This window comes from Sinorhizobium sp. 6-70 (assembly GCF_030124375.1).
In the GTDB taxonomy this organism is placed as follows: domain Bacteria; phylum Pseudomonadota; class Alphaproteobacteria; order Rhizobiales; family Rhizobiaceae; genus Sinorhizobium.
In genome coordinates, this window is the sequence record NZ_JASKLS010000010.1 from 1 (window position 1) to 57671 (window position 57671).

Below are 57671 nucleotides of genomic sequence, written 5' to 3' on the forward strand. Positions count from 1 at the left end.
TCTCTATAAGCCACCTCGTCTTGGGCGCCCATCGTCTAGCGGTCTAGGACGCCGCCCTTTCACGGCGGAAACACGGGTTCGAGTCCCGTTGGGCGTGCCATTCCTTCTTAGATATAGTTACGGCTACTTTGGCGTTGCGATCTCGCATCGCGTTTATGCTTGCCCGAAGAATACGGGAAACTTTCAAGAACTTTTCTGCAAGAAAAAACGATTTGGCGGTAGTTGATCACTTGCGGGAACCAAAAGGCTTCTCTATAAGCCACCTCGTCTTGGGCGCCCATCGTCTAGCGGTCTAGGACGCCGCCCTTTCACGGCGGAAACACGGGTTCGAGTCCCGTTGGGCGTGCCACTCATTAAATAAGTCAAATACTTAGATAGACGTCCCCCAAGTCAGGTGGCGAACGCTATTTGAAGACGCTAAGCTTCGACTGCTTGGTCCGCCGCCTCGTTTCTTCGAGCGACATCATCGCCTCCGCCGCCGTTCCTCTCGTTCATCTTCTTCGTATAAACGCGTGCCTGCCGCGGGCTGCCATGCGCCAGACTGCGCTGGATCTCGGTCTCGTTCGCGCCGCTCTCGGCGAGGTCGAGCAAAGGCCTTGGCATGGGTAATCCTCCTCAGTTGAGGTTGTCGATATCTCGCATGTCACGATTGGCGCGCCGCTCCAGCCTCGTTCTCAATATGTTCTCATCTTCCCGAGAGTTAATGATTACGAATTTGTCACTATGTTTTCGCATGGGGTGACACTAGTAACCATCCGCGACGAGGCAGCTTTGAAACCGGAGGACGGTCCCCACCTCCTCCGTTTCATGTTGGCAACACCCTCGTTGGTCGCCGCCGGGATTGGCCGCCAAAACTCTCCCGGCGGCGGTCCTCGCCACCACGAGGCGTCTCCCATTCCTCAACGGGAAATGCAACAAAGTGCGAACAGAGGTTTTTTCCCATAAGGAAGTTTAGCAGAAACAAAGAGAGTGGCAGTCCCATCAAGAGTGCCATTCCTTCCGCTTCCTTCTTTTTGCATGTTGCCGGGTATTTTTTTGCGCAAAGTCGCTTGCGGCGGGCTTGGGAAATTCGAAGGCTTGAGCTATATGTGCAATTCGTCCAGCGCGCCCATCGTCTAGCGGTCAGGACGCCGCCCTCTCACGGCGGTAACACGGGTTCGAGTCCCGTTGGGCGTACCATCCCATCTTGTTGCTGTTAATGACACGTGGCAGCGAACGAGCGTTCGCCGCTGATCGTGCCGAACCTCTCCACAAGTTTCCCGCAAAAAATCGAATTTAATGGCTCTCGCTCACTTGCGGGAATCCGAACGGCTCTCTATAAGCCACCTCGTCTTGGGCGCCCATCGTCTAGCGGTCTAGGACGCCGCCCTTTCACGGCGGAAACACGGGTTCGAGTCCCGTTGGGCGTGCCATAATCAAATCAAATAGTTAGACGGGGTTGATGCAAGCCGACCGAAGATTCCGGTCAAGGTAGCCAGACACCTTGGGCCTTTCGTGTTTCGGCGCTTGCGCGCCAATGTTTGAGCGATTCCTGATGTATTAGAAGCCCTGGCCCCGGGGCTGCTAGCCCGAGCGCGGCTGGACAAAAAGGGGGCTATCCATGAAGTATCCTGCGTCGAGATTGATTGCGGCCTGTGTGCTTTCTAGTGCGGCGCTCGTTTCGTGCACCGCCATGACGGGAAGTATCGAGCCTACGCCTGGAACCCATCAGATAGCGGGCCATCCCTATCGCACGACGAATGATTGTGTCCGGAAAGCCTCGGTCGGGAAGTTTGACCTGAAATGCGACGTTCCGCTGCTCGGTTATCGCAATTTCTCCGACCCAACGATCGTGCCGCAGATCGGCGCACCCGAGGGCTTCAATTTTCGATAGGTGCGGTTCGCACTCCGAGGCAACTGACGGATGGTGGTCGTCGGGACGAACCTGGGATCGGCAAAGAGCAGGGTGTGACTCAGCAGGCCGCACTCCCTATCAGACTCCACGCTCTCGAATTCGTCAGGGCGCTTTTGCGGCGTCCGTCACACGCAGCTGGACACGGCGGGTCCCCTGCCAAAGGTCTGCGGAAACCGATCCCGCGACATGGATGGTGGAGCCGCGGCCGCGGAGCAGGAAGTCGCCGAGAGGTGTTTCCGCGGCGCGAAAGGCGATACCATCGATCCGGCTGCCGTCCTGGCCCTCGAGTGTTACCTTGACGTGATTGGAGCCGACCTGTCGGCAGTCGCGCAGCCGGTGTTGCGGGAAGGCGAAGGTTGGCTGCGGATGTCCGGAACCGTAGGGGCCGGCCTGCTCCAGGACATCCACCAGTTCGATCGTCGCGCCGGACGCGCCAAGCGCGCCATCGATCTTCAGGGTTTCCGTGGACACAAGATCGCGCACCACCGCTTGCGCGCGCTCTTCGAAGACTTGACGAAGCCTGCCTAGATTCGCGCGTTCGACCGTCAAGCCGGCTGCCATGGCGTGGCCACCGCCCTTGACGAGAAGACCAGTTTCGACCGCCGCCCTCACCAGCCTGCCCATGTCGAAGCCATTGATCGAACGCCCCGATCCCGTTCCTCGTCCACTCGGATCAAAAGCAATCGCGAAGGCCGGCCGGCGGAACTTTTCCTTGATGCGGGCTGCAATGAGCCCGACGATCCCCGGGTGCCAGTTTTCCCGGGCCGTAACGATCACCGAGGCCGCTTCGCCGGTCCCGTATTCCGCCAACACCTCCGCCTCCGCCTCGGCGAGCATCGCCGCCTCCATGGCCTGACGCTCGCGGTTAAGCTCATCGAGCCGGCTGGCGATCACTTCTGCGGCGGCCGCATCGTCGAGCGTCAACAGCCGGCTGCCCAGCGCCGCATCACCGATTCGTCCGCCCGCATTGATACGCGGGCCGATCAGGAAGCCAAGGTGATAGGGCGTCACGGGGCCGCCGATTGCAGCCTTGCGGAGGAGCGCCGTGAGCCCCGGATTGCCCATATGACGCGCTGCGATCAGGCCCTTGACCACATAGGCGCGATTGAGCCCCTTGAGCGGCACCACGTCGCATACTGTCGCCAATGCGACAAGATCAAGCTGCGCCAACAGATCGAACGACGCGGCACGCGCCTCGCCTTGGCCGCGCAGCACCCGCAAGGTGTTGACGAGTGCAAGATAGACGACGCCAGCAGCACAAAGATGTCCCTGGCCCGACAAGTCGTCCTCGCGGTTCGGATTGACGAGCGCATGGCATAGCGGAAGGGAAGAGCCCATCTGATGGTGGTCGATGACGACGACATCGATGCCGCGCTGGGCGGCAACCGCGAGGGACTCATGACTGGTCGAGCCGCAGTCGACAGTAACGATAAGATTGGCGCCGTTGTCCACCAGCTGCTCGATCGCCTGCGGATTCGGGCCATAACCTTCGAAGATGCGGTCCGGAATGTAGATGTCGGCCTCGATGCCGAAATGGCGCAGAAAGCGGACCATCAGCGCACAAGAGGCGGCGCCGTCGACGTCATAGTCCCCGAATATCACAACCTTCTCGCGGCGGCGTATCGCCAGTGCCAGCCGCTCGGCCGCCTTGCGGCAATCGGTCAAGGTGTCCGGATCCGGCATCAGCGCGCGCAGTGTCGGATCGAGAAAGGCGGCCGCATCGTCGAGCGCTACGCCGCGGCCGGCGAGCACGCGGGCGATCATCTCGGAATAGCCGTGGACCTGGCTGATCGCCAAGGCCCGGTTCTGCCCGGCTTGATCCAGACGCGAGACCCAGCGCTGCCCGCTGACCGAGCGCTCGACGCCGAGAAATGCCCGTTGGATCGGATCCGCCAATACGTCCATGCTAATTGCCCGCCTGCAGTCCCCTGTTCTTAGCGGACATTTCGGGCTGGAAGAACCCGAATGAACAAGGCTCCGGCGGGCCGGAGGCCTGTCGGAGCCGTTTCTCAACAGTTTTAATGTGTCAAACGGCGATCAGCCCGCCTTTGGCCGCTCGATACGGATGACCTGCGGCTCGCCGACAAGATAACCCTCACCCTTGATGGCGACGATCGCCTTGCGCACGGAAGCTTCATGCGTGGCATGCGTGACCAGGATGATCGTCTTCGGTTCGGCAGGATCCGCGTAGTGCTTGGAATGCTGCATGATCGATTCGAGCGAGATATCGTTTTCAGCCATATGCCCCGCAATGTTGGCGAAGACGCCGGTGCGGTCGAGAACTTTCAGCCGGATGAAATAGCCGCCTTCATGGCTTTGTATGCGGGCCCGCTTGTAGGGCAACAGTGCGGTCGCCGGGCGGCCGAAAGCCGGTACGTGTTGTGCGCCCGGACGGCTCTTGGCGATATCAGCGATATCGCCGAGCACGGCCGAAGCGGTCGCGTTGCCGCCGGCGCCGGGGCCGACCATCAGCAGCTCGCCAAGAATATCCGACTCGATGGCGACCGCGTTCGTTACACCGTCGACCTGCGCGATGACGGAATCGTAAGGCACCATCGTCGGATGAACGCGCTGCTCGATGCCGCTTTCGGTGCGCTGCGCGACGCCGAGCAACTTGATGCGGTAGCCGAGGTCGGCCGCCGCCTGGATGTCCTCGATCGAGATGTTGGTGATGCCTTCGAGATAGATGTCATCGGCGGCGATTGCGGTGCCGAAGGCGAGGCTGGTCAGGATCGAGAGCTTGTGCGCCGTATCATTGCCCTCGATGTCGAAGGCCGGATCCGCTTCGGCATAGCCCAGGCGCTGGGCTTCCTTCAGGCAGTCTTCGAACGAAAGCCCTTCCTTCTCCATCTTCGTCAGGATGTAGTTGCAGGTGCCGTTCATGATGCCATAGACGCGCGAGACGGTGTTACCCGTCATGGACTCGCGAAGCGCCTTGATGACCGGAATGCCACCGGCAACCGCCGCCTCATAGTTGAGCAACGCACCATGCTCCTCGGCAATGCCGGCAAGCTCGATGCCATGGGCAGCCAGCAGCGCCTTGTTGGCGGTGACCACGTGAATACCGCGCCGCAGAGCCGCCTTCACGGCCGAATAGGCCGGATCTCCGGCACCGCCCATCAACTCGATGAAAACGTCGATATCCGCTTCGGACGCCAGTGAAACCGCATCGTCGAACCACTTGATATTTGCGAGGTTCACACCGCGGTCTCTGGATCGGTCCCTCGCCGTCACCGCCATGATCTCGATCGCCCGCCCGCACGTGGTTGCCAGCATCTCATGACGATCCTGGAGAATCCGCACGAGCGAGGCACCGACGGTCCCCAAGCCCGCAATGCCGATTTTGAGGGCATCTGACATAGCAAGTTCCTAACATGTAGAGGCCCCGCCAGATGTGGCGGGGCTATTCTGGTTTGGATATCGGTGTTTTCCGATTTCCTACCGGTGTGCGTTAAGCGATATGACGTTGTGCATCGTCTCATCGGCCGCGGACAGGAAACGCTTGATGTTGCGTGCTGCCTGCCGGATCCGGTGCTCGTTCTCCACGAGCGCCAGACGGACATAGTCGTCGCCCTGCTCGCCGAAGCCGATACCGGGCGCGACGGCGACATCCGCCTTTTCGACGAGAAGCTTCGAGAACTCGAGCGAACCGAGATGTCGGAACTTCTCGGGGATTTTTGCCCAGGCAAACATGGTCGCCGGCGGCGGCGGCACTTCGAAGCCCGCCTTGCCGAAGCTCTCGACCATCACGTCGCGCCGGCGCTTGTAGATGTTGCGCACCTCGGCAATGTCGCTGCCGTCACCGTTGAGCGCCTGCGTCGCGGCCACCTGGATCGGCGTGAACGCGCCGTAGTCAAGATAGGACTTCACCCGCGTCAGCGCTGCGATCAACCGCTCGTTGCCGACGGCGAAGCCCATGCGCCAGCCAGGCATGGAGAACGTCTTCGACATCGACGTGAACTCGACCGTCACGTCGATCGCACCAGGCACTTCCAGCACGGAGGGTGGCGGCACGTCATCGAAGTAGATTTCCGAATAGGCGAGATCCGAGAGCACGATGATGTCGTGCTTCTTCGCAAACGCGATGACTTCCTTGTAGAAGTCGAGCGTGGCCACTTGTGCCGTTGGGTTCGAGGGGTAGTTGAGGATGAGCGCCAGAGGCTTCGGGATCGAATGCCGCACGGCCCGCTCCAGCGGTCCGAAGAAGCTGTCATCGGGCTCGACCGAAATGGAGCGGATGACGCCGCCTGCCATTAGGAAGCCGAAGGCGTGGATGGGATAAGTCGGATTCGGGCACAGGATGACGTCACCGGGAGCGGTGATCGCCTGCGCCATATTGGCGAAACCTTCCTTGGAACCGAGCGTCGCGACGACCTGGGTCTCGGGATTGAGTTTGACGCCGAAGCGGCGGGCATAATAGGCGGCCTGGGCCCGACGCAGCCCGGGAATGCCCTTCGATGACGAATAACGATGTGTGCGCGGATCCTGGACGACCTCGCAAAGCTTGTCGACGATCGACTGCGGGGTCGGAAGATCCGGATTGCCCATGCCGAGGTCGATGATGTCAGCACCGGCCGCTCGCGCGCTTGCTTTCAAACGGTTGACCTGTTCGAAAACATAGGGCGGCAAACGCCGGACTTTGTGAAACTCTTCCATCTCCAAACCTCGTTTGGCGCAAGCCTCCACGAGCCGTTCGGCTTTCGCGGAAGCAAACGCGGTGGTGAACGGCCGTCATCGCGGCCATTCAACGCTTTGCGTCCAAATCGCTTGAAAGGCAAGCGCTAATTCGCGATCTGTTTCAGCGTGTCGGCGCCGTGCTGCTCGGCCAGCGACTGCAATTCCTTCAAGCGCCGCTGGTATTCGGCCTCAGAGATCGAGCCGGATTGATGAGCAGCGGCAAGCGCCGTCAACCGGGTTTGCATAGAGACCGCCTCTTCATCGGTCAGTTGGGCGTTCGCGGCCGGCTTTTGCCCATAAACGGATGGATAGGTAGCCAGTTTGGCTGTCGAACTGCATCCGGCAAGGGCACCCGCGAGGAGCAATCCCAAAACCCAAGAACCCGAGCCCTGTTTTCCGACGACAAGCATGCTGGCGATAACCCCTGTTTTTTCGCGCGACGATGGACCAGTGCACCGCACGCCCGAAAAAGACACGCCGATGACACTTTAACCGCTTGAATTCAAAGCGATTTACTCGCTTCCTGTGATTCCATTGGAAAGCTGAACGCTCTAGCCCTTGTAATCATTTTCGGGCAGAATGTAAAAATGCAAAAGAGATAAGATGCTGTGGAGGACGCCGGGTGACAGCAGACAGGAAGGCCGAGGACGGCGGTGGTAAGAGCGGTTTTGCCGGCTTTGATCCGAAATCGGTCGAGCCCTACATCGTCAAGGATCCAGAAAGCCTGGCCGTCAACCTGGCCCGCGCAGCAGAACAACTCGGCAAGGCAGCCTCCGCATGGCTTGCCCCGCGCGAAGCCGGCGAGAAGACAGACGGCTTTGCCGAGCCGGTTTCCGACATGGTCAAGACGCTCTCCAGGATCTCGGAATATTGGCTTTCCGATCCGCGTCGGACACTGGAAGCCCAGACGCACCTCATGGGCAGTTTCTTCGATATCTGGTCACGTTCGCTCCAGCGCATGGCCGGCGATATCGCCACGGACCCGACGAGCATCGAGCGCACCGACAAGCGCTTCGCGGACGAGGATTGGGTGAAAAACCCTTTCTTCGACTTCATTCGCCAGGCCTATTTCGCGACCTCGGACTGGGCGGAGAGAATGGTCAATGATGCCGAGGGGCTCGACGACCACACCAAACACAAAGCGGCATTCTACGTGCGCCAGATATCGAGCGCCCTCTCGCCGACTAATTTCGTAACCACCAACCCGCAGCTCTATCGCGAAACCGTAGCGTCAAGTGGCGCCAACCTCGTCAAGGGCATGCAGATGTTTGCAGAAGACATCGCTGCCGGGCGCGGTGATCTCAAGCTGCGGCAGACCGATACGAGCAAGTTCGCCATCGGCGAAAACATCGCGATCACGCCGGGCAAGGTGATCGCCCAGAGCGACGTCTGCCAGGTCATCCAATATGAAGCGAGCACCGAGACGGTGCTCAAGCGGCCGCTGCTGATCTGCCCGCCGTGGATCAACAAGTTCTACGTGCTCGATCTCAACCCGCAGAAATCCTTTATCAAATGGGCGGTCGACCAAGGCCATACCGTGTTCGTCATCTCCTGGGTCAATCCCGATGAACGCCATGCCTCGAAGGACTGGGAGGCTTACGCGCGCGAAGGTATCGGCTTTGCCCTGGACATCATTGAGCAGGCGACCGGAGAACGCGACGTCAATGCCATCGGCTACTGTGTCGGGGGCACATTGCTTGCTGCCACGCTGGCGCTCCACGCCGCCGAAGGCGATGACCGTATTCGCTCGGCGACGCTGTTCACGACGCAAGTGGACTTCACCTATGCTGGTGATCTCAAGGTCTTCGTCGACGATGACCAGATCAGCCAGATCGAGCGCAAGATGAGTGCGACCGGCTATCTCGAAGGCTCGAAGATGGCCACCGCCTTCAACATGCTCAGGGCGTCCGAGTTGATCTGGCCGTATTTCGTCAACAACTATCTGAAGGGCCAGGAACCCCTCCCCTTCGACCTGCTTTACTGGAATTCCGATTCAACGCGGATGCCGGCAGCCAACCACTCTTTCTACCTTCGTAACTGCTACCTGGAGAACAAGCTCTCCAGAGGCGAGATGATGTTGGCCGGCCGGAAGATCTCGCTCGCTGACGTCAAAATCCCGATCTACAACCTGGCAACCAAGGAAGATCACATCGCGCCTGCCAAATCGGTATTCCTCGGCAGCAGTTCCTTCGGCGGCAAGGTCACATTTGTCCTGTCGGGTTCGGGCCATATCGCCGGCGTCGTCAACCCGCCGGACAAAGGCAAATATCAATACTGGACCGGTGGTCCGGCAAAGGGCGACGTCGACGACTGGCTGGGCAAGGCAAAGGAAACACCGGGCTCCTGGTGGCCGCACTGGCATGGCTGGGTTGAAAAGCTGGACAAGAAACGCGTCCCGGCCCGAAAACCCGGCGGCCCGCTCAACTCGCTCGAGGAAGCACCGGGTTCCTACGTACGCGCCCGGGCCTGATTGGATTATCCGTGAATTTCTCCCGTCCGCTCGTTCCAGCCACGCTTGTGCAGCGTTACAAGCGCTTTTTATTCGACGCGGTTCTCGCCGATGGAACGAGGATTACCGGCTCGTGCCCGAACACCGGCTCGATGCGCGGATTGACCACCCCGGGTTCGCCGATCTGGCTTTCGGAGCACGACAGCCCGACACGGAAATACCGCCATATGCTGGAGATCGTCGAAGCGGACGGAATACTCGTCGGCATCAACACCGGACTGCCGAACAGGCTTGCCGAGGAAGCGATCGCCGCCGGACTCGTCGGCGACCTTCACACCTATGCGACACTCCGGCGCGAGCAGAAGTACGGCCGCAACTCCAGGATCGACATTCTTCTCAGCGACCCGACAAAGGGACTTGCCTATGTAGAGGTGAAGAACGTCCACTTCAGCCGCGAGCGGGGCCTCGCCGAATTCCCCGATAGTCCGACTGAGCGAGGCGCCAAACATCTCGAAGAACTCGGCGACATGGTCGAAGCCGGGCACCGGGCAATCATGCTCTACCTTGTCCAAAGACACGATTGCGATGTCTTCCGGATATGCCGCGAGCTCGATCCGGTCTATGCTCGTGCATTCGCACGCGCTTCCACACGCGGTGTCGAGACCTATGCCTTCAAATGCGCGATATCGCCCTCGCAAATAGCACCGACGGCGGCGATGCTAGTGGACGAACCCGCCCTCGCTGATTTATGACATGCGCTTGAAACAATGAAAGTTCTGTAATGGTAACCTATATCGAGGCCGGCGCTGCCCCCTACAAGAACACCGGCGTCATCCGTCTTTACGGGCCGGATGATTTCGAAGGCATGCGCAAGGCCTGTCAGGTGACTGCGCGTTGCCTGGACGAATTGGTATCCCGCGTACGGCCAGGTGTAACGACAGAAGAGATCGATCGCTTCGTTTTCGAATTCGGCATGGACCATGCCGCGCTTCCCGCCACGCTCAACTATCGGGGCTATACAAAGTCGTCGTGTACGTCGATCAATCACGTCGTCTGCCATGGTATTCCGAATGAAAAGCCCTTACGCGAAGGCGACATCGTCAATATCGACGTCACCTATGTCGTTGATGGCTGGCATGGCGATTCCAGCCGCATGTATCCCGTCGGCGAAGTCAAGCGCGCCGCAGAACGGCTGCTCGATGTCACGCACGAGTGCCTGATGCGCGGCATCGCGGCTGTGCGGCCCGGGGCACGCACCGGTGCGATCGGCGAGGCCATCCAGGCCTATGCGGAGTCCGAGCGCTGTTCTGTGGTGCGCGACTTTTGCGGCCACGGCGTTGGCCGGCTGTTTCACGACGCTCCGAACATCTTGCATTATGGTCGCGCCAATGAAGGCCCCGAGCTGCGCGAGGGCATGATCTTTACGATCGAGCCTATGATCAATCTGGGTCGGCCGCACGTGAAGGTTCTGTCGGATGGCTGGACCGCCGTCACACGCGACCGTTCGCTTTCGGCACAATACGAACACACGGTGGGCGTCACGGCGGACGGCTGCGAGATCTTCACGCTTTCACCAGCCGGTCTGTTCAAGCCCGGCATTGCTGCCGTGGGCAACGCGTGACGAGAACGCCGCCCCTCTCCGAAGGCGAACTGCAGCCGACGGACGAGCGGCAGTTCTTTGCACGGCAGAAGCCGCGCGGCGGCGACGCCGAAGTGAACTCTGCCCCTCCCGCGGAAGCTCACTATCACGGCCATCGCGATCGTCTGCGCGACCGCTACCGAGAACACGGCGATGCAGCACTCGCGGATTACGAGGTGCTGGAACTCATCCTGTTCAGGCTGATCCCCCGTCGCGATACGAAGCCGATCGCCAAGGCGCTGCTCGCCCGCTTCGGAACACTCGCAGGCGTTTTCGGCGCGCCGCTCAATCTGCTGCAGGAGGTCAAGGGTGTCGGCGAGTCGGTCGCCCTTGATCTCAAGCTCATCGCCACAGCCAGCCATCGGATGCTGAAGAGCGAGTTGCGCGACAAGCAGGTCCTGTCATCCTGGAGCGCCGTCATCGACTATTGCCATGCGGCGATGGCACATGAGACCCACGAGCAGTTTCGCATCCTCTTCCTCGACAAGCGCAACGCGCTTATTGCCGATGAAGTCCAGCAAAGAGGCACGATCGATCACACCCCGGTCTATCCTCGAGAAGTGATCAAGCGCGCACTTGAGCTCTCCGCGACCGCGTTGATCCTGGTCCACAACCATCCCTCCGGCGACCCGACGCCTTCACGCGCGGACATCGAGATGACCAAGCTGATCGCCGAAGCCGCCAAACCGCTCGGCATTGCGCTTCACGACCACATCATCATCGGCAAGGACGGGCACGCGAGCCTCAAGGGCCTTCGGCTGTTTTAGCCTTGGCCGTGCGGGCGGGGCGAAAGCCGCGCGCTCTGATCTTCCAGTCAAATCCATCTGGCGCGGCGGAAGAAGCGGTAGAGCGTTATGCACACGGCGAAGATTATCGCCAGGACGACAAAATAGCCGTAGCGGAATCTAAGCTCCGGCATCTGCTCGAAGTTCATGCCGTAGATACCGGCAATCGCCGTCGGAACCGCGAGAATGGCGGCCCAAGAGGCGAGCTTGCGTGAGATTTCCGTCTGCTCCGACTGGCCGATCATCAAGCTCGCCTCGAAGGTGAAGGCAAGCACTTCGCGCAACGCGTCGATGTCTTCCTGGACCCGCCGAACATGATCGGTGACATCCCGGAACAGGGGCTGCATCGCCGCCTCCATGCCCGGAAGCTCAAGGTGCTCGTGCCGGCGGCACACATCCACCAGTGGTACCACCGCATTGCGCAGGCGCAAGAGATTTCGGCGCAGCAGATAAAGCCGTTCGATATCCGCCTTATCCAACCGGTCGCGCAAAAGCTTATCCTCGAGTTCCTCGACCTCTGCATGGATCGCTTCGACCACCGGCATGTAGTTGTCGACGATGAAATCGAGGATCGAATAGAGGATGTAATTCTCGCCGTGGGCGAGTGCTGCTGGCGAGGACTCGCATCTCTGCCTGACCGCCATATAAGAGGTCGACGCCCCGTGACGAACGGAAACAATGTAGCCGCGGCCGACGAAAAGATGCGTTTCGCCGAATGCGATTTGATCGTCGGCCATGTGGGCCGTGCGCGCCACGACGAAGATCGCGTCGCCGTAGATTTCCAGCTTTGGACGCTGGTGTGCCTTTCCGGCGTCCTCGATCGCCAAGTCGTGGAGATCGAATTCAGCCTGAACCTGGCGCAGCAGTGCCTTATCGGGTTCGTGCAGGCCGATCCAGATGACAACATTTTCGCGGCCACGCCATTGTCCTGCTTCTTCGATCTCTATGTCACGCAGGCGCTGCCCGTCCTGGTAGACTGCAGCAGCGACGACCCCCGGGCGGGTCGGCGGAACTGCCGCCTCGGCCTTTGTCACGCCAGCCGCATGACCGGGAACCGCCGTTGCTTCCGATGCCATTCCTGGGCTCCACATTGCCTTTGCCCGCAAAAACTGAAGGGCGAGGTCATACGCAAACATAGCTTTATTTCAGCACAGGCGCATCCACGATAGAACAATGCGCATGGTGCTTCATCAAATCGCGCAATTGACGCTATAAACGCCTGCGGGTGGAATTTGCCGCATCGCACAACGATTCTCTTCAGATCATTTCATTGTTTCATTAGAGCAGTGAAATGATCTAACTCTTTGAAATAACACAATTCCGGACGGAAAACCGTTACACACTTTTCCTGGAATTGCTCTAGCGTACGGGAAGCGTTCATGAACCAGTTCGATCTCATCGTCGTCGGAAGCGGCCCAGCGGGGCGCAGGGGTGCCATCCAGGCCGCGAAACTCGGTAAGAAGGTGCTCGTCGTCGAGCAGGGCAAGCGCGTCGGCGGGGTGTCCGTCCACACCGGGACTATTCCGTCAAAGACGCTCCGCGAGACCGCGCTTAACCTGTCGGGCTGGCGCGAGCGGGGCTTTTACGGCCGCTCTTACCGGGTGAAACAGGAAATCAGCGCCGAAGACCTGCGCCGCCGCCTAATCATCACCCTCAACCACGAGGTCGAGGTGCTCGAACACCAGTTCGCGCGAAACCGCGTCCAACATGTGCGCGGCCGCGCAAGTTTCGTGAACCCGACGACGCTGGAGATCCTCAAGGAGGACGGCGAAAGCATTCCGGTTTCCGCAACGAGCATCCTGCTCGCCGTCGGAACGAAACCTTTTCGCCCGGACTACATTCCCTTCAACGGCAAGACCGTCCTCGACAGCGATGAGTTGCTCGATATCGAGGAACTGCCGCGTTCGCTGGTCGTGATCGGCGCGGGTGTCGTCGGCATCGAATACGCAACGATCTTCAGCGCGCTCGACACGCAAGTCACGGTCATCGATCCCAAGACGACGATGCTCGACTTCATCGACAAGGAGATCGTCGAGGATTTCACCTATCAATTGCGTGATCGCAACATGAAGCTCAATCTCGGCCAGAAGGCCGAGAAAGTTGAGCGGCGCGAAGACGGTAAGGTGCTGCTTACGCTCGACAATGGCCGCAAGATCACGACGGAGATGGTCTTGTTTGCCGCCGGCCGCATCGGCGCGACCGATGCGCTCAACCTTCCGGCAGCCGGGCTCGAAGCGGACAGCCGCGGGCGGCTGAAGGTGAATCCGGAAACATTCCAGACTTCGGTTCCGAACATTTACGCCGCCGGCGATGTCGTCGGCTTCCCGAGCCTCGCTTCGACCTCGATGGAACAGGGGCGCGTCGCCGCCCGCGTCGCAGTCGGGGCGATTGCCAAGGAGCCGCAGAAATACTTCCCCTATGGCATCTATGCCGTGCCGGAAATCTCGACCTGCGGCCTCTCCGAGGAAGAAGTAAAGGAGCGCGGTATTCCTTACGAATGTGGCATTGCGCGGTTCCGGGAAACGTCGCGCGGGCACATCATGGGGCTCGATGCCGGTCTCTTGAAAATGATCTTCTCACTGAAGACCCGGCGCTTGCTCGGTGTCCATATTATCGGAGAAGGCGCGACCGAACTCGTGCACATCGGCCAGGCGGTTCTCAATCTGAAGGGCACCGTCGAGTATTTCGTCGAGAACACGTTCAACTACCCGACGCTCGCCGAGGCCTACAAGATCGCCGGTCTCGACGCGTGGAACCGCATGGGCGAAATCAAGACGGCCTAAAGCTGCCTTTAGCGGGTTCTTTTTCAGCCGCCGCTTCGGCGGCTTTTCATTCTCAAAGGAACAGGCCGCCCCGAGAGGCGGCCTCTTTAATTCTCGCAGAAAGAACCGATTATTCGGCGCTTTCGTCAGCAGCCTTCTTCTTCGCCGGAGCCTTCTTCTTCGGTGCTGCGGCTTCCTCGCCTTCAGCAGCCTCGGCCTTTGCCGCAGCCTTCTTCTTGGCAGGCGCCTTCTTGGCGGCCGGCTTGTCTTCGGCTTCCTCGTCGTCAGCCATCAGCTCTTCCTTGGAAACCGACTTGTCGGTTACCGAGATTTCGGAAAGCAGGTGATCCACGACCTTCTCTTCGAACAGAGGCGCGCGCAACGAAGCAGCCGCGCCGGGGGTGTTCTTGAAGTAGTCGAGGATCTGCTTCTCCTGGCCCGGGAACTGGCGCAGCTGTTCGAACAGCGAGCGCTGCATTTCGTCGTCGCTCACCTGAACGCCTGCCTTTTCGCCGATTTCGGAGAGAACGAGACCGAGGCGGACACGACGCTCGGCGAGCTTGCGGTACTCGGCGCGAGCTTCCTCTTCCGTCGTCTCTTCATCGGCGAAGGTCTTGCCGGCCTGCTGCAGGTCGGTGTTGATCTGGCGCCAGATGTTTTCGAATTCGGCGTCGACGAGGCGCTCGGGCGTCTCGAACTGGTAGAGTTCGTCAAGCTGGTCGAGGATCTGGCGCTTGACCTTCTGGCGGGTGACCGAGCCGTACTGGCTTTCGATCTGGCCGCGAACGATTTCCTTCAGCTTGTCGGCCGATTCGAGGCCAAGCTTGGTCGCGAGCTCGTCGTTGATCTCGAGCGCAGCGGCGGCGGCGACGTCCTTCACCGTGATGTCGAAGGTTGCTTCCTTGCCGGCGAGGTTTGCGGCCGGATAGTCGGCCGGGAAGGTTACGGTGATCGTCTTTTCATCACCGGCCTTGGCGCCGACGAGCTGCTCTTCGAAGCCCGGAATGAAGCGATTGGAGCCGAGGACCAGTTCCGCGTCCTCATCCTTGCCGCCATCGAAGGCAACGCCGTCGACCTTGCCGAGATAGTCGATGGTGACGCGGTCGCCATTGGCGGCCTTGCCCTTCTTGGACTCGTAGGTGCGGGCGCTTTCGGCGATGCGCAGAATCTGTTCGTTGACCTCGTCTTCGGCGACATCGACGACTTCGCGGACAACCTTGATGCCGCTCACATCCTTGAGCTCGAACTTCGGGATAACCTCGTAGGCAACCGTGAATTCGAGATCGGCCTCGGCATTGAGGATCTTGTTGGCTTCGGCCTCGTCCTCGGTCATCGCGATTTCCGGCTGCGTTGCCGACTTCTCGCCGCGCTCCGTCAGGATTTCGGTCGGCTTGTCACGAACGATCTCATTGACGAGATCAGCCATGATCGACTTGCCGTAGACCTTCTTCAGGTGCGCAACCGGCACCTTGCCCGGACGGAAGCCGTTGATGCGGACGCGGTCCTTCACTTCGGCCAGACGCTCATTCATCCGAGCTTCCATGTCCTTGGCCGGGATGACGACCTTAAGTTCGCGCTTCAGCCCTTGAGCGAGCGTTTCGATAACCTGCATGTTCAAACCTTCATTTCACGTTGACAGTGCTCTTGCCTCGAAAGGCCTGGCGAGCACGTGAGCCGATCCATTTGCCGGGAGTGGCTTTACGCAATTCCTTGACCGTTTTGCAAGCAAAATGGCACTCCGCCTACCCTCTTCACCGTCGAATTCCGACGTTTGGCTGCATGTTGTCCTGGTGCGGGTAGAGAGACTTGAACTCCCACGCCTTGCGGCACCAGAACCTAAATCTGGCGTGTCTACCAATTTCACCATACCCGCGTTCAGACAACCACACCGCCTGATCGCATTTCCCGCAAGACAACCAGCGGGAGCACCGCGGATATTCTGGACATGCGAAGGGTTCGGGCTTTCCCGAGCGCGGCGTCTCTATATCACTCGTTTTTCCCGGATCAAAGAGAAAATGCGCGACCACACAGGCCCGCGTCTTCGCCGTTGCCTCAATCATTCTAAACCAAGAAGCCGGCAACAACATGAAGCGTGCGCCATCAATATAGCGGCTCCTGGTAGATCGGTGCTCCGTCTACGGAGACCTGCCGGATCTGGGCACGCCCATCCGGATCCACACGCACGTTGACTGAAAGCGCATGGGCGCTGCGCGCGTTTTCGAGGACACGGCCCTCGCCTTCCGGCACGTAATAGCGCTCAATACCGTAGTTCGGATAGAACGTTGATGGCGGCGCGCCTGATGACGGGTAGTACGAGAACGGCAGCGATCTGATCACGATGCTGTCCGTGGTTTGCGCGAGCGGGCTGAACGATGCCTCGACCGGCCCCCAGAAGCCGTCGGGCTGCTGTTTGAGCCGCACGAAGAGCTCCGCCTTCGTGGCGCCCTCAGGCAAGGCTCCTGAGATGACGTCCGGTGAAATGCGAGAGATATCGTAGCTCAGAGTGACATAGTCACCGCGCAAGAGGTCGCGCGGATCGATTGGCGCACTTCTCAAAAGCACGTCCTTGCCGTTGCGCAGGATCGAAGCGCGGCTTTCGATCATGTATCCAATGACGGCGGTTTGCAGCACAGCGACAACGAGGGCCGCGACGAAGGGATTGCGCCAGCGGGCGACAGGCAAAGCACCGCTCATTGCGAAGCCTCCCGCACGTGCCCAAGCCTTCGCTCGACACGGATGACGAGCCACGCCACAAGCGCAACGACCACTCCGGCAATGAGGAAGAATCCCGATGTGCCGAGGATCGATCCAAGCGTCTCGAAAGCCAGATACAAAATCTCCGCGGCAAATACCGCGTAGGCCAAATAGCGAACTGCGCCGTTACGCGCTCCGGCAAGACCTATGCCTGCGAGGGCTACGGCAAGCAGGCCGACACCGACGGCGATTTCGGCCCAAGCGCTTTCCACTTCGCTTTGCAGAGCGGCGAGGCCGACGACGGCGACGGCGAAGGAATAGAACGACGGGGCGGAACCAGCCTCGGAAGCCAGGCCATACAGCGGCGATCGCGGCAGCGACGCGAGCAGAAAGGCGATCAAGCCGGCGGCGAAGAAGGCGATTGCGAGCCAGATCTCGGGGTTGTCGACGTAGAGCGCGCCTAGCCAGGCGACGCAGAGAAGATAAGCCAGATGGCGCGTACGTGCTGCATCGGTGTAGCGCACCAGCGTGAGCACGATGACCGCTAGGACCGGCACGAGCCAGAAATAGGCCTCAATCGCCGGAACAAGCCCTCCGCTGTCGAACAGCGTAACAAGAAACGCCCAGGCAAGGCACGCGGCAATCGTCGTGACCGCAGCCGACGCGAAGGCCGCGGCCGACAGGCAGGCCCCGGCGAACCAGAGAAGCATCGCATCCGCCGCGTCGCCGGACAGATGGTACATCTGGCCGACAAGCGCGATGCCGGCACCGAAGGACATCGTGCCGAGAATAAGCAACGCCGCGCCAACCGCCTTGGCTCCCCGCCCGAGGAAATAGGCGGCGAGAAAATGGAAGAGCCAGATCAAGACGACGACGCCTGCGACCCTGGCAAGGCGCGGCAATGCTTCCCAATTCGCCGCGACAAGCAGCAAGAGCGAGGCCGAAAGCAGAAGCGCGGCCAGCGCCAACAGGACACGGCCGACGCTGAAAGTGGAGTCGCGCGCATCATATTCCGCGAGCATCGCACTTGCCGACGACTGGGGAAGCAGGCCGAGATCCACCCAGCGCCTCAGATCCCGTTCCATGCGTCCGCGATACATCTTGCCTCCGGACCTGTGTTCCCGATGCGGTAGGGCATTTTCCAAACGCCTCGCTGAGTTTACAAAATAACAAATCGGTAAAAATGGCGAGAGAAAACAACAGACCGCTGCATTCCTGCCGCGCGATCCACCTCCCTTATGGGAGCCTGCAAACGGGCTTGCGCGCGCCGCATATCTTCCATGCGGATATTGCACTGCACAAATCGATTTGAGATGGCTATATTCACACCATCAAAGGCGACGAGAGGTGACGAACCGAACGAACGCCGGCGGGCTTGGTCGCCCGCCCCCGGAACCCCGGAAAGACCCGAGCGGAAGCTCGATGAATTCGGAGCAGCGTACTCCTCCTCCCAACGCTTCTCCGATAAGATTGGCAACACTCCTCCTCCCGGTTGCCAATCACTTACATGACGCCCGCTGGACCTCCTCCCCCAGCGGGCGTTTTGCTTTCCCCGTCCTGACCGCGCATGAGTTCGCGAGAGCCTGTCCGATTGCACAATATTTCAGCAGTTTGGCGGCGTTGCGCGCTCAAGGCATGCGTTAAATGCATAGGTGCCATTCGGCGCGCGCCTCTACACAAAATGCGTGTCCCACCGTACCTTACAACCATCGATCGGGCGACGCACTCCTCCTCCCAGCGCACCCGATACGGATTGGCGACACTCCTCCTCCCGGTTGCCAATCAGAACAAGCAACGCCCGCTGGACCTCCTCCCCCAGCGGGCGTTGTTTTTTTGCGCGTCTTCATCCCGTTTTGAGTCAGTTTCTGCAGCCGCCAAAGCGGACCGGCGACGCGGCAAAGCGGCGATCGTTAACGGCAAGGCGAAGGATTGCAATCGCTGCATGGGTGCGATGCAGCATTGTCTCTGTAACTGCCGATCAAATCGATTATATTCCAACCATCAGATGACGGGCCAGCAAGAGAGATAGAGCGCTGGCAAACGACCCTAGAAAGGATAGGATCATGAACCTCGCACGTTCTTTCAACAACTGGCGCAAGTATCGTCAGACCTGCAACGAACTCGGCCGCATGAGCGACCGTGAGCTGAATGACCTCGGCATCGGCCGCAGCGACATTCCCTACGTTGCTCGTCAGGCTGTCAAGTAAGCCCAAGCACCGACTACCATTTCTGAAACGCCCCTCGGTTCCCGCCGGAGGGCGTTTTTCTTTCGTCCTGGCCGGCGCGCGTACGCCACCTTTTTGCGACTGCGAAAAGCCGCCTCCGGCGCTCACTATTTGAGCGCTCACAGGCTGATCCGCCATCGAAAGGACTTCTGCCCGCACAGCGCAAAAATTGTCGAAACCACAAGAGATTAACGCGTAGTCCAGCAATTTAGCCAACTTTTAACTTATGACGCGTTTTCGAGCGGCGAGAGCGTGGTGCTTACCAAAGCGGCGATGCACTGCACAAACGCATAGCAGATGCATTTTCTTTGCACTCCACTTCCAATTAGACAAGCGTATAAGAACCTCAACGACGCAGACAAATCACTGTCGCGACAAACTGATCTTGAGGACACGACCATGAACCCGATTCGCATTGCAAAAAGCTGGATCAATTATCGCCGCACCGTTGCCGAACTCGGCGGTCTCTCTAACCACGCGCTCAGCGATATCGGCATCACCCGCTACGATATCCGCAACATTGCGGCCCGTTCCTTCCGCTAATCGGAACGAACAGCCTACACCCAAGACGGCGCCCGTAGTGGCGCCGTTTTCGTTTCTTCGCAATTGGAACCGGAAGGCGGCTGTGATAGGAAGCCGCCTATGACAGCGAACACGACCTATTCCCCCATTCATGTCGTCGGCGGCGGCCTCGCCGGATCGGAGGCCGCGTGGCAGATCGCCCAGGCTGGCGTCCCAGTAATCCTGCACGAAATGCGCGGCGTGCGCGGCACGGACGCCCACAAGACCGATGACCTTGCCGAACTCGTCTGCTCCAATTCGTTCCGCTCCGACGACGCGACCAGCAACGCGGTTGGCGTGCTGCATGCGGAAATGCGGCTCGCGGGCTCGCTGATCATGCAGGCTGCCGACCGCAACCAGGTTCCCGCAGGCGGAGCGCTTGCCGTCGACCGCGACGGCTTTTCAGCAGCTGTCAGCGCCGCGATAGACAGTCACCCCCTAATCACGGTCGTCCGCGAGGAGATCACCGGGCTGCCACCCAGGGAATGGGATCTTGCGATCATCGCCACCGGTCCCCTCACCGCGCCGGCCCTGGCCGAGGCGATCCGCGAGGAAACCGGCGCCGATGCGCTCGCGTTTTTCGACGCGATCGCCCCCATCGTCTACACCGACACGATCGACATGGATGTCTGCTGGCACCAGTCGCGCTATGACAAGGTCGGCCCTGGGGGCACAGGCAAGGACTACATCAACTGTCCGATGACCGAGGAGCAGTACAACGCCTTCGTCGATGCCCTGGTCGCCGGCGACAAGACCGGGTTCAAGGAATGGGAAGGCACCCCCTATTTCGACGGCTGCCTCCCGATCGAGGTCATGGCCGAACGCGGACGCGAAACGCTGCGCCACGGCCCGATGAAGCCGATGGGGCTGACCAACGCACACAACCCCGCGGTCAAGCCCTATGCCGTCGTACAGCTCAGGCAGGACAACGCGCTTGGCACGCTCTACAACATGGTCGGCTTTCAGACGAAGCTGAAATACGGCGCGCAGGCGGAAGTCTTCCGGATGATTCCCGGGCTTGAAAAGGCCGAGTTCGCCCGGCTCGGTGGCCTGCACCGCAACACCTACATCAACTCGCCGACGCTGCTCGATTCGACCTTGACGCTCAGGTCCCGTCCGGGCCTGCGGTTCGCCGGCCAGATCACCGGTTGCGAAGGCTATGTGGAGAGCGCCAGCATCGGCCTGCTTGCCGGCCGGTTCGCAGCAGCCGAGCGAAAGAGCGAACGGTTAGTGCCGCCGCCGCAAACGACGGCCTTCGGCGCGCTTCTCAATCACATCACCGGCGGACACATCGTGTCGGACGACGAACCGGGCAAGCGCTCCTTCCAGCCGATGAACGTCAATTTCGGTCTGTTTCCGCCACTGGAACCGGGCGCCTTGACGAAGCCGGAAGGCGCCAAGCGTTTTCGCGGCAAGGAGAAGGCCCTGGCAAAGAAACAGGCGACGGCGTCCCGGGCTCTCAGCGATTGCGCAAGCTGGCTCGCCGCCCCGGCCCTGAAGACGGCTTAGTCGCTCGCCTGGGCCGGCTCAGCCACCGGCGGTTCATCGCTAAAGTCCGACTTCGGGCTGAAGCTGCCGAGCAGCCAGAGCGACACGTCCGCCGCTACTTCGGCGGTGCGGAACTCGAAGGCATTATCCAGATAGGCGAAATCAGGAAAGTGCACGATCAATCCGCGTCCGCTTTCGGAAGTGTTCACCCGCACCTTGCCGGGATGAATGACGTGGCAGACATAGTGCGTGCCGTGCGATTGGATAAACCCGGCTTTGCCATCGTGCAGTCGAAGAAAGATCGCCTTCCTGTCGATGGTCGAATGCAAGGCACGGATGGCTTCATCAGGGAAAGCGCGGCCAAACTCGACCATTGCCGAGCCCGCATCAGGATTGTCGAAATCCCGTTCGGCACGGGCGTTCATCCTGATGTAGAACGCTCCGACCGCGACGACCACCACGATGAGCAATAGCCACAACATCACACAAGCCCCTTTTGGACGGCATGAATCCGGTAGCTCCTGCCTATACGATGTGAGACTTGCGCCAGCTTGACCAAATGCAGTTCCAGTGCTGGGTCAGAAGCGCTTGCGCCGGGTCGCGCGCCACATTCGCCATTGCCGCTGCCATTGGGCCGGCTGGATAGGCTGCTGAAGGAGACGCGCTCCCGCCTTTTCCGCCCTGTCGAACACCGGCTCGGCTAATGCTACCGGAACGAAAGCGAAGAAATTCTGCGAAGAGATCGAGCCGATGCCTTGACGCGCCTTGGCAAGATGATCCCTGCCCAAGCCGCAGAATGCGTGGATTGCCCGGCCGATGGCTTCGCTATCGCCGGCGGCCAGAAAGGCTTCCCGGTCCAGCCCTGTCGCACGCAGAAGATCCGCGGGAAGATAGACCTGGCCGCGCCGATGATGAATTGGCATAAGCAGAAGGAGGCCGGCAATCGTCTGCGCGACGCCGGCATGTCCGGCGGCCTCAGCCGATCTCGCGGCATTCGACGGATCAAGGATCAGCGAAGAAAGTTGGACGAGGGCGGATGCCGTTTCACCGGCGTAACCTTCCAGTGCCGACCTGTCCTGCATCGGATCGTCGTAAAGATCGAAAATTCGAGCATCGATCATGTTCTCGAGCACTGCCACAGGCAGACGATGTTCGCGGACGCATTGCAATATTGCCTCCGCAAGCGGATGCCCTTCGCCGCTCGATTGTTCGTTCGAGAGAACGTCACGCCACCATTGCAAGCGGATTTCGCCCGGGAGCGGCTCGTGTATCAAATCACGCACCCGGGCGATTTCCGCGTAGAATGCATAAAGAGCCGCAAGCGACTGTCGCTTCTCAGGTGGGGAAAGCAGGCAAGCCAAGTAACGATCGCGATCTGTGTCCCGCAAGGTTGCGAGAATCTGGGTATCGGCCTCTTGCACGCACAACTTCCTTCGAAATCACACCGCGATCAGGGCCGCGGCGACAGCGCGCGCTTCGGCGAGCATCACGTTATAGGTTCTAACCGCCGCGCCGGTGCTCATCGGATCGGAGGAGATGTTCTGCGCTCGCAAGGCCGCCTTCAGCTCACCCGGCAAGGGTCGGATTTCGCGACCCGTCCCCACAAGCAGCACTTCGATCTCACCCGCTTCGTCCAGCACACGCTTGAACTTGTCCACCGACAGCGGGTCCCCCTCAATCGCATCCCACGCATAGATACCGGACGGCAACATGAGGACCGAGCCCCGGTGAGACATGTCGGCGAAGCGGAAGCCGCCGTTTCCATAAGCGTCTATCGGCGCCCGCCCGGGGAAGTGCGCTTCGCGAATTTCGATGCCTTTTGCCATTGTCAGGCCGTCCCTGTTGCCGTGTTCGCCGGCTCATCGCCGCGAGCGGGACTCTGCCCGCCTTTGGCTCGGCCACCTCTGCGGTTGAAGAGGATCAGAACCGGGCCCGCGATATAAATCGACGAAAGCGTTCCGACAACAACGCCGAAAAGCAACGTCATAGCGAAAGAGCGAAGCAAGCTGTCGCCGAACAGGTAGAGTGCTGCAAGCGCCAATATCGTCGTTACAGCCGTCAGAACAGTGCGCGAAAGCGTCTGGTTGATCGACGCGTCGATCAGTACCGCAAGCGACATTCTCTGATAGCGCATGTAATTCTCACGGATGCGATCGTAAATCACGACGGTATCGTTCAACGAATAGCAGACGATGGTCAGCAAGGCGGCAATGCTCGCAAGATTGAACTCGGTGCGCGTGGCGACAAGGAAGCCGATGGTCAGCAACACGTCATGCACGGTCGCTATCATCGCGCCGAGCGCAAACCGCCATTCGAACCGGATCCAGACATAGAGCAGAATGGCCAGGACCGCCGCGCCGATACCGAGGCTGCTGGCTCGTGTCAACTCGTCGGAAGCGGCCGGCCCCACAACCTCCACCCGGCGGAATGCGTACTGGTCCTCCAACTCAGCGCGCACCAATCCGATCGCGGTTTGCTCGGCATTGTCACCGGCCTCCTGTGAAGGAACGCGGACGAGAACGTCTCGTTCCGTGCCGAGTTCTTGAACCCGGACTTCCCCGAGGTTCAACTCGTCAAGACGAGCCCGTATATCCGCGCTATCGGCGACACCAGACTTCGCCCGAAGCTCGATTATCGACCCACCCTTGAAATCCGCTCCGAAGTTGGGGCCAAGACTGACCAGCAAGATGAGCGAAGCAAGCGACAGCGCTGCCATCAGGATGAAGACCGGATTACGGATCGCCATGAACCGAATGTCTGCCTCGCTGAAGAAGCCTGTACGAATGCCCCTCGGCAATCGCTGGGGCCGGCGGCGGCGATACCATCCGCGGACCAGACGGCGTGTCAGGCTGTGGGCGGTCAGGATCGTCGTCACGCTTCCGATCGCAAGCGTCACGGCAAAACCGCGAAAGGCGCCGGAACCGAAATAGAAAAGAATCGCACCGGCGATTGCCATCGTCAGGTTGGCATCGACGATGCTGCTGAAGACTCGGGCAAAGCCGGTGTCGAGCGCCTTTCGCAACGGTCCGGGACCGCGCGCCTCTTCGCGAAGGCGCTCGTAGATGAGAACGTTGGAATCGACCGCCACGCCGATCGTAAGGATGATCCCCGCAATCCCCGGCAGGGTCAAAGTCGCGCCGATCAGGGAGAGCGCCGCAATGATCAGCACCACGTTTACGATGACCGCGACCACCGCAATCGCGCCAAAGAAGCCATAGAATGCGATCATGCACGCTGCCACCGCGAGCGCAGCGATCATAGCGGCGTTGAGTGCGCTTGCGATGGCGTCAGTTCCGACTCCGGGGCCTACCGTACGCTCCTCGACCACAGTGAGGTTTGCCGGCAGTGGTCCCGCACGCAGCAAGGCGGCGAGGTTCTTAGCACCGTCCTCGGACAAATTTCCCGAGATCCGGCCGACGTCGCCCGTAATTGCATCGGCAAGCGCTGGTGTCGACACGACTTGCCCGTCAAGCACGATCGCAAACTGCCGTCTGGAGTCGGCCTCCAAAAGCGGCGTTATGTGTGCCAGCGCATCGGTGCCGAGCTTGAAACTGACAACGGGGTCTCCGGTTGTCGGGTCGTAATCAGGTTGCGCCTCGACGAAATTCTCGGCCACGACGAATGCTCGTCTTTCGACCAGATAGGGAACCGGTGGATCGTCGAGCGAATAGAGGATTTCACTTGCCGCCGGCGGCCGCGTATCGACCGCCTGCTGTACCGGCATCGACGGATCGAGCCACCGGAACGTCAGCTCGGCACGCTGGCTGAGGAGATCCTTCAGCCGCTGCGGATCGTCCAATCCGGGCACTTGAACGACGAGACGATCGTTGCCGCGCCGCCTGATCGACGGTCCCGCAACACTGACTTCGGCAACACGCCGGCGCACCACGTCGATGGCTTGGGTTACCGCCGAGGCCACCCTGAGGTCTATTCCCTCATCAGTGAGCCGCAGGCGCACGGCCTCGCCCTGCTCCGCGCCTTCCGACACCAGCTCCTGAATCTGATTTCGAATGAGGCCGGCGCTATCGACGGGAGCGGTGAGTTGGCGCAGTGCATCGCGCGCGCCAGAGACCTTCGCCGCATCGCGAACCCGGAACTGTATCGCCTGGCCGCTGCCCGACAGGCCCGTGTAGGCGATATCGGCACTCCGGAGCGCTTTGCCGATCCCATCGATCGTGGTTTCGAGCCGTTCAGCGATGATGTCGTCTCGGACCACCCTCAGCGTGAACTCGGAACCGCCCTGGAGATCGAGCCCGAGCGGTACCTGCCGCTGCGGCATCCACGCGGGCCATTCCGCAAGCTCTTCCTTGGAGAACAGGTTCGGTAGAGCAAAAACAAAACCGGCCAGGACGACGAGCCAGATGATCGCGTTTTTCAGCGGCGAGAACTTGGGCATGCTCTAAATGCTCCATTCGCCGGCTCTGCCGGTTGCTGTTCGTGCCCGGATTATTCCTTGACCGGTTCGCCCTTCACGCGGACCTCGGAAACCCCGCTGCGGACGACGCGAACCTTGATGCCGTCGGCGATCTCGACTTCGAGTTCCGCATCATCAACCACCTTGGTAACCTTGCCAACAATGCCGCCGCCGGTGACGACCTGATCGCCGCGGCGAATGTTCTTCAGCAACTCTTCCCGACGCTTCATCTGCGCACGCTGCGGGCGGATGATCAGGAAATACATAACAACAAAGATCAGGAGGAAAGGCAGAATAGACATCAAAATGTCTGCACCGCCCGCGCTCGGGGCACCGGTCTGCGCAAAAGCTTCAGTAATGAACATCGATCGCTCCTTGAGTTCAAATTGCGCGGATCCTCCCCGCGCGAAATCCGCCGGAATATAGGGATGCAATGCCGCGACGCAAATCGGCGGGCCCCTAACCGTTTCTCCTGCCTCTGACACAAATTCCGCGGGAGGAGAACCCCCTGAACACGCGTGCCTGGCCTTTTCCAGCGCAAACCATCGTGCTACCGGAAAAAAGCTGTCGCGCGGGTTCCTTCCCGGACAATTTCCAGAAGCAAACCCTACGGCAATTCAATGAATTACAAATATACGAACCGCCAGGCGGAGCGCCGAGCGAATACCGGAGACAAGCAGATGCAGGAAAACAAGATCGACAGCTTGATCAACGAGATGCAGAAGCTTTCGGCGGCTATCGAACGGATGGCGGGGCCGGCTCCGGCCGTGAACGACTGGAGCCAGGCAGAGTGCTTTGTCTGGGCACCGGGCAATCGCCATCTGCAGCCGGTCGCGAAGCCTAACCGCGTCGACCTCGCCCTCATCACGGGCGTCGATCACGTTCGCGATATCCTTTTGGACAACACCCTCCGGTTCGCCGAGGGCTATCCGGCCAACAACGTGCTTCTCTGGGGCGCGCGCGGAATGGGCAAGTCCTCGCTGGTCAAGGCGGTTCACGCGCGGGTCGCGCGCGAAACGGGCACTTCGCTGAAACTTGTGGAAGTGCACCGCGAAGACATCGCAACCCTGCCGGCTCTGATGGAGATCCTGAAAGCGGCGCCGATGCCTGTCATCGTCTTCTGCGACGACCTCTCCTTCGACCATGACGACACGTCCTACAAGTCGTTGAAGGCAGTTCTCGATGGTGGCGTGGAGGGCCGCCCCGCCAACGTTCTGCTCTACGCCACCTCCAACCGCCGGCACCTGCTGCCTCGCAATATGATGGAAAACGAACAATCGACCGCGATCAACCCGTCGGAGGCGGTCGAGGAGAAGGTTTCGTTGTCCGACCGCTTCGGCCTTTGGCTTGGCTTCTACAAGTGCAGCCAGGATGACTATCTGGCGATGATCGACGGATACGCCCGCTACTACGACCTGAACGTCGACCAAGAGACGCTCCACGCGGATGCCCTGGAATGGGCAACGACGCGGGGATCGAGATCCGGCCGCGTCGCGTGGCAGTTCATTCAGGATCTGGCCGGCCGGCTCCGCCGGCAACTCGACGATCCGGCATAACTTCGGCTAACTCTTAAACCTACGCATTCCTGGGCAGAAAACCGTTACCCACCTTTCCTGCCATTGCTCTATTCGAGGTAGGTTGCCGGGTTCACCGGGGTCGCGTTCTTGCGCACCTCGAAATGCACCTGCGGCTGAGACGCCTTGCCGGTCATGCCAGAGGCGGCAAGCGTCTGTCCACGCTGCACCTTCTGTCCACGCTGTACTTTGAGTTCCGACGCATTGCCATAAACCGTGACCGTGCCGTCGTCGTGGCGCACCAGAACGGCATTGCCCAGTTCCTTCAGGCTGCTGCCGGAGTAGATAACCACACCGTTTTCGGCCGCCTTGATCGGCGTCCCTTCCGGCGCAGAGATGTTGATGCCGTCGTTGCGGTTGCCGTCGACATTCGCGCCATATCCGGCAACGACCGCGCCGCGGACCGGCCAACGATACTTGCTGATACCGGTCGACTTCGGCAGATCCTCGTCGATGTCCGTCGTCTTGGTTGCAACCTCCGAAACGCTCTCCTTGGCAACCGGCGGCTTATATTCGGCAGGTTTGCCCTGGTCGAGCGAAGCGACCTTGGTCTCCGCCTTCTTGGCCGGCACAGAAGCCGTCGCCATCGCATCCGTCGCGGTATTGGCGGCACCCGGCATCTTCAGTTTCTGTCCAATGCGGATTGCCTCGGCGGTCAGGCCGTTTGCCTGCTTCAAGGCGCTGATCGATACGCCGTTCGCCTTGGCGATGCGGTTCAACGAGTCGCCCGGCTTGACGGTGTAGAGGCCGTCGCCGCCGCTGCCTTCGCCCTTGGACGCAAGCTTGCCTGCGGCGACATCGCTGCGGCTTTCGTTCTTTTCACGCGATTGCGATTGACCGGGAAGGATCGCCGCTTCGCGCTTGTCCGCCGGCAGCGGCGACGGCCGCTGCTTTCCGCTCTCGATATCGGCGATCGAGTTGGAGGCGGCCGCCTTCGCGGCACTGCTCGCAACACCGAACGTCGGGATCACAAGACGCTGACCGGGCTCTACCTGGCCGGCGGATTTCAGTCCATTTGCCCTGAGAATTTCCTTCTCGGGAACTCCAAAGCGCTTGGAGAGGGTGGCGACGGTATCGCCCGGGCGAACCATGACGGCGGGCGCGTTCTGCGTGCCCCAGCCGCCCTTGCTCGCCGTACCCCTGGCCGCCGCAGGCAGGGTCTCGGCCTTGGCGACGGCGATCGGCTGCGCCTGCCGTTGCGTCGGAAGCGCCTGCGGTTGCGGTGTCGTCGAGGGATCCGCCAGCACCGTGCGCTGAACACTCATCGGCGTCGAGGCGACACGCGCACTGGAGACGGGCGCCGGATTGTAAACAGCGTTCTGACCAGTAACCGGATATGGCTGACCATAAGACGAATCGGCTCCACCAGACGGGGCAGCCGCAAACTGCCCAGTGGCCACATCACCCCGCGGCACGGGCATCGTATTCTGCGGGATGGAACTGGTCGTTATGTCGTCAGATCTTGAAAAAAGTCCGCTGAAGCGGCTGACATCCGAGCTGCAACCGGTGGCAGCGCCTGCCAGCAAGATCGCCGCACACAGGCGGATCGTGGACTTCCCTGCACTGGGAGATACAAATTTACGCATGACGCTTACCCACTCCGAACGCAACTCGCTGTGGAATGATTAAAGCGCATTAGAGTTACCGCCCGGTTAAGGGCAGCACCTAATTTGACGAAATGCTAACCATAGCCGGCGCGTCTTCCTTACCCGGCGCTGAAAGGCACATGAAACACGGCTTAGAAGAGCTCAGAGTAGAGCCGCTCGATCTCCGACACGGATCTGGGCTCCGGCGGCTGGTCTTCGTAGCTGATGTTGGATTTGTTCCAGTCAAAGCCCCCACCTTCGGTCCGCAAAGCCGAAGGCGGTACGTCCGTATGGACAGCCTTATCCTCGTCGAGGAAAACGCTGACCAGGGCCTGGAAATTGGCTTCCACATCGAGACCGCTTTCAGCGTCGTATTCAAGCGATCGCAAGCCGGCGACAGCTGCCTCGCGTGTCCCGAAATAGCGCAGGCTGTTCTGGTCCTCCGGACGAAGGCTGTCGTAATAATCGATAAAGGCTCCATAATAAGCCTTGTAGTCACCGGTCTCCGCGAATCTGCCAAAGGCCTGGTATTCGCGTGATGCCAACTGGGGCGAAGAATTGTTGTTCCACTCATCCCTCGTTAGGGGTGGCAATCGTTCCGGCGATTTTTTTGTTCGACTGAGATAGAGGAGTGCGTCAGCCGAAAGGGAGATGCGCGGCGTTGGATCGAAGAAGCCCGTTTGCCCGGCCTGCGCGCCGTTCTCATCCTTGTTCCCGGTTGCGACCTGGCTGGCCGAACGCCCAGCGAGATTGCCCAAGCCGTCGCCGGCCGTTGCCGCAGTCAACCTGTTTGCAATCTGCATCTGCCGTCTCCGTCATATGCACGATCCACAAGAAACGCAGAACAAGCGCGTATCGCGCCTAAAATCCGTCGTGCCGCTCTGGCCTAGGCCGGCAAGCTTGCGCGAAGCTGGATTTTGTTAAGAGTCCGTTAACCGTTCACTTCGCGAGAAACGGTGAGACGCAACGACGCCAGCCGGAATTAACCGGCAACAACGATGATTTCCGAGCTCTTCTGGTGAAATGGCCCACCTTCCCAGTCCGCGGCCTGTGTCGAGAACGCGCGACGCAGTGCACGCCAGCCTCGGATAGAAATCCGTGTCTGGCCCCGCGGGATTAAGGTGATCGTAAAGTGCGGCCAACCTCTCGTCTGTGTAGATGAGGTCGGTCGGCCATGCACGTCAGAGGAATGATGCAAGTTGCGGCACGATCGGAAGGTAAGGCGCGTCGAACAGATCCTCACGATCGAAGCGGCTGCCGGTACGGTTGACGCGAACGATCCGGCAAAGCGTTTCGCTCATCATGATCGGGACCAGCAAGGTACCGCCGGAGACCAGATGGTCGGAAAACATGCGAGGCAGGCTATTGAATGCCGCAGTTATCAGGATGCGGTCGAACGTGCCCTCACCTGGCACACCTGCACTACCATCTGCCTGCCTGACGACGACATTGCGAATGCCGGCCTTTTCCAGGTTCTTTTGCGCCGAGCTCACCAGCGTCTGATATCGATCGATCGTCAGTACGCGTTCGGCAATACGCCCCATCACCCCCGCGGTGAAGCCGCTGCCTGTGCCGACCTCCAGAATGCGCTGCCCAGGCTTGATGTTGAGGCAATGCAGCAGTCGCGCGGCGAAATCATAGCCCTCCATGAACGACCCGCAATCGAGCGGTATTAGTCGCTGGGAATAGGCCTCCGCCTGGTATTGCGGCGGAGCAAAATGGCTGCGCGGCGTCTGTTCCACCGCCTTCAGCAGATCATGATTCGCCATTCCTTCTCCGCGCAGTCGCAGCACCATCGCTGCGAAGCCCTCCTGCTGCGAAACACGTCCGTTCAAGCGCCAGTCCCTTCCCGCAATGCGCGTGCGATGCGATCCTGGACGGTATAGTCGGTCATATCCAGTTTAAGCGGGGTTACCGAGATCCTGTTCTCGCGCAAAGCGTGAATGTCGGTTCCGGCGCGAAAATCGCCGGCGCGCTCGCCGAAGCGCAACCAGAAATAGGGAAATCCTCGGCCATCGACGCGTTCGTCGATGCTCAATCCGAATTCCAGCTTCCCTTGTGATGTGACGTCGGTGCCGGCCACCGCGTCAGGCGGACAATTGGGAAAATTCAGATTGATGAACGTCCCGTCGGGCAACGTAACGTTGATCAGGGTACGGATGAGGGCCGGCGCATGGGTCTCGACCACATCCCATGCTACGGTCCTTTCGGTCGTATGCTGATAGGCCTGGCTGAGGGCGATCGAACGGATCCCTTGCAGAGTGCCTTCGATAGCCCCGGCGACGGTTCCGGAATAGGTGACGTCATCGGCAAGGTTCGCTCCGACGTTCACTCCCGAAAGGACCAGATCCGGCTTGCGGTCAAGAATTTGCCGCACCGCCATGATCACGCAATCCGTCGGCGTTCCCCGGAGGGCAAAATGACGTTCCGAAACCTGACGCAAGCGCAAAGGCTCGGAGAGCGTCAGCGAATGGGCGAGACCGCTCTGATCCACTTCAGGAGCAACAACCCACACGTCGTCCGAAATCGTCCGTGCGATCCTCTCCAGCACGGAGAGCCCCTCGGCGTGAATGCCGTCGTCGTTCGTCAGCAGGATGCGCATTCCGGTTTTCATCCGCTTCCTCGCGCTCAGGCGGCTTTTTCGATGCGCCGTTGGCCGCCCATATAGGGAACAAGAACATCCGGCACCGTGACGGAGCCATCTTCGTTCAGGTAATTCTCGATGACGGCTATCAGCGCGCGACCAACCGCAACACCGGAGCCGTTCAACGTGTGAACGAACTTCGTGCCCTTCTCTTCCTTGGTGCGGTAGCGCGCGTTCATGCGACGTGCCTGGAAATCGCCGCAGACGGAGCAGGACGAGATTTCGCGGTAGGTATCCTGGCCGGGCAACCAGACCTCGAGGTCATAGGTCTTGCGCGCGCCGAAGCCCATGTCGCCGGTCGAGAGCGTCATGACCCTGTAGTGCAGCCCCAGGCGCTTCAAGACCTCCTCGGCACAGGCGGTCATCCGCTCGTGTTCGTCTATCGAACTTTCCGCATCGGTGATCGAGACCAACTCCACCTTGTTGAACTGATGCTGACGCAGCATGCCGCGGGTATCGCGTCCGGCAGAACCCGCCTCCGAACGGAAGCACGGTGTCAGGGCGGTAAACCGCAACGGCAGCTTCTCTCCTTCGAGGATCTGCTCGCGAACCATGTTCGTCAACGGAACCTCCGCCGTCGGGATCAGCCAACGGTCATCCGTCGTGCGGAAGAGATCCTCCGCAAACTTCGGCAACTGCCCGGTGCCGTACATCGCATCGTCACGCACGAGCAGCGGCGGCTGGACCTCGACATATCCATGTTCCTGCGTGTGCAGGTCGAGCATGAACTGGCCAAGCGCCCGTTCCAGGCGGGCGAGCTGCCCCTTCACAATGGTGAAGCGCGAGCCGGCGATCCGCGCGGCACCCTCGAAATCCAAGAGCCCCAACGCCTCGCCGATTTCGAAATGCTCGAGCGGCTTGTGGTTCCAGGTCGGTTTTGCACCGACAATCCGTGTCACGACGTTGGCCGCCTCATCGGCACCGACTGGAACATCGCCGAGAGGGATATTCGGAATGCGCGACAAAGCATCCGAAAGCTCGGCCTCGATCCGACGGCTTTCTTCCTCGACCGCGGGCATGGTGTCCTTGAGGTCAGCGACTTCGGCCTTGAGCTTTTCAGCAAGTTCGCTGTTCTTCTGCGCCATGGCCGCGCCGATCTCCTTGGAAGCGGCGTTGCGGCGCGACTGCATGTCCTGCAGCGATAGAAGAACGGTGCGCCGACGCTCATCAAGCGCGATCAAGGACTGAGACAACGGCTCCGCGCTCCGTTTCGCCAGGGCGTCGTCGAGCGCAGCGGCATTCTCACGGATCCATTTGATATCGAGCATAATCGTTCCACGCGTTGTTTACAGCACGAGTTCTCCTCAAACCGGATCCGATTTGAGGAGAACTCGTGCGGCGATTCAAAGTGCTACAGCGACCTTCGCGCGTCCGAACGGATGCACGGTGCTGTAGGTCACGGCGCGAAAACGTCAGACGGTCAGCCCTTCGCGGGTCCGGTCGTCTCGGAGGAACTTTCCTGCGAAGAAGCGATCTCGCTTGCGAGAGCGTCTCTCTCGCGCTGCCTTTCGACGAGTCGCGCCGTATAGATGGAAATTTCGTAGAGAAGGATGGCTGGCAGCGCAAGACCGATCTGGGACACCGGATCGGGCGGCGTCAAAACGGCCGCGACGACGAAGGCGATGACGATCGCATATTTGCGCTTCTCGGCGAGCCCCTGAGCCGTGACGAAACCGACGCGCGCAAGCAGCGTGGTGATAACAGGCAACTGGAAGACCAGGCCGAAGGCGAACACCAACGACATGATCAGGCTCAGATATTCCGATACCTTCGGCAGGAGCTGGATTGAAACCTGCCCTTCGCCGCCGCCTTGCTCCATGGCCAGGAAGAACCACATGACCATCGGCGTGAAGAAGAAATAGACCAGCGCACCACCGATGAGAAACAGCACCGGCGAAGCGATCAGAAATGGCAGGAAGGCTGCGCGCTCGTTCTTGTAGAGTCCAGGAGCGACAAACTTGTAGACCTGCGAGGCGATCACCGGAAAGGCGATGACCAGAGCGCCGAACATCGCAACCTTGATCTGGGTGAAGAAGAACTCCTGCGGTGCCGTGTAGATGAGCTCGACGTTGCGATGGCTGAGGCCGGCCCAGCTCACCGCCCACTTGAACGGCAGGACAAGGAAGTTGAACAGCTGCTTGGCAAAATAGAAGCAGACGAGAAAGGCAACAAAAAATGCGCCGATCGCCCACATCAGCCTCGTGCGCAACTCGATGAGGTGCTCGATCAGTGGCTGCGGCCGGTCCTCGATATCGCCGCTCATGCGTCACCTTTCTTGCGCGAAGTCGCACGCGCCTTCTGCGTCTTGGCCTCAGGCTGCCGCTCACCGGTCGACGAGGCTTTCTTCGCCGGCGGCTTGGTAGCCGCTTTCCTGGTTGTCGCGGCAGCAGGCTTCTTCGACGGCGCAGGCGCGGCTTTGACCTTGCCGACGCTCTTCGCCTTCGCTTCCATCTTCGGTTCGTTCGCCGATGCAGCAGGAACCTCAGCGAGCTTCGCCGCGGTTTCCACCGGAGCTTCGGCCTTCACCGGCTCGACCGCAGGCTGCACCGGTTCCGGTGGCGCCGGCTTGTCCGGCGTTGTCGCCTTCTGCAGATCGGACTTGATCTCGTTTCCAAGCTGGCGCAGCGGATTCATGGCGTCCCGCAGCGCCGCAGTCGGATTGAGACTTTGCGCATCGCTGATCGTCTTGCGCACCTCATCCAGATCGGCCTCGCGCAAGGCCTCGTCGAATTGATGGCGGAAATCCGCGGCCATCCCGCGCATCTTGGACGTCATGCGTCCAAAGGCCCGCAGCATCGGCGGCAGATCCTTCGGTCCAACGACGACAATCAGGACGATTGCAATAACAACAAGCTCGGTCCAGCCGATATCAAACATCCAACGTGCCCTAAAAAACCGTGACGCGATCGACCGGGTGGAATAGTCCGCCCGGTCTCGCCAGCTTTTGCTCGTTAGCGGACTTCGTCAGACTTGTGCTCGACGGTCTTGCCGTCGATCGTCTTGTCGGTCGGAGCGGCGTCGTCTTCGCTCATGCCCTTCTTGAAGCTCTTGATGCCCTTGGCAACATCACCCATCAGTTCCGGAATCTTGCCGCGGCCGAACAGCAGCAGGATCACCACCAGGACGATCAGCCAATGCCAGATGCTAAAGGAACCCATGCACTTACTCCCTTAGGGCCTCATTCAATCACAGCCCATCACGTTGTCATTTTTCAGGCGTACCACCGGCAAGCCCTCATTCTTGATGGACCCTAGGATGTTGAGGCGTCTTTTTCAAACAGCAATATGTCGCGCTCAGTAACGGAAAGCGTTACGTCACGCAATCCTTGCGGCAACAGATCGGCGCGGATACGTGCCCGCACTGTACGCTCGAATTGCGGTACGGCAAGCTCCAACAGTTCCACGACGCCCAGAAAACGTCTCGACAGGATGCGCGCAGGAATGTCGCCGCCCTCCTCCTTGAGGTGAACGCCGGAAAGCCTGACTGCGACGCTCAACGGCTGCCCCTCCTTGTAATGCCCCGCGGGCACGTCTCCGAGCGGCGTTTCGACGCGGCCGTCCCGCACACGCGCATCGAAGACATTTATCTCGGAAAAGAACCCGGCCGCGAAAAGGTTGCGCGGTTTGCGATAAAGCTCATCAGCCGTACCGACCTGAACCAGGCGCCCGTCCTTCAACAGGGCGATGCGATCGGCCATTCGCATCGCCTCCTCCGCGTCATGTGTCACGACGATCGCCGTTGCCCGGGTCTCGCGCAGAATGGCGAGCGTGTCGGCGCGGATTGAATCCTTGAGGCGAGAGTCGAGGCCCGAGAACGGTTCGTCCATCAGCAAGACTGCGGGCCGCGGTGCAAGAGCGCGGGCAAGTGCCACGCGCTGCTGCTCGCCGCCCGAAAGCACGTGGGGATAACGGTCGGCGTAATGCAGGAGGCCAACACGCTCCAGTGCCGCATCCGCCTGTACCAGCGCCTCCTTCTTGGGCAGGGCCGTCAATCCAAAGCAGACGTTGTCGCGGATCGTCATGTGAGGAAAAAGCGCAAAATCCTGGAACATCAGGCCGACGCCGCGCTTCTCGGGCGGGAGAAAGACCGACGGCCCGGAAATTTCTTGTCCGTTTAGGAGGAGACGACCGCCGGTCTGCATCTCGATGCCTGCCGCGATGCGCAGCAGCGTCGTTTTGCCCGATCCGGAAGGACCGAGCAGGCAAAGCACTTCGCCGGCCTTAGCCGTGAGCGTGACGCCCTTGATCGTTTCCTTGGAATGATAGCGGTGGCTGATATCCTCGAATGCCAGGCTCGCCGCGAATGACACTCCGGACCGTCGCGTTGCCATGACGGCGCCGTTGTATGCGTCTGAAACCATGCTCATTCATTCCTTGAACCGGAGGCCCAGCGGCAAAACGCCGGTACCCGGGCCTAAAGCCGATATTCCCAGTCAGGATTTTAATCGTCTTCTTCAGCCTTCGGTGTCAAGAGGCCGAGTTCTTCAAGGTCCATTTGCGTAATGGGATCCTCGTTCTCGGCGAGTTCGTCTTCGCCGGCGGGAACCGGAATGTGCAGGTTGGACGGAATGCGCCCGGACAGCAGCCCGGCACCCTTCAATTCTTCGATACCGGGGAGATCGCGAATTTCCTCGAGGCCGAAATGATCGAGGAAATCCCGTGTCGTTCCGAATGTGACGGGCCTTCCCGGGGTCCGCCTGCGGCCGCGAAAGCGCACCCAGCCCGCCTCCATCAGCACGTCGAGTGTCCCCTTCGACGTCTGCACGCCGCGTATATCCTCGATTTCCGCGCGGGTCACCGGCTGGTGGTAGGCGATGATCGCCAGCACCTCGAGGGCCGCCCGCGACAATTTCCTGACCTCCTGTTCGTCCGTCTGGACGACGAAGGAGAGATCGGCAGCCGTGCGAAATGCCCAGTGGTCGGCAACCTGGACAAGATTGACGCCGCGCGAGGCATAGAGTGCCTTCAACCGGGCCATGATCCGCCCGACGTCGGCGCCACGGGGAAGCCGGGTCGCGATATAGGTTTCGGAAACGGGCTGAGCCGATGCGAAGACCAGCGCCTCCGCGATCCGTTCCGCTTCCCGCTCGAGCCTCGGATCGAGGGTAACCGCCTCGTGCACCTCCTCGTCGTCGGGCATTCCCGGCAAGTACTTCTGCGCTTCAGCCACGCGCCGCCTCCATTTCCGCCAGAGTAGCCGCATCGATCGGCTTTGGTCCACGCCGCAGATAGATGGGCGCGAAGGCACCGTCCTGCCGGATCTCCAGTCGTCCTTCGCGAACCATCTCGAGTGACGCGGCAAAGGAACTCGCAATCGCCGTTGCGCGTTCTTTCGGGCTCGTCAGGTAGCGGATGAGAAAATGATCAAGTGCCGTCCAATCGTCGAGACTGCCGATCATCCGCGCCAGGATCAGGCGCGCATCGGCCAACGACCAAACATGGCGCTTTTCGATCGTCACCTGCGTTATTGCCTGACGCTGCCTGAGACTCGCATAGGCGGTCAGCAGATCATAGAGGGACGCGTCGTAACCCGATTTCCTTTCGGCAACGATATGTTCCGGCGCGCCGCGGGCGAAGACGTCGCGGCCGAGCCGGTTTCTGTTGACGAGCGTTGTCGCGGCATCGCGCATGGCTTCGAGGCGCTTCAGCCGGAACGCAAGCGCCGAAGCCATCTCCTCGCCGGAGGGGCCCTCATCCTTTGCCTGTTGCGGAAGCAGCAGGCGGGACTTGAGATAGGCAAGCCACGCGGCCATGACGAGATAGTCAGCGGCAAGTTCGATGCGGATCGAACGGGCGCGCTCTATGAAGGCGATGTATTGTTCCGCAAGCGCCAGCACGGAGATACGTGAAAGATCGACGCGCTGACTGCGCGCAAGATGAAGGAGCAGGTCGAGCGGGCCTTCGAACCCGGCAAGGTCGACGACGAGGGCTTCCTCATGCAGCCCGCGATCGGCAGCCTCGTCCCACAAAGGCTCCATCGGCGCCTTCGTGCCGGCTTGTCCCTGCCATTCGCCCGTGTTGCTCACCAACTTGCCTTTCCGCCGCTTTACCCTAGGCCAGGGCAAACATGGCGTTGAACTCCGCTCTCAATGAATCCTGGTCCGCATTGTCCGGCTTTCGGAACGCGGCCTCTGCCGCCCTTGCCCGGCGCAGCCGATCGCCCGACAGGACCGGAACGACATCCGCGACGGCCCTCATCTCTTCCATTATGCCATGACAATGCAAGACGAGATCAAGTCCGGCGCCGATAATGCCGCGGGCGCGAGCGGCCATGTCCCCGGCAAGCGCATTCATCGAAACATCGTCCGACATCAAAAGCCCGTCGAAACCGATATGGCCGCGAATGATTTCGCTGACGACCTTTGGTGAAGTCGTTGCCGGATTGTCGGGATCGATCGCAGTAAAGATCATATGCGCCGACATGGCCATGACTTCGTCCTTCATGGCGATAAAGGGAAGAAAGTCGTTTCGCTGCAATTCCTCAAGACCGGCTTCCACAACGGGTAGCTTGTGGTGTGAATCCACGAATGTGCGGCCGTGACCCGGCATGTGCTTCATCACCGGCAGCATACCGCCCGCTTTCAGTCCCTCGCTCATCGCACGGCCGATCGCGGTCACCGTCTCCGGATCATGCCCATAGGCCCGGTTGCCGATGACGTCATGGCTTCCCGGCACCGGCACGTCGAGCACCGGCAGGCAATCGACCGTGATGCCGAACCGCATCAGGTCGAAGGCATGAAGACGCCCCATGAGCCACGCGGCGCGCAGACCTTGCTCCCGGTCGCGGCGATATATCTCTCCGATCGCGGCACCGTTCGGGTATTGCTGGACGAGCGGCGGCCGGATGCGCTGGACGCGGCCGCCCTCCTGGTCGATCAGCACCGGGGCGTTCGGATTGCCGATGCTGTCGCGCAGAGCGGCGACGAGATCCGAGATCTGATTTTCTTCGCCGATGTTGCGGCCGAAAAGGATGAAGCCCCACGGGCGCTCGCCATCGAAGAAACGACGCTCTTCCGCGGTCAGGGAAAGGCCTTTGCAGCCGGAGATAAATGCTTTTGATTCGCTCATCCCAGAATCATAGTGCGCGCACCGTTCGGCGCGAAGTCACAAAGCTACAGTTCCTCGATCATTCACAGACAAAGCGTCACCTCAAAAGAAAAGAGCGCGACATTTCTGCCGCGCCCGTCTTGTTGATCTTACCCGGAATTACTTCGTGACCAGGCAGCTTCCGCCGGCGCCCTTGTAGCGAGAGCAAAGCGCATTGGCCTCCTCCCGCGAGCCGGCCGGGATACGCACACGATAATAGGTCCCCTTGCCGGCGATCTCAGCCTTGCGAATATCGACCCCGCGGCCGCCGATGACGCTGGCAAACTTCGCGGAGAGGCTGTTGTAGCTCTTCTGCGCTTCGGCTTCAGAAGGCAGCGAGGCGATCTGGATCACATAGCTGCCCGCGGGCACGGAGGCGGTCGCAAGCGGTGCGGCCGGCGCTGCATTCGCCGTTTCGATCGCGGGCGCGTTTTCCGCCGGCGTTTTCGCAACATTCGCCGAGGCACTGGAAGCAGCTTGGCCCTTCGGACGCGTCTGCGGCACGGGAGCCGCTTGGCCACCGATCGCTGTTGTCTTCACGCTACGTACAGCGACCTCTTCGATGGAAGCATCGCTTGGAGCAGCCAGGGCAGCCTTTTCGGCACCGGCGGGCGGTTGCCCGCTGGGACGCAGCTCAGATCCGGCGTCTGCGACAGTTGCCTCACCTTTGGACCCGGCGGCTGCGGCCTGGCCGGAAGCGGTCGCCGGAATGGATTCGTTGACGCTTGCCGTCGCGTCGTTCGCCGGCGGAACCACCGGCTCTTCGCGGGCAACCAACGTGCCGTCGGGCTTGACGATCATCGTACGGACCTTGCGCGGCGCCACCGCAGGAGCTCGTTCCTCCTCGGCCGTCGCGGCATCGCTCGTCTCTCCATCCGGCAGCAGGCGCGCCACTTCCTCTTCCTCTGCCGGGGCCGTCATTGCGTCGGCATCATCGCTACCTTCCAGCGGCAAAGTCTCCGGTGTCAGCGTTTTCTGGACCACATCCATCGGCTCTTCGGTCGAAGAGACCAACGCTTCCTGGCGCGGCGCATCTCCCTGAGCTCCAGCAACGCGATCGTAGACCGCCTTGTCCTGGTTCGGTACGGTCTTGCCGCCCTTCTCTTCCGGAACGACCTTCACCGGGTTCTTGTCCGCCAGAATGATCTTCGGACCGTCTCCGGTCAGGGCGGCAGTGCTGCCCCCCATCCAGGCGTAGACCCCGGCACCACCGAGGATGATGACGCCCGCCACGCTGGCGGCCAAAAGCATCGTGCGCTGGGAGCGGCGACCATAGCCCTGCTCCACGTATTCCGAAGCACGATCCACTTTTGGTGCCAAGCGCTCCGTGTCTTGTGTCGCCTGTTGACGTTCAGCCATCGAACGCTGGAAGTCCTCTTCCATCGCCTTTTCGAACTCGTCGAAATCATCGGCTACCGACGCCTGGGGACTTGCCTTCGCTGCGGCTGGAAGTGCCGCCGCTGCATGGGCGCCGTGATCCTCGACGCGCGAACCGTCCCGGGGCCCCGGCGTGCTGAAAAGCTGCGCCATTTCCGCGTCGATATCGAGATCGTAGTCGGTCGCATAGGCGGCTGGTTTTTCTTCGACTTCCAGCGCCGGCAACTGCGGCACGTCGACGTCCGCGATCGGCGCCACGCCGCTTTCCGGCTCGGCGATCATTGCGGGATCGAACGGCAGCGCGCTTTCGGCGGGTTCTTCTTCCTCTGCAATCACCTCCGTCGATGCCTGCGGCTCGTCGTGGCGGACTTCGGCTTCAGCCGGAACCGACAGCGCCTGCAGGAAGGGCTGTGCCGCCGGTTCGATCAACGCAGGATGCGCAACGATCGGCTGCTCAGCTGCGGCGTGGACGGCTTGCTCCGCATCAGCCTTCGGCGGGTCTATGTCCAGGGCGAGCTCCGACAGCTCCAGCTCGAAATCGTCGATGTCAAAGCTGGGTTCCGGCTCGACCGCGGCCACTTCCTGAACGGGCTCCGGCGTTGCCACTGGCAAAGTGGCTGGCGTGGCAGGAATCTTTGCGACCACAGGCTCGGCGATCGGAGCAGCAAACGCGCGCTGCTGCGATGCACCGGAGGCGGACGCGACCGGCGTCGCACGGCTGAAGGTGGGCTTAAAAGGATAGCTGCTCTTCTTTACGGGCGCAGCGGTCGCAGGCGCAGCGGGGCTTGCATGGAGCGCCGGATGGGCCTCCACCGCTGCCGCCACCAGACCTGTCGCGACGGGCACGGGAAAACGCTCGACATCAGCAAGCAACTGATCGACGTCGTCCGGGGAGCCGGACGAGGCCGCAGCCGGCACTACGGCTGCATTGACAACCGGCGTGGCGATTTCCGCGCTGTGCCTGGCAAGCTCATCCGCCATGTCGACAAAGACCGCATCCAAGCTCGCCGCCGGCTCGCCGGCCCGAGCGGCGGCCGCTGCATGAAGCGAAAGCGGTACGTGCATTGCCTCGAAGGCGGGCGCATCGAGCGCTTCATTCCGCGCCGAGTGCAACTCAATGCCACCGCTCGCGTGGCTGGCTCCGGAGCCTTGGGAATCCTGCGGGAGCGATAGATCTTCGTAGCCGAGCGAAAGTTCAAGCTCGCGCTCCAGATCGACCGCCGGATCGATTTCCGCGAGTTCGGGGACGTCGACAACATCGAGTTCGTCCTGCGTCACCGCATCGGCTGCGGGAGCAAGCGAAGCAGTGTCGTCGTGTCCGTCTTCGGCCGGTTCGGAAAGGGGAGAAGCACGATCTTCAACCGCGGCAACGGCGTACTCGGCAACGGGCTCAACGGGAGTGGGAGCCTCGGCATGATGCTGCTCCGCCACGCCGCCGGCGACCGGATGTTCGACAAGCCCGCTGTCCGGGTGAACCGCAACAGCGCGCGGAGCGTCGTAGCTATCAAACTCGCGGAGAAGCTCTTCCTCGAGGTCGAACGCGGGATCCCGCCGAACGGCCTCTTGGTGCCGCTGCAGTTCCTGCAATTGCTGAACGGCTGGCCGAGCATCGTAACCGACAATGCGGGCAAGTTCGCTCAACGGATCGTCGTCGGCCAATACATCGAATTCTGCCGGCCCGCTTCGTGCGAATTGTTTGTCTGCCATACTCTCCACTCACAATTGCCTGCGTTCGTTTGCCAGTGCATTGTGGGGAAATGGTGACAATACTTACCGCATCTCTTCCGGCGCTGAGGTGCCTGTAATAGACAGGCCTGACTTCAGTACCGAGGCGACAGCATGCACCAGCCCGAGTCTGGCAATGCTTAATTCTCGGTTCTTATCGTTAACAAAACGTAATTCTGGATTTTCTTTACCTTTGTTCCAGTGTCCGTGGAAGGCTGCGGCAAGATCATACAGATAAAAAGCGATTCGGTGAGGCTCCTGCGAGAGTGCCGCTGCCTCGATGACGCGGGGATATTCTGCGAGCTTCGCGACAAGCTGCATCTCGGCAGGATCAACGATCGCTCCCGTCACTGCCGTGGCAAGATCAAGCGACGAGAAATCAAGATCAGGGAACGCTTCCGCCGCCTGGCGGAACACTGAGCTGCAGCGTGCGTGCGCATATTGTACGTAGAAGACCGGGTTATCCTTCGACTGTTCGGTCACCTTGGCGAAGTCGAAGTCGAGAGGCTCGGTGTTTTTCCGGTAGATCATCATGAAGCGGACAGGGTCCCGTCCAACCTCTTCGACGACGTCGCGCAGCGTTACGAAGTCGCCGGACCGCTTGGACATCTTCACCGGCTCGCCGCCACGGTAGAGCTTGACGAGTTGGCAAAGCAGTACCGTCAGCTTGGCCGTCCCGCCCGACACGGCGCGAGCCAGTGCTTCCAGCCGCTTGACGTAGCCGCCGTGGTCGGCGCCAAGCACATAGATCATCTCGTTGAAGCCGCGGTCGAACTTATCCTTGAAGTAAGCAACGTCGGCGGCGAAATAGGTATAACTGCCGTCTGACTTGATGAGAGGGCGGTCGATGTCGTCGCCGACTTCCGTCGAACGAAACAACGTCTGCTCGCGGTCTTCCCAATCCTCCGGCAACTGTCCCTTCGGGGGCGGCAGCGTGCCCTTGTAGACATGTCCCTTGAAAGTCAGATCGTTGATCGCGGTGCGGATCCGCGTTGCATTGTTGTCGTGCAGCGTCCGCTCGGAGAAGAAGACATCGTGATGGACGTTCAGCGCAGCCAGGTCCTCGCGGATCATCGCCATCATCGCGTCGATCACGCGCTCCTTGACGAGGGGCATCCACTTGTCGTCCGGCATGATCCGGAGGCTTGTGCCGAATTCATCCGCCAGCGCCTCGCCCACCGGGACGAGATAGTTACCGGGATAGAGCCCTGGCGGGATCTCCCCGATGTCCTCACCAAGCGCCTGCCGATACCGCAGGAACGCCGAACGCGCCAGGACATCGATCTGCGAGCCCGCATCGTTGATATAATATTCCTTGGTCACGTCGTAGCCGGCAAAGGCGAGAAGATTGGCCAGCGCATCGCCGACAACCGCGCCGCGGCAATGGCCAACGTGCATCGGCCCCGTCGGGTTGGCGGAAACGTATTCGACATTCACCTTGCGTCCCGCGCCGACAGTGCTGCGGCCGTAGTCGGTGCCGGCCCTCACGACGGAGGCCAGGAGCTTCTGCCAATAGGAAACCGACAAGCGGACGTTGATAAAGCCCGGTCCGGCAACGGTAACCTCGGTGATTTCCGGATCCTGCCTGAGTTTCTCGACGATAAGGTCGGCAAGCGCGCGCGGATTCATACCCAGCGATTTGGCGAGAACCATGGCGGCATTGGTCGCCACGTCGCCATGACTTGCATCGCGAGGCGGTTCGATATTGATGCGCCCGAAGTCAAGTTCGGATCGCTTTTCACGCACGATATCAAGCGCTTCTAGAATATTTTTAATTCTTGATTCGAAGTCTGTGAAAAGATTCATCTGATCCGTCCGCTTTTTCCAGCCTACCTGGAGAATGGCGCAAAACTCAAAAAGGAGGCCGGGTTCTTACGAACCTGCAGCCTCCGGGCGGGGGCGTCACTAGCGCAAATCAGGCGTGTGGTCAAACAAGCGCCTGTGCGCACTGATCGCGAAAGTGTCCGTCATCCCGGCGAGATAGTCTCCCACGTGGCGCGCCCGAACCGGTTCCGCCATCCCGACAATCTGGTCGATCCAGTAGTGTTCCTTCATCAAAAGCGGATCGGCCATGAAGGCACGGTAGAGATCGGTGACGATCGAGGCTGCTCCCTGCCGTATCCTCATCACCTCCGGATGGCGGTAGATTCGGGTCATCAGAAGGTGTTTGATCTGCCGGTCGGTCTCGCTCATCTCTGCCGAGAAGGTGGCGATCACCTTGCCCGCCTGCCGCACTTCGCTCGCACTTTGTGGCCGCACTTCACTAAGACGCGTCTGAGCCACGCCAATGACGTCCTCCACCATCGCAGTGATCTGGCGCCTCATGATCTCATGCGTGAAGCGGCTGCTTTCCAGTCGCGGATAGCGATCATGGACCTCACGCATCAACTGCGCGAGGAACGGAACCTCCTCCAGCATCTCGAAGGTGAGGTATCCCGCCCGCAGCCCATCGTCTATGTCATGGGTATTGTACGCGATGTCGTCGGCAATCGCTGCGACCTGGGCTTCGAGGCTTGCAAAGCTCGCAAGCTCGAGATCGTGCAGGACGCAATAATCGAGGATCGGCTGCGGGAGCGGGCCGCGCGTGCCCTCGCCCGCCAGAGTCATCAGCGGGCCGTTGTGCTTGACGAGACCTTCGAGGCTTTCCCAAGTGAGGTTCAGTCCGTCGAATTCCGCGTAGCGTCGCTCCAGCTTTGTGACGATGCGCAGCGACTGCGCGTTGTGATCAAAGCCGCCATAGGGTTTCAGCACCTCGTGCAGCGCGTCCTCGCCGGTATGCCCGAAGGGCGTGTGGCCAAAATCGTGCACAAGGGCGACGCCCTCCGCGAGATCCTCGTCCAGCTTCAGGGCGCGTGCCAGCGCGCGTGCGATCTGCGCAACCTCGATCGTATGCGTAAGGCGGGTGCGGTAGTGGTCGCCATCCGCGGCGATGAATACCTGCGTCTTGTGCTTCAACCGGCGAAACGCCGTCGTATGGACGATGCGATCGCGGTCACGCTGGAAATCGGAGCGTGTCGGGCTCCCAGCCTCGAGATAGAGCCTGCCGCGCGTAGCCCAAGGATCCGACGCAAAGACGGCATGCTCGCCGTAACCGAAGCCGAGGGCCTGTCTGTCGAAAGTCATTTCTCACCTGTGCCGGCCGTCCCATTGACGGGACATTCAAGCCTTCATACCTATAGTGTACGCTACAGGAAAGCCGCGGCGAACTGTCGTGAGGGTCCTGAAGACAGATCAATGGTTTGGCAGCAGGACTTCGGGCCGATTTTTCGGCTGAACGTTCGGAAGGCCAGGCGCGAAAACGAATCTCTCCGGTTCTTGACCCCGGCAGGAGGCATCTATGACACAGGAAACAGTGACCCTTTCAGATGCGGCTGCCAAGCGCATCGCCGCAATTCTCCAGACGGAGAAGAACAAGAACGCGATGCGTGTCTCCGTCGAAGGTGGCGGCTGCTCCGGTTTTTCTTACAAATTCGATCTGGTCGACGCCGAAAACGATGACGATCTGGTGCTCGAAAAGGGAAGCGCCAAGGTTCTGATCGACAGCCTATCCCTCGTCTATATGGGCGGCTCGGAAATCGATTTCGTCGATAACCTACTTGGCCAGTCCTTTCAGATCAAGAATCCGAACGCCGTTGCAAGCTGCGGCTGCGGGACGAGCTTTTCGATCTGACGAAGGTCAGCGCTTCACCTCCTGCAAGCAAGCCCTACAGCGTCGTGCGTCTTTCCAGACGCGCAAAGGATTGCTGCATGTTTTTATCCTTAAATCGGGTCGATTTAAGGAAACAGGCAGTAGCTAAAGATAGGGTGACCCCAGCCAAAGCAGGCGGTTCGCCAGACGATTCGGGAAAGGCTGATTGCGCAATCCCGCAAGGGTAACCTCCTCCGCCGACGTCAATGCCGCGCAGATCTTGCTGCTGACTGCCTGCGCAAACGCGTCGTCGAGGACCTCGAGATCGAACTCGAAATTGAGGCGCAGCGAGCGCGGGTCGAGGTTGCTCGAACCGACATAGGTCCAACGCTCATCGACGACCATCAGCTTGGAATGGTTGAACGCTCCCTGTGCCCGCCACACTCGGCAATGGCCTTTGAGAACCTGGTCGAACTGGGCGGTCATTGCCCTGTCGATGAGGGTCAGATTGTTGACGGCCGGCACGACGATGTCCACTTCCACGCCCCTGCGGGCGGCGGTCACCAGGGCGCTGACCAGTTCCTTGTCCGGAAGGAAATACGGCGACATCAGGCGGATATGCTTGCGCGCAACCGAGAAGGCGCCCATCAGCATCTTATGATTGGTCTCATTCGTGCTGTCCGGACCGGACGGAACCGCGCGCATGAGGACTGGGGGCGTGTCCGGTATCTCCTCGGGCACGCCGATCTTCCATTCATCGCCCTCAAGGCTCTCTCCGCTTGAAAATTGCCAATCCTCCGCGGCGACCTGGAAAACGTCGGCAACGACCGGTCCGGTGACACGGAAATGCGTGTCGAACGAGGCCGCCTTTCCCGCCACTTCGGTCGTGAAGCCGGCGCGAATGTTCATGCCGCCGGCGAAAGCGACAACGCCATCAATGACCAGAATCTTCCGGTGGGTTCTGAGATTCGCATAGGGGAGCCGCAGCCCCATGATGATATTGCCGTTGAATACCGCGGTCGGTACCCCGCCTTCCTTCAGATAGCTGACGACGCTCGGCACCGAATAGCGCGCCCCGACCGCATCGATCAAAACCCTGACGCTGACGCTGCGCTTCGCCGCCGCAATGAGCGCATCGGCAAAGCGCAGGCCGATCGGATCCCTGTCGAAGATGTAGCTTTCAATGAGGATGCTGCGGCGCGCACCGGCAATTTCCTCAAGCATTGCGGCATAGACGGTATCACCGCCTTCCAACATGGTGATGTGGTTTCCGGTCGACATCGCGTGCCGCGCGACCCTGTCCCCCAGCATCTTCATCGCAGCAAAGCGATGTCCGAAGCGGACGGCGACTTCGTCGTGCGTGACGTCGTAACGGCCGAACTGATCTGCCCCTCTCGGGCGCAACAACGAGCGCTGCAGGCCGATGGACGTACGGCGAATGCGATTGATGCCCGCAACCGCGTAGACCACCGCCCCTATCACCGGCGACAGGAGGACGACGCCGACCCAGCCGGCGGCGGCGCGTACATCGTCCTTGGTCATCGCTGCGTGGACGATCGCCGGTATGCCCAAGGCGAAGGAGAGCAGCGCCAGAAAATGCGGCCAGTAGTTTTCGACGAACGCGATCATGCCGGGGACTATAGAGCCAGACAGGGCGGAATCAATTCCTGCAACCGTCAGCAGAAATGCGGCGCGCGGAAAGCGAGATCGCGCCGCGCCCGATGGTTTCCCTTGAGCGGCGCCGATGTTCCCAGGTATCGGATTTGTCAAAAGAATTCGCAGCCGCTACAACGAATCGTCCGCAAGGATTCACGTATAAGAAAGGCGATGCTGGCCCATGAAGATTGCCACCTGGAACATCAACGGCGCCAAGGCGCGCCTCGACGGCCTCGTCGCCTGGCTCAAGGAATCAAACCCGGACATCGCCTGCCTGCAGGAAATCAAATCAGTGGACGAGGCGTTTCCGAGGAGTGAGATCGAAGCACTCGGCTACCACGTAGAAACGCACGGCCAGAAGGGTTTCAACGGCGTCGCACTGCTCTCGAAAATGCGGCCAGACGAAGTCAATCGCGGCCTGCCGGGAGACGAGATGGACGAGCAGGCACGCTTCATAGAGGGTGTTTTCTCCCTCAAAGGCGGCGCGATCCGCGTGTGTTGCCTCTACCTGCCGAACGGAAATCCCGTCGACAGCGAAAAATACCCTTACAAGCTGAGTTGGATGCAGCGTCTGGCGACCTTCGCGGAGCAGAGGCTCAGGCTCGAAGAACCGCTCATTCTCGCCGGCGACTACAATGTCATTCCGGAAGCCCACGACTGCTGGGACGTCAAGGTCTGGCAGAACGATGCGCTCTTCCTGCCGGAAACGCGAGCGGCTTTCCGGCGTCTTCGCAATCTCGGATTCACCGACGCCGTGCGCGCCACCTCGGACGAGGTGCGGCTCTATTCATTCTGGGATTATCAGGCCGGATGCTGGCCGAAAAATTTCGGCATTCGCATCGATCACCTGATGATGTCGCCCGAGGCCGCCGACAAGCTCTTGTCCACGTCGATAGAAAAACACGTGCGCTCCTGGGAAAAACCGTCCGACCACGTGCCGGTCGCAGGCGAATTCGCCTTCGAAGCGGCGTAGTCGCAGGGGCTAGTCGTCGTCTGCCTGCAGGTGCATGTTCTGCGACATGGTGATCGCCACGCGGCGATCGTCTTCAGTCGCCAGCGAGAAGGCCTGCTCCTGCATCGACTGCAGCCAGGGCTTGTCCTTCGGCGAACACTGGTCAAGCGCCGCGGTCATGTAGGCAAGGCCACGAACGGTCTGGCCTTCCTGAAAGATGACGTTTCCGAACACGCCCATGGCTCCGGCATGGCCATTCTTGCGTGCGCGGTTCAACCACTTCTTGGCCTGTTGAACATTGACGGTGCCGCCCTCGCCCGAAAGCAGCATGCGCGCCAGCTGAAATTGCGCCTCCGCGACACCGAACGTCGACGCCGCCTGGAAATACAACTGCCGGGCCTGTGCCAGGTCCACCTTCACCGGGCTGTCGGGAATGCCGCGCCGATAGTAGCCGGCAAGCGAGATCAGCGCGTTGACAAAATAACCCGTGTCTTCCGACCCGGGTTCGACGCCCTGCTGGGCAATTTCGCTGTAGATCTTGAACGCCTCTAGATCGTTCTCGGTGACCCCGTCGCCATAGGCATACATATTGGCGAGCGCCCAGCGCGATCCCGTATGTCCCTTTTCGGCGGCATAACGATAAGCCTCGACCGCCTCGTCCTTTCTGCCGTTCTTGTAGGCGGAAAAGCCAAACTTGAAGAGGGCGAACGGGCCGGATTCCTTGGAAACGCCCGCTCCCGGATCGAACGCTCGAGCGGGCCCTGCGGTGGAGGCACCAACCGCCAGCGACACACCGAGCACCGCAATCCTAAGCGACTTGAATTCACCCGCGAGCATCACAATCAATTTCTTCCGTTCCAGCCGGCAACGCCGAACTCACCACCGCTGCAAACATCAATCTGTGCACGGTTGCTTGCCATTCGAGTGCTCACAGATCCCTGGCAAGGCTAAGACCATGCGTATCTGTCGCCAAATTTTCCCGCACATCTCCTCCCCCAACGCCGATCACGGATCGGCAAGGCGTTTGATGCCAATTTCGACGGGATGTCCTGACAGCACACAAACTCAATTCACCTCAAAACGCAGGTACTGCACTCGATCGCACATTTGTGGCTATCATCGCTGCTCTCATTTTGTGGCGGGAAATGGACATAGTTGAACCGGCCACGATCCTAGCAAACCATAGCAGCAAATGTGTTGCTGAATCGTCACATTCATGAACGCTCATAAAAGTGATGCCGTCAGCCGAAAACACCCGCGCTGATAAAAGTAAGGCCCGGTGAAAACCGGGCCTTTAGCGCTCTAATCAATGGGGTCAGAACTTGACCTTTAGCGATGTTGAGATCGCGCCTACGAAATCATTGTCGAAGTCATAGGAAACGTCATCGCCGATGACCTGTCCATCGAACGTAACCGGTCCTGAGCTGCCGCTGGTCAAGATCCCGACACTTCCGGCAAGGCGAACCTCGACATTCTGGGTGGGCGTGTAGGAAACGCCTGTGCCGAGTAACCAGGTGTCGGTCTGGGTGCCATAGCCGTGGCTGGTGCCACGGTCCCAGGTCAGGCTGACTGCCCCGCTCCACTGATCGTTGAACTTGTGCCCGATGCCGCCGCTGATCGTCCAACCATCGCGATAGAGGAGGTCAAGGGTCGTGCATGGCGTGAGCGCCGTTACAGTAGCCGGACAGAACTTGACAACCTGCAACTGGCTCCAATCGGTCCACTTGACAGAGCCGAATGCCAACCACCCCGGAGCAATACCGGACTGCACTTTAAGTTCCAGCGAATCCGGCATCGACGCGGAACCGCTGACATCGTACTTGGTGAGGCCAAGCTGACGGAGGTCGATGAAGCCTGTCAGATCGTCGAGATCAACAGCGCTGTTATAGACGAGGCTCGCCCGCATTGCATATTCGGGGATTTCGTAGGCTACGCCCGTTCGCCAGCCCCAGCCGTTGTCCTCCAGTTCGAGACGTCCAACGCCCGAAAGGCCGAATGGCAAGAACGCGGGATCCTGAACAAGCCGCTCTTTAAAGCCTCCGACCTCCTGATAGAAGGCGCCCCCAATCACACGAACGTAGCCGGGACCCATCTCCCACTTGTAGGAGCAGGTCGCCGCGTAGTTGTCGCTTTCAACCTTTGTCTCGATGTTGTTGTTGGCACCGGCCCAGTTCTGGCCGGGATTGGTGTGGGCGCCCCAAGGCTGCGAGTAGTCCGCCATACAGTCAATGCTGTCACCCAAAGCAGCCTTAACACCAATACGGGGCGCCCAATAACTTTCCGTGTCGTCCACGCTGTTAGGACGACCATTCAGGTTCCCTCCGCCAAACTCCCCCGCTAACGGATTTGTAGGCGCGGGGTTTGTATCCCGGACATTCTTCAGTTCACGCTGCGGATTGACGTAAGTCGCCGTTGCTTCGGCAGCATAATCCGACGGGTCGAACAACAAATCGATATTGTAACCGCTGCGCTCAAGCCCCCCAGCGTGCGCAGCCGATACCACGAGCATTCCGGCGACGACCGCCAAAATGCCCCGCGTCATTCCACTTTGAGCCATTAAGCTCCTCCCCTGCACTTTCAGTGTGCGACAATCCAGCTCCTGTCGCGCTTGGCGGGGAGTATCCTCACGATTGCATGAAATGGCAAACCGCGGACTCGCGGGATTAGCCGGCGGATAGACCATCAGATTTACGTAAGAATTTCATGATCTAGACACAATTCCGGAATTGGGGAACGGTTTTCCAATGAGCGCCAATCATTCCGTATAGTTGAAAAAAATATTCCACTTCTACGGCGAGGTGTGACCGCGGAACAACAATTTCGCTTTTTGCGCCGTTCAGGCGCAAGCATCTTTGGGGAGGCAGTGAGTAAAACTAAGGCGTGTATTGCCGCGCTCAGTCGCGTCGCATCAACGTCTGATTCGAATATCCTGGGTGCGGAATAGAAAATCCGCGGCATTTCTACCGCGGATTGCAATTTGTTCCAAGCATTCGAACCAAAGCGACGCGAATCCAGATGGAATGCGTCGTCCTGTTGCTTTAACCCGCTTCCGACACGCGGCTGAGGGCGACCCCAAGCGAATCCTTCTGCAGGTCCAGTTCCACGAGCCTTTCGCGCTCTGCCTCGACCAACTCGGCCTTGGCGTTGGCGACAAATTTCTCGTTGGCGAGCTTACCGAGAATTCTCTCGCGCTCGACCTCAACCTTGGCGATTGCCTTCTCCAGCCGGATCTTCTCTGCTGAAAGGTCGATAAGGCTGCCGAGCGGAAGGCAGGCTGTCGCTTCGGCGATGACGATCTGGGCGCTGCCGCGCGGCGCTACTGCCGCATGCTCGATGCTCTCCACTCTAGCAAGGCGCTTTATCGCCGAGGCATGCCGGTCAAGGCGCTCGCTGGTCAGCCCATTTGCGCCGACGATCACGAGTGGCGCCGTCGCTGCCGGCGGAACGTTCATTTCGGCGCGCACCGAGCGAATGCCCGAGACGAGATCGATCAACCAGTTGATTTCGTCTGCGGCAGCATCATCCGCGTAGAAGGCTGACGGCCATTCCGCGTGACACAGCAGCGTCTCACGCTCGCGTCCGGGACCAGCGGTCTTCTCCCAAAGCTCCTCCGTCATGAACGGCATGAACGGATGCAAGAGCTTGTAGGTCTCGTCCAGCACGTAAGCGACGCAGGCCTGAGACTCGCGCTTGGCCTCTTGGTCCTCGCCGTTGAAAACGGGCTTCAAGAGTTCGAGGTACCAGTCGCAGAACTGGTTCCAGACAAAGCGATAGAGACCGCCGGCCGCTTCGTTGAAGCGGTACCCGTCGATCGCCTCCGTTACGTCGCGGATCGTTCGCGAAAGCTCAGTCAGAATCCAGCGGTTGATGGTCAGCGACGTGGCTTCTGGAATGAACCCTTCGCTGTTCGTCACGCCATTCATCTCGGCGAAGCGCGTCGCATTCCAGAGCTTGGTGCCGAAGTTGCGGTAGCCGGCAATGCGGGCCGGATCGAGTTTCACGTCGCGCCCCTGCGCCGCCATGATCGCCAGGGTGAAGCGCAGCGCGTCGGCGCCATATTCGTCCATCAGTTCCAATGGATCGATGACGTTGCCTTTCGACTTCGACATCTTCTGGCCGTTCTTGTCGCGAACGAGCGCGTGAACGTAAACGGTGTGGAACGGCTCGACGGGCGTGCCGTCGGCGTCCTTCATGAAATGAAGGCCCATCATCATCATGCGCGCGACCCAGAAGAAGATGATGTCAAAGCCCGTCACCAGAACATCCGTCTGGTAGTATCTTTCGAGTTCCGGCGTTTCGTTCGGCCATCCGAGCGTCGAGAACGGCCAGAGCGCGGACGAGAACCAAGTGTCCAGCACGTCCTCGTCGCGCGTGAGGATCTCGCCCGGCTTGAAGTTTTCGAGAAGGTCTTCGACATAGGCCTTCATCGGTCCTTCGTGCGCGATATAATGCTGGATCGCGGCATGCAGCGCCTCTTCTTCGGTCTTTTCCACGAAGATCTGGCCGTCGGGACCGTACCACGCGGGTATCTGGTGCCCCCACCAGAGCTGGCGTGAAATGCACCAGGGCTGGATGTTCTCCATCCATTCGAAATAGGTCTTTTCCCAGTTCTTCGGAACGAAGTTGGTCCGGCCCTCCCTGACCGCGGCGATCGCGGGCCTGGCCAAGGTCTTGGCGTCGACATACCATTGCTCGGTCAGGCGTGGCTCGATCGGTACCCCGCCGCGGTCGCCATGCGGCACGGTGTGCCTGTGCGGCTCGATGTGATCGACAAGCCCCGCCTCTTCGAGGATCTCGACGATCAGCCTACGGGCCTCGAAACGGTCCTTGCCTTCGAGCTGATCCCAGGCGCCGTGAAGCGCAGCCGGATGATCGAGGTCTTCAAGGAAGTCCTCGTTATTCTGGATCGTGATCCGCCCGTCCGCAGTCAGGACATTGACCTGGCGAAGTCCTCTCCGCTTGCCGACGTCGAAGTCGTTGAAGTCGTGGGCCGGCGTCATCTTGACGGCGCCGGTGCCAGTCGCCGGATCGGGGTATTCGTCGGCCACGATCGGAATCCGCCTCCCGACGATCGGCAGTATCACGTGCTTGCCGACGATACCCTTGTAGCGGACGTCATCCGGATGGACCGCGACGCCGGTATCGCCGAGCATCGTCTCCGGACGCGTGGTGGCAACGACCAGGTAGTCGCGGGTCTCCCATTCCGTCCCGTTGCCGTCGTCATCGAAGGCCACAGGATGCTGGTATGTAACGCCCTCTTCCAGAGGGTACCGCAAATGCCAGAGATGGCCATTGACCTCGACTTGCTCGACTTCGATATCCGAGATCGCCGTCTGCAGTTTCGGGTCCCAGTTGACGAGGCGTTTGTCGCGATAGATCAGGCCTTCCTTATAGAGGCTGACAAAGACCTCGATTACGGCCTCGGACAAGCCGTCGTCCATGGTAAAGCGTTCGCGCGACCAGTCGCACGACGCCCCCAGCCGCTTCAACTGGTTGAAGATCAGACCACCGGATTCGGCTTTCCACTCCCAAACCTTTTCAACGAACGCCTCACGCCCCATCTCACGCCGACCGGGCAGTTTTCTCTGCGCGAGTTGACGCTCGACGACCATCTGTGTGGCAATGCCGGCGTGATCCATGCCCGGCTGCCAAAGCACATCCTTGCCGCGCATACGCTCGAAACGCACCATGATGTCCTGCAGCGTGTTGTTCAGCGCATGGCCCATATGCAACGAGCCCGTCACGTTCGGCGGCGGAATCACAATGCAGAAGCTGTCGGCGCCGGGCTTTGCACCGGCGCCAGCACGAAACGCGTTTTCTTCGTCCCACTTCTTGGCGATACGCGGGTCGACGGCTGCGGAATCGTAGGTCTTATCAAGCATTTTTCGGCCAGTTTTTTTTGGAAATTGATGTCAGCGTTTTGTAAACCGGAAGGCCCGGCGCAAGTCAACACAAACGGCAAAAAAGCCGCAAGCGATCACGCCCGCGACTTTACAGCGCTGCGCGTCCTATGGACGCGCTAAGGTCGCTGTAGCACTTTGAAGTGCTGCATGATTTTGTCCTTAAATCGATTCCGATTAAGGAATCACGCAGTAGCTCTCCGCAGAAGCCCGCGTCAGCGACGAGGACCGCGCGCGACGCGTTCGATTTCCTCGCGCACCAAACGCTCGACCAAGGTTGGCAGATTATCATCCAGCCACTCCTGCAGCATTGGCCGAAGCATCGCTTCCGCAATCTCGTCGAAGGAACGCCTGGGTCCCTGCTCGACAGCATGGGCAAGGTCTTCGAATGAGCGCGCCACCTGGCGGCTGACGACCGGCGACACGATCGCGCCCAGCGGCGTCTCTTCGGTGTCGGCCACTTCTTCCCGAACGGTCGCCTGTGACGACGCGTTGGGCGCGGAAACCATCCGCTCTGCGGCAACATTCCCGACAGGCTCGTCTTCCGCCTTCCTCGCACTCGCGTTTACCGGAGTCGCAGGCGAAGAGACCGCCGCCATCCGCGAGGTAATTACCGGATTATCCTGCACCGGAGGCGCAGAGGCCGGGCCGACGTGATCCTTTGAAGCATAGTTCACTGCGTGGCGTTCGGAGGCGGCTCTCACCCTTGCCGCCACGTCGGCGAGGGAAAGCGGCGGTTGCGGCGAAGCCTGTGTTTCTGCCGTACTGCCGGTTGCGTCGGCCGCAGACACATAGGACTGCGTCCTTGACGAAGGACGAGGTTCTTCGGATGCGCCGAACGCGGCCGCCTGGATTTCCGAGTCGATTGTCAGTTCGATGTCGTCATCGGCTTCGTCTTCGAACTCTTGCGGGACAGAGGATCCTATCTGCCCTGGCTCGTTGTTCTCGATGATCTTGCGAATGGACGCCAGAATCTCGTCCATCGAAGGTTCACGCGCGACATTGAGCTGTGCCATTTCCATCCTCGTTTGGTGCGGCCAAACACGGGCTTGAAAAGCATCCATGTGCCGATTTCAAACAGACCTTAGGTGAGTTCGCGGACGAAACAAACGTCACGAATCAACCATGGAGATTCTTGCACAGATTTGTTTTTTGGGGCAGATGCCGTCTGCCCCCCTACTGCATGCTTCCTTAAATCATAGCCGATTCAAGGATAAAAACAGGCAGCAATTCAAAGCGCTGCAGTGTCCCTTGCGCGTCTGATAAGACGCGCGGCGCTGTAGTTCATGCGGTCAGCGGCCATCGACGGTCCGCAGACCGAACCACTTGTCCTTGACGGCTTCGTAGTGCTCTTCAGAGCGATATTCGGCAACCGCGAGACCTTGAGTCTTGACGGTCAGCCGGCCCATGGCCGCGAGCAGCGAATAGCTCGCCACGACGGCGTCGCGCTGCGCGCCGGCGAGCGCCTCTTGCGCGTCCAGAACGTCCTGCTGCGAATCGAGCACGTCGAGCGTCGTGCGCTGCCCGACCTTTCGTTCTTCGATAACGCCCTCGAGCGCCAGGTTGGCGGCCGAAATCTGCGACCGGCTGGCGGTGATTCGGGCGAGCGCGGAATCAAGCTGAGCGTAGGCCGAGACGACGGTCTGCTGAACCGAAGCCCGTGCGGAATCGACAAGGATCCGCTGCTGGCCCAGGATTTCCTTAGCCTGGCGTATCTGTCCGTATTCAGCGCCGCCCTGATAGATCGGCACTTCCAACCGCGCCGTCACGCTTGCGGTGGTATCGTCCAAACCGTTGCCGGCGTTACCGGTATTACGCGTCACCGCCCCCTGCAGAACGACGCCGGGCAGCATCGTGCCTTCGGCCGACTTCACCTGGAAGCCTGCCGAATCGACTGCATATTGCGCAGCCAGAATCTGCGGGTTCTCCCGCAAGCCTGTAGCCACCGCCTGATCGAGGGATCTCGGCATGCTTTTGCTGGCCGGCGCCGGCTGCCTGATTCCCGTCGGAGTCGCGCCAACAATCTGCACGTAGACCGCTTCACTTTGCTTGAGTTGGGCGATCGCGCTCACAAGCAACGACTGCGCATTGGCGAGTTCGGCTTCCGCCTGGCTCACATCGGTCCGCGTTCCTTCACCCACCTCGAGGCGAGCTTGCGAGGCGTTCAGCTGTTCCCTCAGGAACGCGAGGTTCTGCCTGCGAATCGAAACGACCTGCTGGTCGCGAGCGATATTGGCATAGGCCTGCGCTGCCGCGAGAAGGATCTGGATTTCATTCGCCTTCAGCGTTTCGCGGCTGGAAAAGACGTCCGATTCGGCAGCTCTGACGTTGTTCAGTGTCTGGAACCCGTCAAAAATCATCTGGGTAATGCTAATGCCAACCTGCCCGCTGTGAAGATCGCGAGTGCCGGTTTTCTCGATGTCAGTGCGGGTTAGCGTACCGGTCGCCGAGGCCGAAACCTGAGGCCGGAAGCCGGACTTGGCAATCGGAACCCCTTCATCGGTGGCGCGAAGGCCGGCGCGTGCGGCATTGAGATCCGGGTTGTTCGCATAGGCCTTCGCCATTGCGCCGGCGATCGTCTCTGCCAGCGCCGCGTGCGGCGCAATCAGCACACTGGTCGAGACAGCCGCCCACAAGGCTGCTTTGCGGACAATCGACACCATCTTCCCTCCGATCAGCCAAGGCAGCTGGGCCGCCCCGCAATTACCAGCAAGTCCGCATCAGGCGACCTGCATAACTATCGTGGTGACATGCTCGTGCACCCATCGGCGAGCAAATCACTACCCCTGTGCTCTTTGAAACCCGGATTCGGTCTTGCGACAACTGTCCACTGACGCTCGCAGTAGCCATTTCAAAAAGAAACAGAGAATACGTTGCCAATTGGCAACATTGCGATTTTGGTAACAACACTTCTATGCTGAGCGTCACCAATATGAGGTGCCTCAGAAAACAAAAGTACGCTCGCGGCGAAATCCGGGAAGAGGCTTGACGGCCGTGTTGAAGTCCGACCGTTCCGAGATCCTGCCGAATCCGCGCACATAAACTTTCGCACGAGATGCGTTACTAAATCCTTCAACCGCCACGAGGCGCCCGCCGTCGCGCAGTTGCCCGAAAAGGCCCGCCGGTATCGTTTCCACAGCGCCGTTGATGAAAATCACGTCATAGGGAGATTCCGCGGCGTAGCCTTCGGCAAGGTTGCCGGTCACCACTGCAATATTGTCATAGCCGAGGCGCGCGAGCGTCGCAGTCGCCGTAGCAGCCAGCCCCTCGTCGCTTTCCAGTGCGACGACAGAGCCGGCAATCAGGGATAGCAATGCTGAGGCATAACCCGTCCCGCAACCAATCTCGAGCACGACGTCGGACTTGGAAATTCCGGCGAGTTGCAACAGCTTCGCGAGCGGCGATGGCTCCATCAGATAGCGCGGCTCGGCGCCGCCAACGAGTTCGATGTCGGCATCGATATAGGCCAGTTCCTTTAATTTTGCGGGCACGAACTCCTCGCGAGGAACAGAAAGGAAGGCGGACAGCACCGAATGAGAGTTCACATCGGTGGTCCGGACCTGATTGTCGACCATCTTAATGCGCGCTGCTTCGAAGTTCATGGTACTGCCCTCGTGTCCCGGATAGGCGCGGCGCCGGTGTCCGGAAAATCCGCGCGATCTTGCATCTGGCTGCCGATGCGCAGCCCGTTGCTAAGCTCATAAATCGGCGCACCGCCGGTTTCAAGCGACAGCGACATTTCGGCGAGCAAAAAGGGAAGGATGGCAACAGCTCATGACAAGAGCCGCAGCACCTCCATGACGACGAGCGTAGCGACGTGCCCCGTGATCGGCCGACCACTCGGAGCGGATCGCTCAAAGATTCGATTTCAGTAAGACAGGCAGTCCCTCGAAGCGTCGCGACAAATCTTGAAGCCAAGGGCTGCGGGTGGCTAGAGAAAGCGGGATGCCCTAGCG

At 60.3% G+C, this 57671-nt stretch carries 48 protein-coding genes and 5 tRNA genes (1 of these 53 running past the window's edge); 15 read left to right on the forward strand and 38 right to left on the reverse strand.

The features are described from left to right. Positions 1-24: 24 nt before the first annotated feature. Positions 25-100: transfer RNA gene (locus QN222_RS19110), tRNA-Glu, on the forward strand. 173 nt (positions 101-273) lie between these two features. Then, positions 274-349 (forward strand) — tRNA-Glu (locus QN222_RS19115). A gap of 68 nt (positions 350-417) precedes the next feature. Here QN222_RS19115 and QN222_RS19120 read toward each other — a convergent pair. Continuing rightward, on the reverse strand, positions 418-603 hold the full coding sequence (locus QN222_RS19120) for a hypothetical protein (RefSeq protein ID WP_283966074.1): 186 nt from the start codon (positions 601-603) through the stop codon (positions 418-420). Positions 604-1104: 501 nt separating this feature from the next. Here QN222_RS19120 and QN222_RS19125 point away from each other — a divergent pair. Beyond that, positions 1105-1179: transfer RNA gene (locus QN222_RS19125), tRNA-Glu, on the forward strand. 157 nt (positions 1180-1336) lie between these two features. Then, positions 1337-1412, forward strand: a tRNA-Glu gene (locus QN222_RS19130). A 584-nt stretch (positions 1413-1996) separates the two neighbouring features. On the opposite strand, the gene recJ is transcribed toward QN222_RS19130, so the two are convergent. From recJ to QN222_RS19150, 4 genes are all read right to left on the reverse strand, one after another. After that, positions 1997-3799, reverse strand: a complete 1803-nt coding sequence (gene recJ / locus QN222_RS19135) for a single-stranded-DNA-specific exonuclease RecJ (protein WP_283960541.1) — start codon at positions 3797-3799, stop codon at positions 1997-1999. Positions 3800-3931: 132 nt separating this feature from the next. After that, positions 3932-5254 (reverse strand): homoserine dehydrogenase, encoded by a 1323-nt coding sequence (locus QN222_RS19140; RefSeq protein ID WP_283960540.1) that lies wholly within the window; start codon positions 5252-5254, stop codon positions 3932-3934. A gap of 78 nt (positions 5255-5332) precedes the next feature. Further along, positions 5333-6550 carry an LL-diaminopimelate aminotransferase gene (locus QN222_RS19145; RefSeq protein ID WP_180941014.1) on the reverse strand — a complete coding sequence of 406 codons (1218 nt, stop codon included), beginning with the start codon at positions 6548-6550 and terminating at the stop codon, positions 5333-5335. A gap of 125 nt (positions 6551-6675) precedes the next feature. Then, the gene (locus QN222_RS19150) at positions 6676-6981 is read right to left on the reverse strand and encodes an SHOCT domain-containing protein (RefSeq protein WP_283960539.1); all 306 of its coding nucleotides are present in this window, start codon (positions 6979-6981) and stop codon (positions 6676-6678) included. Positions 6982-7193: 212 nt separating this feature from the next. Here QN222_RS19150 and phaC point away from each other — a divergent pair, with 212 nt between their 5' ends. Genes phaC through radC form a run of 4 tightly spaced genes read left to right on the forward strand, consistent with a single transcriptional unit; the run spans position 7194 to position 11426 of the window. Next, positions 7194-9041 (forward strand): poly(3-hydroxyalkanoate) polymerase subunit PhaC, encoded by a 1848-nt coding sequence (gene phaC / locus QN222_RS19155; RefSeq protein WP_283960538.1) that lies wholly within the window; start codon positions 7194-7196, stop codon positions 9039-9041. An 11-nt stretch (positions 9042-9052) separates the two neighbouring features. Further along, positions 9053-9772 carry a DNA/RNA nuclease SfsA gene (sfsA, locus tag QN222_RS19160; RefSeq protein WP_283960537.1) on the forward strand — a complete coding sequence of 240 codons (720 nt, stop codon included), beginning with the start codon at positions 9053-9055 and terminating at the stop codon, positions 9770-9772. 29 nt (positions 9773-9801) lie between these two features. Next, a complete protein-coding gene (gene map, locus QN222_RS19165; RefSeq protein ID WP_283960536.1) occupies positions 9802-10641 on the forward strand; it encodes a type I methionyl aminopeptidase in 840 nt (279 codons plus the stop codon). After that, positions 10638-11426, forward strand: coding sequence for a DNA repair protein RadC (radC, locus tag QN222_RS19170; RefSeq protein ID WP_283960535.1), 789 nt, complete (start codon positions 10638-10640; stop codon positions 11424-11426). Before map ends, radC begins: the two co-directional genes overlap by 4 nt. Positions 11427-11473: 47 nt before the next feature. Here radC and QN222_RS19175 read toward each other — a convergent pair whose 3' ends face one another. Further along, positions 11474-12520: a magnesium and cobalt transport protein CorA gene (locus QN222_RS19175; RefSeq protein WP_283960534.1), complete on the reverse strand. Its 1047-nt coding sequence runs from the start codon at positions 12518-12520 to the stop codon at positions 11474-11476. Positions 12521-12823: 303 nt separating this feature from the next. Here QN222_RS19175 and sthA point away from each other — a divergent pair, with 303 nt between their 5' ends. Next, the gene (gene sthA / locus QN222_RS19180) at positions 12824-14227 is read left to right on the forward strand and encodes a Si-specific NAD(P)(+) transhydrogenase (protein ID WP_283960533.1); all 1404 of its coding nucleotides are present in this window, start codon (positions 12824-12826) and stop codon (positions 14225-14227) included. Between the two features lie 109 nt (positions 14228-14336). Here the strand turns inward: sthA and tig are convergent, their stop codons facing one another. From tig to QN222_RS19200, 4 genes are all read right to left on the reverse strand, one after another. Continuing rightward, on the reverse strand, positions 14337-15818 hold the full coding sequence (tig, locus tag QN222_RS19185; RefSeq protein ID WP_283960532.1) for a trigger factor: 1482 nt from the start codon (positions 15816-15818) through the stop codon (positions 14337-14339). Positions 15819-15994: 176 nt separating this feature from the next. Next, positions 15995-16079: transfer RNA gene (locus tag QN222_RS19190), tRNA-Leu, on the reverse strand. A gap of 227 nt (positions 16080-16306) precedes the next feature. Continuing rightward, complete coding sequence (locus QN222_RS19195) at positions 16307-16900, reverse strand: GDYXXLXY domain-containing protein (RefSeq protein ID WP_283960531.1); 594 nt, start codon at positions 16898-16900, stop codon at positions 16307-16309. Beyond that, entirely contained in the window at positions 16897-18000 is a 1104-nt protein-coding gene (locus tag QN222_RS19200) for a DUF2157 domain-containing protein (RefSeq protein ID WP_284005553.1), read from the reverse strand. Before QN222_RS19200 ends, QN222_RS19195 begins: the two co-directional genes overlap by 4 nt. 963 nt (positions 18001-18963) lie before the next feature. On the opposite strand from QN222_RS19200, the gene QN222_RS19205 reads away from it, so the two are divergent. The 3 genes from QN222_RS19205 to trmFO all read left to right on the forward strand — a co-directional run bounded on the left by QN222_RS19205 (position 18964) and on the right by trmFO (position 21195). Beyond that, the gene (locus QN222_RS19205) at positions 18964-19107 is read left to right on the forward strand and encodes a DUF1127 domain-containing protein (RefSeq protein WP_180941004.1); all 144 of its coding nucleotides are present in this window, start codon (positions 18964-18966) and stop codon (positions 19105-19107) included. A 417-nt stretch (positions 19108-19524) separates the two neighbouring features. After that, positions 19525-19668: a DUF1127 domain-containing protein gene (locus QN222_RS19210; RefSeq protein ID WP_014764283.1), complete on the forward strand. Its 144-nt coding sequence runs from the start codon at positions 19525-19527 to the stop codon at positions 19666-19668. A 99-nt stretch (positions 19669-19767) separates the two neighbouring features. Continuing rightward, entirely contained in the window at positions 19768-21195 is a 1428-nt protein-coding gene (trmFO, locus tag QN222_RS19215) for a methylenetetrahydrofolate--tRNA-(uracil(54)-C(5))-methyltransferase (FADH(2)-oxidizing) TrmFO (protein WP_283960529.1), read from the forward strand. On the opposite strand, the gene QN222_RS19220 is transcribed toward trmFO, so the two are convergent. From QN222_RS19220 to yajC, 5 genes are all read right to left on the reverse strand, one after another. Next, on the reverse strand, positions 21192-21656 hold the full coding sequence (locus QN222_RS19220) for a hypothetical protein (protein ID WP_283960528.1): 465 nt from the start codon (positions 21654-21656) through the stop codon (positions 21192-21194). The two genes, trmFO and QN222_RS19220, sit on opposite strands and share 4 nt — an antisense overlap. Positions 21657-21752: 96 nt before the next feature. Next, positions 21753-22595, reverse strand: a complete 843-nt coding sequence (locus QN222_RS19225) for a phytoene/squalene synthase family protein (RefSeq protein WP_283960527.1) — start codon at positions 22593-22595, stop codon at positions 21753-21755. An 18-nt stretch (positions 22596-22613) separates the two neighbouring features. Then, on the reverse strand, positions 22614-23000 hold the full coding sequence (locus QN222_RS19230) for an Mth938-like domain-containing protein (RefSeq protein WP_283960526.1): 387 nt from the start codon (positions 22998-23000) through the stop codon (positions 22614-22616). Positions 23001-23002: 2 nt separating this feature from the next. After that, the gene (secDF, locus tag QN222_RS19235; RefSeq protein ID WP_283960525.1) at positions 23003-25570 is read right to left on the reverse strand and encodes a protein translocase subunit SecDF; all 2568 of its coding nucleotides are present in this window, start codon (positions 25568-25570) and stop codon (positions 23003-23005) included. Between the two features lie 50 nt (positions 25571-25620). Next, a complete protein-coding gene (gene yajC, locus QN222_RS19240; protein ID WP_153442401.1) occupies positions 25621-25953 on the reverse strand; it encodes a preprotein translocase subunit YajC in 333 nt (110 codons plus the stop codon). A gap of 315 nt (positions 25954-26268) precedes the next feature. Here yajC and QN222_RS19245 point away from each other — a divergent pair, with 315 nt between their 5' ends. Next, positions 26269-27144, forward strand: a complete 876-nt coding sequence (locus QN222_RS19245; protein WP_283960574.1) for an ATP-binding protein — start codon at positions 26269-26271, stop codon at positions 27142-27144. Positions 27145-27212: 68 nt separating this feature from the next. On the opposite strand, the gene QN222_RS19250 is transcribed toward QN222_RS19245, so the two are convergent. The 15 genes from QN222_RS19250 to QN222_RS19320 all read right to left on the reverse strand — a co-directional run bounded on the left by QN222_RS19250 (position 27213) and on the right by QN222_RS19320 (position 44702). Beyond that, the gene (locus QN222_RS19250; protein ID WP_283960524.1) at positions 27213-28748 is read right to left on the reverse strand and encodes a peptidoglycan DD-metalloendopeptidase family protein; all 1536 of its coding nucleotides are present in this window, start codon (positions 28746-28748) and stop codon (positions 27213-27215) included. 152 nt (positions 28749-28900) lie between these two features. Continuing rightward, positions 28901-29551 carry a biotin biosynthesis protein BioC gene (locus QN222_RS19255; protein ID WP_283960523.1) on the reverse strand — a complete coding sequence of 217 codons (651 nt, stop codon included), beginning with the start codon at positions 29549-29551 and terminating at the stop codon, positions 28901-28903. A gap of 378 nt (positions 29552-29929) precedes the next feature. Beyond that, positions 29930-30583 (reverse strand): protein-L-isoaspartate(D-aspartate) O-methyltransferase, encoded by a 654-nt coding sequence (locus tag QN222_RS19260; RefSeq protein WP_180940995.1) that lies wholly within the window; start codon positions 30581-30583, stop codon positions 29930-29932. Continuing rightward, positions 30580-31350, reverse strand: coding sequence for a 5'/3'-nucleotidase SurE (gene surE / locus QN222_RS19265; protein WP_283960573.1), 771 nt, complete (start codon positions 31348-31350; stop codon positions 30580-30582). The genes QN222_RS19260 and surE overlap by 4 nt, the downstream gene beginning before the upstream one ends. 26 nt (positions 31351-31376) lie before the next feature. Then, the gene (gene serS, locus QN222_RS19270) at positions 31377-32660 is read right to left on the reverse strand and encodes a serine--tRNA ligase (protein ID WP_283960522.1); all 1284 of its coding nucleotides are present in this window, start codon (positions 32658-32660) and stop codon (positions 31377-31379) included. Between the two features lie 152 nt (positions 32661-32812). Beyond that, entirely contained in the window at positions 32813-33655 is an 843-nt protein-coding gene (gene tatC / locus QN222_RS19275) for a twin-arginine translocase subunit TatC (protein WP_283960521.1), read from the reverse strand. After that, a complete protein-coding gene (tatB, locus tag QN222_RS19280) occupies positions 33652-34269 on the reverse strand; it encodes a Sec-independent protein translocase protein TatB (protein WP_283960520.1) in 618 nt (205 codons plus the stop codon). The genes tatC and tatB overlap by 4 nt, the downstream gene beginning before the upstream one ends. 74 nt (positions 34270-34343) lie before the next feature. Next, complete coding sequence (locus QN222_RS19285) at positions 34344-34550, reverse strand: twin-arginine translocase TatA/TatE family subunit (protein WP_180940991.1); 207 nt, start codon at positions 34548-34550, stop codon at positions 34344-34346. A gap of 92 nt (positions 34551-34642) precedes the next feature. Next, complete coding sequence (locus QN222_RS19290) at positions 34643-35752, reverse strand: ABC transporter ATP-binding protein (protein WP_283960519.1); 1110 nt, start codon at positions 35750-35752, stop codon at positions 34643-34645. Positions 35753-35832: 80 nt separating this feature from the next. After that, on the reverse strand, positions 35833-36561 hold the full coding sequence (scpB, locus tag QN222_RS19295; protein ID WP_283960518.1) for an SMC-Scp complex subunit ScpB: 729 nt from the start codon (positions 36559-36561) through the stop codon (positions 35833-35835). Next, the gene (locus QN222_RS19300; RefSeq protein WP_283960572.1) at positions 36554-37369 is read right to left on the reverse strand and encodes a ScpA family protein; all 816 of its coding nucleotides are present in this window, start codon (positions 37367-37369) and stop codon (positions 36554-36556) included. The genes scpB and QN222_RS19300 overlap by 8 nt, the downstream gene beginning before the upstream one ends. Before the next feature lie 73 nt (positions 37370-37442). Further along, positions 37443-38459: a beta-N-acetylhexosaminidase gene (nagZ, locus tag QN222_RS19305; protein WP_283960517.1), complete on the reverse strand. Its 1017-nt coding sequence runs from the start codon at positions 38457-38459 to the stop codon at positions 37443-37445. Positions 38460-38597: 138 nt separating this feature from the next. Then, entirely contained in the window at positions 38598-41561 is a 2964-nt protein-coding gene (locus QN222_RS19310) for an SPOR domain-containing protein (protein ID WP_283960516.1), read from the reverse strand. A 63-nt stretch (positions 41562-41624) separates the two neighbouring features. Beyond that, a complete protein-coding gene (gene argS / locus QN222_RS19315; RefSeq protein ID WP_284005554.1) occupies positions 41625-43385 on the reverse strand; it encodes an arginine--tRNA ligase in 1761 nt (586 codons plus the stop codon). A gap of 99 nt (positions 43386-43484) precedes the next feature. Continuing rightward, on the reverse strand, positions 43485-44702 hold the full coding sequence (locus QN222_RS19320; RefSeq protein ID WP_283965080.1) for a deoxyguanosinetriphosphate triphosphohydrolase: 1218 nt from the start codon (positions 44700-44702) through the stop codon (positions 43485-43487). 214 nt (positions 44703-44916) lie between these two features. On the opposite strand from QN222_RS19320, the gene erpA reads away from it, so the two are divergent. Beyond that, the gene (gene erpA, locus QN222_RS19325; protein ID WP_180940984.1) at positions 44917-45249 is read left to right on the forward strand and encodes an iron-sulfur cluster insertion protein ErpA; all 333 of its coding nucleotides are present in this window, start codon (positions 44917-44919) and stop codon (positions 45247-45249) included. A gap of 123 nt (positions 45250-45372) precedes the next feature. On the opposite strand, the gene QN222_RS19330 is transcribed toward erpA, so the two are convergent. Further along, positions 45373-46836 (reverse strand): phospholipase D-like domain-containing protein, encoded by a 1464-nt coding sequence (locus QN222_RS19330; RefSeq protein ID WP_283965079.1) that lies wholly within the window; start codon positions 46834-46836, stop codon positions 45373-45375. 208 nt (positions 46837-47044) lie between these two features. On the opposite strand from QN222_RS19330, the gene xth reads away from it, so the two are divergent. After that, positions 47045-47836, forward strand: coding sequence for an exodeoxyribonuclease III (xth, locus tag QN222_RS19335; protein WP_283965078.1), 792 nt, complete (start codon positions 47045-47047; stop codon positions 47834-47836). Positions 47837-47845: 9 nt separating this feature from the next. Here the strand turns inward: xth and exoR are convergent, their stop codons facing one another. From exoR to exbD, 7 genes are all read right to left on the reverse strand, one after another. Then, positions 47846-48652, reverse strand: coding sequence for an exopolysaccharide production regulator ExoR (exoR, locus tag QN222_RS19340; RefSeq protein WP_180941440.1), 807 nt, complete (start codon positions 48650-48652; stop codon positions 47846-47848). Positions 48653-49130: 478 nt separating this feature from the next. Further along, positions 49131-50372 carry an OmpP1/FadL family transporter gene (locus tag QN222_RS19345; protein ID WP_283965077.1) on the reverse strand — a complete coding sequence of 414 codons (1242 nt, stop codon included), beginning with the start codon at positions 50370-50372 and terminating at the stop codon, positions 49131-49133. Positions 50373-50853: 481 nt separating this feature from the next. Beyond that, complete coding sequence (locus QN222_RS19350) at positions 50854-53697, reverse strand: valine--tRNA ligase (RefSeq protein WP_283965076.1); 2844 nt, start codon at positions 53695-53697, stop codon at positions 50854-50856. 233 nt (positions 53698-53930) lie between these two features. Continuing rightward, entirely contained in the window at positions 53931-54731 is an 801-nt protein-coding gene (locus QN222_RS19355; RefSeq protein WP_283965075.1) for a PopZ family protein, read from the reverse strand. Positions 54732-55007: 276 nt separating this feature from the next. After that, positions 55008-56378, reverse strand: coding sequence for an outer membrane channel protein TolC (gene tolC, locus QN222_RS19360; RefSeq protein WP_283965074.1), 1371 nt, complete (start codon positions 56376-56378; stop codon positions 55008-55010). 279 nt (positions 56379-56657) lie between these two features. Further along, entirely contained in the window at positions 56658-57317 is a 660-nt protein-coding gene (locus tag QN222_RS19365) for a protein-L-isoaspartate O-methyltransferase (protein ID WP_283965073.1), read from the reverse strand. Positions 57318-57665: 348 nt separating this feature from the next. Next, positions 57666-57671, reverse strand: the end of a protein-coding gene (gene exbD / locus QN222_RS19370) for a TonB system transport protein ExbD (protein WP_283965072.1). Its footprint extends 420 nt past the window's final position; 6 of the gene's 426 nt are visible here — the last part of the coding sequence; its start codon lies beyond the right edge, outside the window; the stop codon is at positions 57666-57668.

Excerpts from the sequence above, each read along its gene's own strand:
- QN222_RS19290 (WP_283960519.1), bottom strand. The coding sequence starts at position 35,752 with ATGGTTTCAGACGCATACAACGGCGCCGTCATGGCAACGCGACGGTCC.
- map (WP_283960536.1), top strand. The coding sequence starts at position 9,802 with ATGGTAACCTATATCGAGGCCGGCGCTGCCCCCTACAAGAACACCGGC.
- QN222_RS19195 (WP_283960531.1), bottom strand. The coding sequence starts at position 16,900 with ATGAGCGGTGCTTTGCCTGTCGCCCGCTGGCGCAATCCCTTCGTCGCG.
- QN222_RS19200 (WP_284005553.1), bottom strand. The coding sequence starts at position 18,000 with ATGTATCGCGGACGCATGGAACGGGATCTGAGGCGCTGGGTGGATCTC.
- QN222_RS19320 (WP_283965080.1), bottom strand. The coding sequence starts at position 44,702 with ATGACTTTCGACAGACAGGCCCTCGGCTTCGGTTACGGCGAGCATGCC.
- sthA (WP_283960533.1), top strand. The coding sequence starts at position 12,824 with ATGAACCAGTTCGATCTCATCGTCGTCGGAAGCGGCCCAGCGGGGCGC.
- QN222_RS19300 (WP_283960572.1), bottom strand. The coding sequence starts at position 37,369 with ATGGAGCCTTTGTGGGACGAGGCTGCCGATCGCGGGCTGCATGAGGAA.
- surE (WP_283960573.1), bottom strand. The coding sequence starts at position 31,350 with ATGCGCATCCTGCTGACGAACGACGACGGCATTCACGCCGAGGGGCTC.
- QN222_RS19350 (WP_283965076.1), bottom strand. The coding sequence starts at position 53,697 with ATGCTTGATAAGACCTACGATTCCGCAGCCGTCGACCCGCGTATCGCC.
- xth (WP_283965078.1), top strand. The coding sequence starts at position 47,045 with ATGAAGATTGCCACCTGGAACATCAACGGCGCCAAGGCGCGCCTCGAC.
- erpA (WP_180940984.1), top strand. The coding sequence starts at position 44,917 with ATGACACAGGAAACAGTGACCCTTTCAGATGCGGCTGCCAAGCGCATC.
- tolC (WP_283965074.1), bottom strand. The coding sequence starts at position 56,378 with ATGGTGTCGATTGTCCGCAAAGCAGCCTTGTGGGCGGCTGTCTCGACC.
- QN222_RS19330 (WP_283965079.1), bottom strand. The coding sequence starts at position 46,836 with ATGATCGCGTTCGTCGAAAACTACTGGCCGCATTTTCTGGCGCTGCTC.
- QN222_RS19255 (WP_283960523.1), bottom strand. The coding sequence starts at position 29,551 with ATGCAGATTGCAAACAGGTTGACTGCGGCAACGGCCGGCGACGGCTTG.
- tig (WP_283960532.1), bottom strand. The coding sequence starts at position 15,818 with ATGCAGGTTATCGAAACGCTCGCTCAAGGGCTGAAGCGCGAACTTAAG.
- tatB (WP_283960520.1), bottom strand. The coding sequence starts at position 34,269 with ATGTTTGATATCGGCTGGACCGAGCTTGTTGTTATTGCAATCGTCCTG.
- QN222_RS19285 (WP_180940991.1), bottom strand. The coding sequence starts at position 34,550 with ATGGGTTCCTTTAGCATCTGGCATTGGCTGATCGTCCTGGTGGTGATC.
- exoR (WP_180941440.1), bottom strand. The coding sequence starts at position 48,652 with ATGCTCGCGGGTGAATTCAAGTCGCTTAGGATTGCGGTGCTCGGTGTG.
- QN222_RS19210 (WP_014764283.1), top strand. The coding sequence starts at position 19,525 with ATGAACCCGATTCGCATTGCAAAAAGCTGGATCAATTATCGCCGCACC.
- QN222_RS19250 (WP_283960524.1), bottom strand. The coding sequence starts at position 28,748 with ATGCGTAAATTTGTATCTCCCAGTGCAGGGAAGTCCACGATCCGCCTG.
- QN222_RS19205 (WP_180941004.1), top strand. The coding sequence starts at position 18,964 with ATGAACCTCGCACGTTCTTTCAACAACTGGCGCAAGTATCGTCAGACC.
- QN222_RS19355 (WP_283965075.1), bottom strand. The coding sequence starts at position 54,731 with ATGGCACAGCTCAATGTCGCGCGTGAACCTTCGATGGACGAGATTCTG.
- QN222_RS19245 (WP_283960574.1), top strand. The coding sequence starts at position 26,269 with ATGCAGGAAAACAAGATCGACAGCTTGATCAACGAGATGCAGAAGCTT.
- serS (WP_283960522.1), bottom strand. The coding sequence starts at position 32,660 with ATGCTCGATATCAAATGGATCCGTGAGAATGCCGCTGCGCTCGACGAC.
- QN222_RS19220 (WP_283960528.1), bottom strand. The coding sequence starts at position 21,656 with ATGTTGTGGCTATTGCTCATCGTGGTGGTCGTCGCGGTCGGAGCGTTC.
- QN222_RS19345 (WP_283965077.1), bottom strand. The coding sequence starts at position 50,372 with ATGGCTCAAAGTGGAATGACGCGGGGCATTTTGGCGGTCGTCGCCGGA.
- nagZ (WP_283960517.1), bottom strand. The coding sequence starts at position 38,459 with ATGAGCGAATCAAAAGCATTTATCTCCGGCTGCAAAGGCCTTTCCCTG.
- QN222_RS19310 (WP_283960516.1), bottom strand. The coding sequence starts at position 41,561 with ATGGCAGACAAACAATTCGCACGAAGCGGGCCGGCAGAATTCGATGTA.
- QN222_RS19145 (WP_180941014.1), bottom strand. The coding sequence starts at position 6,550 with ATGGAAGAGTTTCACAAAGTCCGGCGTTTGCCGCCCTATGTTTTCGAA.
- QN222_RS19120 (WP_283966074.1), bottom strand. The coding sequence starts at position 603 with ATGCCAAGGCCTTTGCTCGACCTCGCCGAGAGCGGCGCGAACGAGACC.
- QN222_RS19230 (WP_283960526.1), bottom strand. The coding sequence starts at position 23,000 with ATGGCAAAAGGCATCGAAATTCGCGAAGCGCACTTCCCCGGGCGGGCG.
- argS (WP_284005554.1), bottom strand. The coding sequence starts at position 43,385 with ATGAATCTTTTCACAGACTTCGAATCAAGAATTAAAAATATTCTAGAA.
- trmFO (WP_283960529.1), top strand. The coding sequence starts at position 19,768 with ATGACAGCGAACACGACCTATTCCCCCATTCATGTCGTCGGCGGCGGC.
- secDF (WP_283960525.1), bottom strand. The coding sequence starts at position 25,570 with ATGCCCAAGTTCTCGCCGCTGAAAAACGCGATCATCTGGCTCGTCGTC.
- QN222_RS19140 (WP_283960540.1), bottom strand. The coding sequence starts at position 5,254 with ATGTCAGATGCCCTCAAAATCGGCATTGCGGGCTTGGGGACCGTCGGT.
- QN222_RS19365 (WP_283965073.1), bottom strand. The coding sequence starts at position 57,317 with ATGAACTTCGAAGCAGCGCGCATTAAGATGGTCGACAATCAGGTCCGG.
- yajC (WP_153442401.1), bottom strand. The coding sequence starts at position 25,953 with ATGTTCATTACTGAAGCTTTTGCGCAGACCGGTGCCCCGAGCGCGGGC.
- recJ (WP_283960541.1), bottom strand. The coding sequence starts at position 3,799 with ATGGACGTATTGGCGGATCCGATCCAACGGGCATTTCTCGGCGTCGAG.
- tatC (WP_283960521.1), bottom strand. The coding sequence starts at position 33,655 with ATGAGCGGCGATATCGAGGACCGGCCGCAGCCACTGATCGAGCACCTC.
- QN222_RS19175 (WP_283960534.1), bottom strand. The coding sequence starts at position 12,520 with ATGGCATCGGAAGCAACGGCGGTTCCCGGTCATGCGGCTGGCGTGACA.
- QN222_RS19150 (WP_283960539.1), bottom strand. The coding sequence starts at position 6,981 with ATGCTTGTCGTCGGAAAACAGGGCTCGGGTTCTTGGGTTTTGGGATTG.